Origin of the sequence: Geobacillus sp. CX412 (assembly GCF_027942335.1) — a bacterium.
In the GTDB taxonomy this organism is placed as follows: Bacteria; Bacillota; Bacilli; order Bacillales; family Anoxybacillaceae; genus Parageobacillus_B; species Parageobacillus_B toebii.
Genome location: NZ_CP103461.1, coordinates 749729 through 807399, shown reverse-complemented (window position 1 = coordinate 807399; position 57671 = coordinate 749729). Strand labels below are relative to the sequence as shown.

51 protein-coding genes, 6 pseudogenes and 2 other annotated features (2 of these 59 running past the window's edge) are annotated in these 57671 nt (G+C 43.5%); of the genes and pseudogenes, 8 read left to right on the top strand and 49 right to left on the bottom strand.

Features of this window, described 5'->3' with window-relative positions; all coding sequences use genetic code 11:
• The 8 genes from NXM86_RS04125 to nadB form a co-directional block, all read right to left on the bottom strand.
• Positions 1-223, bottom strand: the start of a protein-coding gene (locus NXM86_RS04125) for a YhcN/YlaJ family sporulation lipoprotein (protein WP_062753038.1). The gene continues 506 nt to the left of window position 1, outside the view; 223 of the gene's 729 nt are visible here — the first part of the coding sequence; the start codon lies at positions 221-223; the stop codon falls past the left edge of the window.
• A 111-nt stretch (positions 224-334) separates the two neighbouring features.
• Positions 335-1075, bottom strand: coding sequence for an NAD(+) synthase (gene nadE, locus NXM86_RS04120; RefSeq protein ID WP_062677157.1), 741 nt, complete (start codon positions 1073-1075; stop codon positions 335-337).
• Between the two features lie 46 nt (positions 1076-1121).
• Entirely contained in the window at positions 1122-1400 is a 279-nt protein-coding gene (locus NXM86_RS04115) for a hypothetical protein (protein WP_498958657.1), read from the bottom strand.
• Positions 1397-2053: a hypothetical protein gene (locus NXM86_RS04110; protein WP_498958656.1), complete on the bottom strand. Its 657-nt coding sequence runs from the start codon at positions 2051-2053 to the stop codon at positions 1397-1399. The genes NXM86_RS04115 and NXM86_RS04110 overlap by 4 nt, the downstream gene beginning before the upstream one ends.
• Complete coding sequence (gene safA, locus NXM86_RS04105; protein WP_498958655.1) at positions 2050-3324, bottom strand: SafA/ExsA family spore coat assembly protein; 1275 nt, start codon at positions 3322-3324, stop codon at positions 2050-2052. The genes NXM86_RS04110 and safA overlap by 4 nt, the downstream gene beginning before the upstream one ends.
• 169 nt (positions 3325-3493) lie before the next feature.
• A complete protein-coding gene (nadA, locus tag NXM86_RS04100; protein ID WP_143415132.1) occupies positions 3494-4597 on the bottom strand; it encodes a quinolinate synthase NadA in 1104 nt (367 codons plus the stop codon).
• Positions 4597-5448 (bottom strand): carboxylating nicotinate-nucleotide diphosphorylase, encoded by an 852-nt coding sequence (nadC, locus tag NXM86_RS04095; protein ID WP_015864638.1) that lies wholly within the window; start codon positions 5446-5448, stop codon positions 4597-4599. The genes nadA and nadC overlap by 1 nt, the downstream gene beginning before the upstream one ends.
• 28 nt (positions 5449-5476) lie before the next feature.
• Positions 5477-7027 (bottom strand): L-aspartate oxidase, encoded by a 1551-nt coding sequence (gene nadB / locus NXM86_RS04090; RefSeq protein ID WP_498958654.1) that lies wholly within the window; start codon positions 7025-7027, stop codon positions 5477-5479.
• Positions 7028-7132: 105 nt separating this feature from the next.
• Here nadB and NXM86_RS04085 point away from each other — a divergent pair.
• The 3 genes and pseudogenes from NXM86_RS04085 to NXM86_RS04075 all read left to right on the top strand — a co-directional run bounded on the left by NXM86_RS04085 (position 7133) and on the right by NXM86_RS04075 (position 9322).
• Positions 7133-8271, top strand: a pseudogene (locus tag NXM86_RS04085) (IscS subfamily cysteine desulfurase).
• A gap of 1 nt (position 8272) precedes the next feature.
• On the top strand, positions 8273-8812 hold the full coding sequence (locus NXM86_RS04080) for a transcription repressor NadR (RefSeq protein ID WP_015864641.1): 540 nt from the start codon (positions 8273-8275) through the stop codon (positions 8810-8812).
• Between the two features lie 48 nt (positions 8813-8860).
• Positions 8861-9322 (top strand): NUDIX hydrolase, encoded by a 462-nt coding sequence (locus tag NXM86_RS04075; RefSeq protein WP_498958653.1) that lies wholly within the window; start codon positions 8861-8863, stop codon positions 9320-9322.
• Positions 9323-9385: 63 nt separating this feature from the next.
• On the opposite strand, the gene pheA is transcribed toward NXM86_RS04075, so the two are convergent.
• The 24 genes and pseudogenes from pheA to NXM86_RS03955 all read right to left on the bottom strand — a co-directional run bounded on the left by pheA (position 9386) and on the right by NXM86_RS03955 (position 29270).
• Positions 9386-10234 (bottom strand): prephenate dehydratase, encoded by an 849-nt coding sequence (pheA, locus tag NXM86_RS04070; protein ID WP_015864643.1) that lies wholly within the window; start codon positions 10232-10234, stop codon positions 9386-9388.
• Between the two features lie 20 nt (positions 10235-10254).
• Positions 10255-10697 (bottom strand): annotated as a pseudogene (locus tag NXM86_RS04065) (ACT domain-containing protein).
• A 29-nt stretch (positions 10698-10726) separates the two neighbouring features.
• Entirely contained in the window at positions 10727-12013 is a 1287-nt protein-coding gene (gene obgE / locus NXM86_RS04060) for a GTPase ObgE (RefSeq protein ID WP_143415128.1), read from the bottom strand.
• A gap of 242 nt (positions 12014-12255) precedes the next feature.
• Positions 12256-13503, bottom strand: a complete 1248-nt coding sequence (locus NXM86_RS04055) for an RNA-guided endonuclease InsQ/TnpB family protein (RefSeq protein ID WP_012749019.1) — start codon at positions 13501-13503, stop codon at positions 12256-12258.
• A 207-nt stretch (positions 13504-13710) separates the two neighbouring features.
• Positions 13711-14250: a sporulation initiation phosphotransferase B gene (locus tag NXM86_RS04050; RefSeq protein WP_062753053.1), complete on the bottom strand. Its 540-nt coding sequence runs from the start codon at positions 14248-14250 to the stop codon at positions 13711-13713.
• 189 nt (positions 14251-14439) lie between these two features.
• The gene (rpmA, locus tag NXM86_RS04045; RefSeq protein WP_015864647.1) at positions 14440-14730 is read right to left on the bottom strand and encodes a 50S ribosomal protein L27; all 291 of its coding nucleotides are present in this window, start codon (positions 14728-14730) and stop codon (positions 14440-14442) included.
• A gap of 15 nt (positions 14731-14745) precedes the next feature.
• Positions 14746-15078, bottom strand: a complete 333-nt coding sequence (locus tag NXM86_RS04040; protein WP_015864648.1) for a ribosomal-processing cysteine protease Prp — start codon at positions 15076-15078, stop codon at positions 14746-14748.
• A gap of 11 nt (positions 15079-15089) precedes the next feature.
• Positions 15090-15398, bottom strand: coding sequence for a 50S ribosomal protein L21 (rplU, locus tag NXM86_RS04035; RefSeq protein ID WP_015864649.1), 309 nt, complete (start codon positions 15396-15398; stop codon positions 15090-15092).
• Positions 15399-15413: 15 nt separating this feature from the next.
• Positions 15414-15496, bottom strand: a sequence feature (ribosomal protein L21 leader region).
• A 171-nt stretch (positions 15497-15667) separates the two neighbouring features.
• Positions 15668-16531 carry a M50 family metallopeptidase gene (locus NXM86_RS04030; protein WP_062677148.1) on the bottom strand — a complete coding sequence of 288 codons (864 nt, stop codon included), beginning with the start codon at positions 16529-16531 and terminating at the stop codon, positions 15668-15670.
• Positions 16524-17285, bottom strand: coding sequence for a M23 family metallopeptidase (locus NXM86_RS04025; RefSeq protein WP_015864651.1), 762 nt, complete (start codon positions 17283-17285; stop codon positions 16524-16526). The genes NXM86_RS04030 and NXM86_RS04025 overlap by 8 nt, the downstream gene beginning before the upstream one ends.
• 101 nt (positions 17286-17386) lie before the next feature.
• Complete coding sequence (gene minD / locus NXM86_RS04020) at positions 17387-18190, bottom strand: septum site-determining protein MinD (protein ID WP_015864652.1); 804 nt, start codon at positions 18188-18190, stop codon at positions 17387-17389.
• Positions 18191-18192: 2 nt separating this feature from the next.
• Positions 18193-18909, bottom strand: coding sequence for a septum site-determining protein MinC (gene minC / locus NXM86_RS04015; RefSeq protein ID WP_015864653.1), 717 nt, complete (start codon positions 18907-18909; stop codon positions 18193-18195).
• A 13-nt stretch (positions 18910-18922) separates the two neighbouring features.
• Positions 18923-19440: pseudogene (gene mreD / locus NXM86_RS04010) on the bottom strand (rod shape-determining protein MreD).
• The gene (mreC, locus tag NXM86_RS04005) at positions 19437-20303 is read right to left on the bottom strand and encodes a rod shape-determining protein MreC (protein ID WP_062677146.1); all 867 of its coding nucleotides are present in this window, start codon (positions 20301-20303) and stop codon (positions 19437-19439) included. The pseudogene mreD and the gene mreC overlap by 4 nt, the downstream one beginning before the upstream one ends.
• A 21-nt stretch (positions 20304-20324) precedes the next feature.
• A complete protein-coding gene (locus NXM86_RS04000; protein ID WP_089097956.1) occupies positions 20325-21344 on the bottom strand; it encodes a rod shape-determining protein in 1020 nt (339 codons plus the stop codon).
• A gap of 161 nt (positions 21345-21505) precedes the next feature.
• Positions 21506-22186 (bottom strand): RadC family protein, encoded by a 681-nt coding sequence (gene radC, locus NXM86_RS03995; RefSeq protein WP_015864657.1) that lies wholly within the window; start codon positions 22184-22186, stop codon positions 21506-21508.
• A 47-nt stretch (positions 22187-22233) separates the two neighbouring features.
• On the bottom strand, positions 22234-22794 hold the full coding sequence (locus tag NXM86_RS03990; protein WP_081188787.1) for a Maf family protein: 561 nt from the start codon (positions 22792-22794) through the stop codon (positions 22234-22236).
• Positions 22795-23031: 237 nt separating this feature from the next.
• Positions 23032-24399 (bottom strand): ISLre2 family transposase, encoded by a 1368-nt coding sequence (locus NXM86_RS03985; protein WP_190305579.1) that lies wholly within the window; start codon positions 24397-24399, stop codon positions 23032-23034.
• Positions 24400-24626: 227 nt separating this feature from the next.
• A complete protein-coding gene (locus NXM86_RS03980) occupies positions 24627-25565 on the bottom strand; it encodes a stage II sporulation protein B (RefSeq protein WP_498958652.1) in 939 nt (312 codons plus the stop codon).
• A gap of 199 nt (positions 25566-25764) precedes the next feature.
• Complete coding sequence (locus NXM86_RS03975; RefSeq protein WP_498958651.1) at positions 25765-26487, bottom strand: pilus assembly protein PilO; 723 nt, start codon at positions 26485-26487, stop codon at positions 25765-25767.
• Entirely contained in the window at positions 26484-27080 is a 597-nt protein-coding gene (locus NXM86_RS03970) for a PilN domain-containing protein (protein WP_062753065.1), read from the bottom strand. Before NXM86_RS03970 ends, NXM86_RS03975 begins: the two co-directional genes overlap by 4 nt.
• Positions 27070-28023 carry a type IV pilus biogenesis protein PilM gene (gene pilM / locus NXM86_RS03965; RefSeq protein WP_498958650.1) on the bottom strand — a complete coding sequence of 318 codons (954 nt, stop codon included), beginning with the start codon at positions 28021-28023 and terminating at the stop codon, positions 27070-27072. Before pilM ends, NXM86_RS03970 begins: the two co-directional genes overlap by 11 nt.
• Before the next feature lie 14 nt (positions 28024-28037).
• Positions 28038-28786: pseudogene (locus tag NXM86_RS03960) on the bottom strand (prepilin peptidase).
• Between the two features lie 4 nt (positions 28787-28790).
• Positions 28791-29270 (bottom strand): prepilin-type N-terminal cleavage/methylation domain-containing protein, encoded by a 480-nt coding sequence (locus tag NXM86_RS03955; RefSeq protein WP_498958649.1) that lies wholly within the window; start codon positions 29268-29270, stop codon positions 28791-28793.
• A 263-nt stretch (positions 29271-29533) separates the two neighbouring features.
• Here NXM86_RS03955 and NXM86_RS03950 point away from each other — a divergent pair, with 263 nt between their 5' ends.
• The gene (locus tag NXM86_RS03950; protein ID WP_062677138.1) at positions 29534-31207 is read left to right on the top strand and encodes an IS200/IS605 family accessory protein TnpB-related protein; all 1674 of its coding nucleotides are present in this window, start codon (positions 29534-29536) and stop codon (positions 31205-31207) included.
• 332 nt (positions 31208-31539) lie between these two features.
• On the opposite strand, the gene NXM86_RS03945 is transcribed toward NXM86_RS03950, so the two are convergent.
• From NXM86_RS03945 to NXM86_RS03920, 6 genes are read right to left on the bottom strand one after another with little or no spacing between them, the layout of a single operon-like run.
• Positions 31540-32751: a type II secretion system F family protein gene (locus tag NXM86_RS03945; protein WP_498958648.1), complete on the bottom strand. Its 1212-nt coding sequence runs from the start codon at positions 32749-32751 to the stop codon at positions 31540-31542.
• A gap of 1 nt (position 32752) precedes the next feature.
• Positions 32753-33796, bottom strand: coding sequence for a type IV pilus twitching motility protein PilT (locus tag NXM86_RS03940; protein ID WP_498958646.1), 1044 nt, complete (start codon positions 33794-33796; stop codon positions 32753-32755).
• Positions 33797-33808: 12 nt separating this feature from the next.
• On the bottom strand, positions 33809-35476 hold the full coding sequence (locus tag NXM86_RS03935; RefSeq protein WP_498958645.1) for a GspE/PulE family protein: 1668 nt from the start codon (positions 35474-35476) through the stop codon (positions 33809-33811).
• 3 nt (positions 35477-35479) lie between these two features.
• Positions 35480-36847, bottom strand: a complete 1368-nt coding sequence (locus tag NXM86_RS03930; protein WP_498958644.1) for a VanW family protein — start codon at positions 36845-36847, stop codon at positions 35480-35482.
• A 20-nt stretch (positions 36848-36867) separates the two neighbouring features.
• Positions 36868-37692, bottom strand: a complete 825-nt coding sequence (locus NXM86_RS03925; RefSeq protein WP_062753078.1) for a PRC-barrel domain-containing protein — start codon at positions 37690-37692, stop codon at positions 36868-36870.
• A gap of 20 nt (positions 37693-37712) precedes the next feature.
• Positions 37713-39146 (bottom strand): hypothetical protein, encoded by a 1434-nt coding sequence (locus NXM86_RS03920; RefSeq protein WP_498958643.1) that lies wholly within the window; start codon positions 39144-39146, stop codon positions 37713-37715.
• Between the two features lie 116 nt (positions 39147-39262).
• On the opposite strand from NXM86_RS03920, the gene NXM86_RS03915 reads away from it, so the two are divergent.
• Genes NXM86_RS03915 through NXM86_RS03905 form a run of 3 tightly spaced genes read left to right on the top strand, consistent with a single transcriptional unit; the run spans position 39263 to position 42045 of the window.
• On the top strand, positions 39263-39871 hold the full coding sequence (locus NXM86_RS03915) for a type IV pilus modification PilV family protein (protein WP_062753082.1): 609 nt from the start codon (positions 39263-39265) through the stop codon (positions 39869-39871).
• On the top strand, positions 39855-40427 hold the full coding sequence (locus NXM86_RS03910; protein ID WP_498958642.1) for a PilW family protein: 573 nt from the start codon (positions 39855-39857) through the stop codon (positions 40425-40427). Before NXM86_RS03915 ends, NXM86_RS03910 begins: the two co-directional genes overlap by 17 nt.
• Positions 40428-40440: 13 nt before the next feature.
• Positions 40441-42045, top strand: a complete 1605-nt coding sequence (locus tag NXM86_RS03905) for a hypothetical protein (RefSeq protein WP_498958641.1) — start codon at positions 40441-40443, stop codon at positions 42043-42045.
• A 56-nt stretch (positions 42046-42101) separates the two neighbouring features.
• Here the strand turns inward: NXM86_RS03905 and NXM86_RS03900 are convergent, their stop codons facing one another.
• From NXM86_RS03900 to NXM86_RS03890, 3 genes are all read right to left on the bottom strand, one after another.
• On the bottom strand, positions 42102-45188 hold the full coding sequence (locus NXM86_RS03900) for a VWA domain-containing protein (RefSeq protein WP_498958995.1): 3087 nt from the start codon (positions 45186-45188) through the stop codon (positions 42102-42104).
• Positions 45189-45302: 114 nt separating this feature from the next.
• Positions 45303-46598 (bottom strand): bifunctional folylpolyglutamate synthase/dihydrofolate synthase, encoded by a 1296-nt coding sequence (locus NXM86_RS03895; RefSeq protein WP_498958994.1) that lies wholly within the window; start codon positions 46596-46598, stop codon positions 45303-45305.
• 95 nt (positions 46599-46693) lie between these two features.
• Positions 46694-49336, bottom strand: coding sequence for a valine--tRNA ligase (locus NXM86_RS03890; RefSeq protein ID WP_498958640.1), 2643 nt, complete (start codon positions 49334-49336; stop codon positions 46694-46696).
• A 44-nt stretch (positions 49337-49380) separates the two neighbouring features.
• Positions 49381-49619 (bottom strand) — a binding site (T-box leader).
• A 155-nt stretch (positions 49620-49774) separates the two neighbouring features.
• On the opposite strand from NXM86_RS03890, the gene NXM86_RS03885 reads away from it, so the two are divergent.
• The gene (locus tag NXM86_RS03885) at positions 49775-49963 is read left to right on the top strand and encodes a YszA family small membrane protein (RefSeq protein ID WP_015864680.1); all 189 of its coding nucleotides are present in this window, start codon (positions 49775-49777) and stop codon (positions 49961-49963) included.
• On the opposite strand, the gene ysxE is transcribed toward NXM86_RS03885, so the two are convergent.
• The 8 genes and pseudogenes from ysxE to hemA all read right to left on the bottom strand — a co-directional run.
• Positions 49929-50939: a spore coat protein YsxE gene (ysxE, locus tag NXM86_RS03880; protein ID WP_498958993.1), complete on the bottom strand. Its 1011-nt coding sequence runs from the start codon at positions 50937-50939 to the stop codon at positions 49929-49931. The genes NXM86_RS03885 and ysxE overlap by 35 nt on opposite strands.
• A gap of 69 nt (positions 50940-51008) precedes the next feature.
• Positions 51009-52220 (bottom strand): stage VI sporulation protein D, encoded by a 1212-nt coding sequence (spoVID, locus tag NXM86_RS03875; protein WP_498958639.1) that lies wholly within the window; start codon positions 52218-52220, stop codon positions 51009-51011.
• Positions 52221-52346: 126 nt separating this feature from the next.
• The gene (gene hemL / locus NXM86_RS03870) at positions 52347-53642 is read right to left on the bottom strand and encodes a glutamate-1-semialdehyde 2,1-aminomutase (protein WP_041269952.1); all 1296 of its coding nucleotides are present in this window, start codon (positions 53640-53642) and stop codon (positions 52347-52349) included.
• A gap of 18 nt (positions 53643-53660) precedes the next feature.
• Positions 53661-54637: pseudogene (hemB, locus tag NXM86_RS03865) on the bottom strand (porphobilinogen synthase).
• Complete coding sequence (locus NXM86_RS03860; protein ID WP_062677881.1) at positions 54618-55418, bottom strand: uroporphyrinogen-III synthase; 801 nt, start codon at positions 55416-55418, stop codon at positions 54618-54620. Before NXM86_RS03860 ends, hemB begins: the two are co-directional and overlap by 20 nt.
• Positions 55415-56349: pseudogene (gene hemC, locus NXM86_RS03855) on the bottom strand (hydroxymethylbilane synthase). Before hemC ends, NXM86_RS03860 begins: the two are co-directional and overlap by 4 nt.
• Before the next feature lie 14 nt (positions 56350-56363).
• Positions 56364-57197, bottom strand: coding sequence for a cytochrome c biogenesis protein CcsA (ccsA, locus tag NXM86_RS03850; protein ID WP_498958638.1), 834 nt, complete (start codon positions 57195-57197; stop codon positions 56364-56366).
• Between the two features lie 16 nt (positions 57198-57213).
• Positions 57214-57671 carry the end of a glutamyl-tRNA reductase gene (gene hemA, locus NXM86_RS03845; protein WP_097354822.1) on the bottom strand. 874 nt of this gene lie beyond the right edge of the window, so 458 of the gene's 1332 nt are visible here — the last part of the coding sequence; the start codon falls outside the window, past its right edge; the stop codon is at positions 57214-57216.

Below are 57671 nucleotides of genomic sequence, written 5' to 3'. Positions count from 1 at the left end.
CCGCTGGTCCGCGACGGCTTAATATATAGTTGTTATCATAATTAGTCGCATTTGTGCCATAGCGTCCGTAACGGAAGTCATCATCAAAACGCTCCGTGGAATAGTACCCAATCGGACGCGTCGCATCATTGTAGCGTCTATCATCGTTGTCCGCGTAATTGGCGCATGCAGCCATCGCGCTCAAGACAGAAACAGCCCCGATGATTTTCATTGCGTTTTTCATGGAAAAACCCCCTTTTTTCCTTCGCTCGCACCAGGCCAAAAAACATATTCCGGCCTTATTATTAGCTTGGCGAAGGAAAGAGGGTTTTATCGCTGTCAGTTAACGGTAGAATTAGAATTTTGGCGGTGCAATCGCCAACTGGCGTTTATGTTGTGAACGCTTGTGCAAACGCTCAATAATTTGCCGGTCTTTTTCCGGAACTTCTTCTCCTTTTAAATATTTATCAATCATCTCGTAGGTTGTCCCCATTTCATTTTCATCTGTTTGCCCTTCCCATAATCCTGCGCTTGGCGCTTTTGTAATAATTTCGTTCGGAACGCCGAGAATGCGCGCCATCTCGCGCACTTCTCCTTTCGTAAAATGAACGAGCGGCACTAGATCGACTCCGCCGTCCCCATATTTGGTAAAGTACCCTGTATACCATTCCGCTGCATTATCAGTGCCGACTACCATATATCCGTAATTATTGGCAACCGCGTATAATGTTGTCATGCGAAGGCGCGCTCTTGTGTTCGCATCACCTAAACGCGCTGTTTCTTCATTCCATTCTCCTTTTTCTTTCAGTTGTTTTTCCACTTCTCCAAATAACAGGTTATGCGTTTCGGTTAAATCAATGATCAAGTGTTTAATGCCGCAGCTTTCCACCACTTTTAATGCATCTTCCATATCTTTCGGATTGCTTTTACATGGCATAATCAATCCGAGCGAGTTGTCCGGAAATGCACGTTTAATTAAGTGGGCGACAACTGCTGAGTCAATGCCGCCGCTAATTCCAACAATTGCCCCATTTAATCCGGCATCCGCTACTTGGTCGCGCAGCCATTGAATAAGTTTTTCAATTTTTTCCTTCATCTTTTTTCAGCTTCCTTTCACGAAAAAATTCCGTATATTCATTTTATCATATCGATAATTTCGCGGACAAACTGTTTACGTTCTTTGCGGCAACAGAAAGTTGCTTGTTATGCTGTAACGCAAAGCGCCATTCACGCATAATATCAGCCGGAAATAAAAGAGCGTGTAAAAACCACGGTTTCGTGAGCCAAAATGAAAAGACAGGAAATCGATATAATTGTGAAAAAGACCATTGCAAATAGGGCAAAATACGATTCGCGTACTGCAAATAATCGATGCCTGGCGAAGCAATGGCAATCGTATCATAGTCGATTAAATAGATCATTCCTTCTTTTGTCCGCAAAAAATTATGGGAAGCACATCACCATGAATAATCGTAACAGGCTCCGCTGCTAACGACGGCATATAGCTTGCGAATGTGGCAAGACAATATTCCGCATGCTGAATCGTCCAAGCGATATCTTCTTTATCCATTATTCGTTCGATTAATGATAGATGGGCATAAAAATCATAATAGCGGCGCTGCCACATGCCATATAAATGGTAGTACGGAACAATCGTTTGAAACAACGGAATTTTTATTAACAGCCTGGCGATGGAATGATATGTTTGTAACAATTCCAGTCCATCGGCGATATCTTGTTGACGAGCGAATGATAATCTTTCTGCATCGGAAATATATGTTTGCATCACCCAAAAGGCGCCTTCAAAGAAAAATACACCATTTTGTCCCAAAGTGGTATATATGGCAGGAACATGAACAAACCCCGCCTTTCTTAGCGATTGCATAAATAGCGCTTGTCTCATCGCTTCGAAAAAGGTTCGATACCGTTTAATCACCCAATATCCTTCGTATGCTGTAACTACCCATACGTTATGTTTGACTGTTTTTATATTTTTCACACGTAAGCCGTATTCGTTTTGCAGAAGAAAAAAGAGACGACCTGCTACATCGTCTCTTTTTTGCTTATTGTTCACCAATAATCATTACTCTCCTCGTCATGCGGTTCTGTAAATAATTGTTCTTCCGTACGAGGAAACGCTGAAGTGGTTGGTGCTTGTGTGAATGGATATGCCGTCCCTGCCGCCGGATATGGATAAGGAGCAGGTGCAGCTGGCGGATAGTAGCCGTACGACGCCGGCGGCATGTATGGATAAAACGCTGGATGCCATCCATATCCTTGCATTACTGGTAAAATCGGTGCACATGGCATAATCGGATAAGAAGAAGCAGGTGAATATGAAGGAAATGGTGGCATATTTGCCGATGCCGGATTTACTGTTGGTGATGTATGCCCTGGCATTAGTGGCACTTCACCTGATTCACCGCTGCTTTCTTCAATACCAGGAAATGGATGAGAACCACTTTCCGCATCCCCATATGTTGATGGTTGTAGATATGTTGGATAGTTAACTGGCATGGTTGGCATAGGCGGAAAATAATATCCCGCACCTGGTAAAATAGGAGTTACCGGACCACACGGCTGTGGTGGCATTGGTGCAACAGGCGCTCCTCCCATCGCATATGGCTGCTGCATCATCGGAACGTATGGAGCTTTTGGAAGTTCTGGTGGTGTATCATCATCCGCTGCTAATTCTTTTTCTTCTACCGCCTCAGCAGGGCTTTCTAATTCTTGTTTCATGATTCCTGGTAAAATATTTTCTGGTTTTGGCGGAATCGGCGGAACATTAGAAATCGCATTAGAAAAGTTAATATTTACGTTTGGCGTTACTGGTGGAATCGTATGCGATAACGGTGGAATGTTGAACTGCTTTTCCTCAGAACCTAGTGCGGCATTATCTGATTTCGTCCCTTCGTTCACCGGCGCTTTTGGCGCTTCCTCGATCGGTGCCTTTGGCGCTTCCTTGATCGGTGCCTTTGGCGCTTCCTTGATCGGCGCTTTCGGCGCTTCGTTCACCACTGCCTCGGGAGCCTTGTTTACCTTTTCTTCTTTTATAGGCTCCGAAAACTCCGCCTCAATGTTCACCGATGCAAACGGCTTTGTATGGGCATACGGGTGCTCTATATTTTCTTCTTTTTTCGGAGCCAGATTAATTTTTGTTTCTTTTTTCGGCGCTTCTTTTTTTACCGGAACTCCCGCAGTCGGTACTTTAATTTTCATTCCCGGCATAATCATATCTGGATTGCTCAAATGACCGTTCATTTTCTTTAGATGTTCAAAATCGACCCCATACTTTTGCGCAATTTTCCAAAGCGTATCGCCCTTTTGGACAATATGGATTTTCACTCCGTTCCCCTCCTAACCCGAAACTATTAACGTTGTATCTCAGCTTCCGCTTGTTGTCACCATCATCCTTCAACACAATTTATGATAAAAGCCGTTGTTTTATGATAAAAAAATCATCCTGCCCAGCGGAATATCACTGTCTGACAGGATGATTAGTTCACTTTTTCCTTTACGCCAGCGCCAGCATCCGCGCAAGCGCCTGCGCCGCATCTTTTGCAATTAGCGGGGGAACGGTAATTTGGTTAACAATTTCCCCTCTTTCAAGCGATTCAAGCGCCCATAGTAAATGTGGCAAGTCAATGCGGTTCATCGTGAGACATGGGCACATATACGGATTTAGCGAAATAATTTCTTTATCTGGATGTTCGTGCATCAGGCGGTTCACCAAATTCATTTCCGTGCCAATCGCCCATTTGCTTCCGGAAGGAGCGTTTCGGATCGTTTCAATAATGTATTTCGTGGAACCAGCATAGTCGGCTTGCTGTACAACATCCCAGCTGCACTCCGGATGAACGATAATGTTCATATCCGGCTTTGTCCGACGAATATATTCAATATGACGGACAGTAAAGTTTTCGTGAACGGAACAATGTCCTTTCCAAAGAATCACTTTTACTTTCTTTATATCGCCTTTGTATTCTAAACGATCCGTATGCGGATCCCATACCGCCATCTCGTCTAACGAAATTCCAAGCTCATAGGCTGTATTTCTGCCTAAATGCTGATCTGGCAAAAAGAAAATTCTCTCTTTTTGCGTAAACGCCCATTCGACCATCTTTTTCGCGTTCGAGGAAGTAACGGTCGCGCCGCCGCGGCGTCCAACGAACGCTTTAATCGCCGCCGTCGAATTCACGTATGTTAACGGCAAAATCGTGTCACCAAACAGCTCTTGCAATATCGGCCACGCTCGCTCCACTTGTGTAATGTCCGCCATATCAGCCATCGAGCATCCGGCCCGCATATCCGGCAAAATGACTTTTTGATGGTCACCCGTTAAAATGTCTGCCGTTTCTGCCATAAAATGTACACCACAAAATACAATGTATTCCGCTTCACTATTTTGCGCCGCTACTTGCGCAAGCTGCAGCGAATCGCCTGTCGCATCGGCAAATTGAATCACTTCGTCTTTTTGATAATGATGTCCCGGGATAAACAATCTTTTTCCAAATCGCTCTTTTATTGCCCGAACACGTACTTCCATCTCTTCCATGCTCATCGTTTTATAACTTTCCGGCATATCGTCAAGCCGCTTCATTATTTCTAGCACGTTCATTATTTTCTCCCCCTATTCCATCCTTGCAAATGAAAACTAATATCTAGCGCTTTAGCAGAATGTGTCAACATACCGAGCGAAATATAATCTACGCCAGTTGTTCCGTACGCAGCGAGGTTTTCTAATGTAATCCCGCCAGACGCCTCGGTGACAATCGGCTTTGGCACTAGCGAGACAAACTCGCGCACTTCCTCTGGAGTACGATTATCAAACATAATGACATCAGCCCCCGCCTCCACTGCTTCTAACACTTGCTCTTTCGTTTCTGTTTCCACTTCGATTTTGACCATATGACCAAGCTTTGCGCGCACCGCCCGTACCGCTTTCGTAATCGAACCGCAAAAAGCGATATGATTATCTTTAATCATGACACCGTCGTACAAACCAAAACGATGATTATAGCCTCCTCCGCATACAACGGCGTACTTTTCTAACATCCGTAAGCCCGGCGTTGTTTTTCGCGTGTCACAAATGCGCGTATGACTGCTGTTTAGTATCATTACCGCTTGATGTGTTAACGTAGCGATGCCGCTCATTCGCTGCAGCAAATTTAATATAACGCGCTCCCCTGTCAATAGCGGAATAACCGGCCCAGATACAACGGCAATCGTCTCCTCTTTTTTTACTTGTTCGCCATCACGTTTATAAAGCGTTACATCGATGCCTGGATGCAATAGACGATATCCTATAGTAATAATATCTGTCCCCGCTAACACCCCATCTTCCTTCGCCGTAAACGTTCCTGTCGCCCATTCATTCTCTGGAAAAATCATTTCGCTCGTAATATCGTGTTCACCAATATCTTCAATGAAAAATTGCTGCAATAGCTGTTGCAATTTGAGTGTATTCATCGTGTCCCTCCGCTCTTCCAGCAAATTGTTATACCGTTACGGTCAGCTCTTTTTTTGTCCGCCGAATACGCCGTTGTCTCCATTGTTCTCTCTCAAACGGATAATCGGTGCGATAATGCCCGCCCCGGCTTTCTGTACGCTCTAGCGCCGATGTTGTTATAAGCCAGCCGGTTAACAGCATATGAATAACCGTAATTTCCTCGATGGAAAAATCATCAAGCGAACCATTCACAAAGTCAGACAACGGAAATTGTTCAAACCACTGTTTTGCACGTTGCAGGCCTTGTTCATGACGAACGATGCCCGCATATATTGACATGATGGTTTGAATGGTTGGTATTTCTGGTAAATCGTTCACGCCCCTTTTGATACTGTGTATATTATTTGTTTTTTTACGTAATGGTGTCGGCTGCGCTGTTTCTCTTCGGATCGCCTCTGCAGCGCGCGCTCCGAACACAATTCCCTCCAGCAGCGAATTGCTCGCCAACCGATTTGCCCCGTGAACACCTGTACATGCCACCTCTCCGACGGCATATAACTCTTGTATGGAAGTCTGTCCGCAATCATTAACCAAAACGCCGCCCATCAAAAAATGAGCGCCTGGCACAATCGGAAGCCTGCCTGTTTCCATATCAATACCATGTTCCGCGCATAGATTTGCCATCGTCGGAAATCGTTCGCGGTAACTCGGAATCGCTGAAATATCTAAATAGACACGATGTCCCTTGCTCATTTCGTCATGAATAGCACGGGCTACAATATCGCGGGGAGCCAAGTCTTTTAGTGGATGGACATGTTCCATCATTCTCCGCCCGTCTTCTGTCACTAACACCGCACCTTCGCCACGTACTGCTTCTGAAATTAAGCCAACCGCTTTCCCATCGACAAACAACATCGTCGGATGGAATTGGATAAATTCGACGTCGGCAATAACCGCGCCGGCGCGATAAGCTAATGCAATCCCATCCCCTGTAACCGTTGAAGCATTCGAAGAAAAAGCATACATCCCCGCGCATCCTCCCGCTGCGAGCACGACGGCGCTTGCATAATAGCACGAAATCTCTCCTAATTGATTTTTCGTCTTAATTCCGACGCAGCGGCCATTTTCAACAAGCAGTTCGATGACATACTCGCCCTCCACGATCGTCACGCATCCCATTAACTTTTCTAACAAAAACGAGACGATGGTTCTCCCTGTTTGGTCTCCTCCTGCATGCAAAATCCGCCGTTTACTATGCGCCCCTTCCTGTCCAAGATGTAGGATGCCATCCTGATTGACATCGAATGACAATCCTGCATTTATTAATTCGCGAATTCGTTTTGGCCCCTCACGAACGAGCAGTTCAACCGCCTTTTCGTCATTATGATGACAGCCAGCAGTCATCGTATCATCAAAATGACAACGCCAATCATCCTCCTGTGAAACGGACGCAGCGACACCACCTTGTGCCAGCCATGAATTGCTTTCTTCTTTTTTTGTTTTTGTGAAAATCGTCACATTTTTATGTTCATGCAAATAATAGGCAGTGGTTAACGCCGCAATGCCGCTTCCGATGATAATAACTCCATTTTCTGGCATAAAATTGCCTCCTAATTTCATACTGTCTTGACACCTATATTTACATATATTTAAACTAATGACAAGAGTTTTGTTAACATTTTGTGAACAAAAGGAATGATTTTGATGATTTATCTTGACTATGCCGCTACAACACCGATGAGCAAAGAAGCGCTAAATGCCTATGTAGAAGCAGCTGACGCTTACTTTGGAAATGCAAGCAGTTTACACGATATCGGAAGCAATGCCGAACGACTGTTAACTATTTGCCGAAAAGAACTTGCCACGCTTATTGGCGGCGAGGAACGAGGGATTTATTTTACAAGCGGTGGAACAGAATCCAATATTCTTGCTATTCATTCGCTTATTAACGCGCATCGCCACCGCGGAAATCATCTCATAACAACCGAGATTGAACACGCTTCCCTTTATCATCTATTCCAACAATTAGAAAAAGAAGGATTTGAGGTCACTTATTTACCGGTTAACCGTTTTGGACAAATTGATATCGGCGATTTAAAACGGGCGATTACACCAAAAACGATTCTTGCCTCCATTCAACACGCCAATTCAGAAATCGGAACAATACAGCCAATTGACGAAATTGGACGGCTGCTTCGGCGTCATGGGGTAATCTTTCATAGCGATTGTGTCCAAACTTTTGGTAAAATACGAATAGATGTGAAAAAGATGTTCGTTGACAGCCTTTCGATTTCTGCCCATAAAATTTATGGACCAAAAGGGGTCGGTGCGGTATATATTGACCCGCGCATCAACTGGCAGCCATGCTTTCCTAACGCCACTCATGAATACGGATTTCGCCCGGGAACAGTCAATGTGCCTGGAATCGCTTCTTTTATCACCGCGGCACAGCACATTTGCGAAAATATAGATGCCGAACAAACTCGTTTCGAGCAGCTGCGCCGTTACTTGCTGGCGCTTATTCGTGAAAAAGGCTTGCCCGTTACGGCAGAGGGGCATCCTAACGTTCGCCTGCCACATATTATCGGCTTTGCGTTCATGGAATTGAAGGGCAATATGTCATGTTGGAATGCAACCGTGATAACATCGCCATTTCCACTGGAAGTGCGTGTCAAATTGGAAAACAAGCTCCTTCGCGGACGATGTTGGCAGTTGGAAAATCTGTAGAAGAAGCAAAACAGTTTATACGTGTTTCATTCGGGAAATGGACGACGGAAAAAGACATTGACCAACTTGTGTCTTCCCTTGAGCGAATCAGTCAGCAAAGAAAGGAGTTTGAATGAATTGAAAGAAGAGAAAAAAATTCTCGGGGAAAAGCGGCGCCAGCTCATTTTGCAGTGGCTAAAAGAAAGCAAAAGGCCGATCACCGGCGCCGAGCTCGCCGCAAAAACAAACGTCAGCCGCCAAGTAATCGTGCAAGATATTTCACTATTAAAAGCGCGCAATGAACCGATTATCGCCACGAGCCAAGGATATTTATACTTGCCGCCAAACATTCCAGCACAAACATATACGCGCACCATCGCGTGCTTTCATACGCCTGAACAAACAAAAGAAGAATTATATATTCTCGTTGACCACGGCGTCACTGTCAAAGATGTGAAAATCGAGCATCCCGTATATGGGGATTTAACCGCTTCCGTGATGGTCAGCAATCGGCTGGAAGTCGATCAATTCATTCAAAAAATTGAAGAAACGAAGGCATCGTATTTGCTGCAGCTGACAGATGGCACTCATCTTCATACGATTGAAGCGGATTCGACCGCCAAGCTCGACGCTGCCTGTCATGCTCTCCAAAAAGCCGGGTTTCTCATTGAGTCGTAGAGATTCGCCCCTTACAATAATTTCGAAACAACTGAAAGGAAGAATGGTATGGGTTACATTGAAGAACTGCGCGCCCTTATCGGCCATCGCCCCGTCATTTTAGTTGGCGCACTGGCGATCATCAAAAATGAAAAAAACGAAGTATTGCTGCAAAAGCGCAGACAACCTAAAGGATATTGGGGGCTCCCAGGCGGATTAATGGAGCTTGGGGAATCGGCCGAGGAAACAGCAAGACGGGAAGTATGGGAAGAAACAGGACTCACCATCGGAAGCTGCCGGCTCCTCGATGTCCTTTCCGGACCAGACATGTACGTGAAAGTTCCTAATGGAGATGAATTTTATGCCGTTACAATCGTGTATGAAACGAATGAATTTTCCGGAGAAATCCGCGCAAATCCTGAGGAATCATTAGATGTGAGGTTTTTTCCAATTAACGAGCTTCCAGAACAAATGATCCAAAGCCATTGCCGCGTCATAGAGAAACATATAAAGCCATCCCCGCCGCTATAGGTTAGGGACGGCTTATTTTTTATCGCAGCCTCCTCCGCTAAGCGAAAATATAGGGAGAGAGGTTTATATAATATAATACGGATAACTCCCTAATACTTGCACGGTGCAATCGAGCGCTTCAAGCTCAGCGATCGCACCTGGAATTAACACTTCATCCATCTTTTGGTCAATATCGATGATAAAAAAGTAGTTTCCTAATCCCGTTTTCGCAGGGCGGGATTCGATTTTCGTCAAGTTTAATTTGCGCCACGCAAACGCGGAAAGCACTTGGTGAAGAGCGCCGGGCTGATCTTTCGGAAGCATCACCATCAATGTCGTTTTATCCCCAGCATACAGCGGCGAATCGATTTTCAGCGGTTCGTTTTGCTTGCGGACGATAATAAAACGGGTATGATTATAATCATAATCGTGAATATTTTCTTGCACGATCGTAAGCCCATATTCTTCGGCCGCCAGCCGGTTGGCAATCGCCGCAATCGGAAGGTGCGGACGTTCGCTGACGAATTTCGCAGCTGCGCTTGTCGATGTCATATATACGTGCTTTGCTTTTTTTAAATTAGCGTGCAAAAATTTGTGACATTGCGCAATCGCATGCGAATGAGAATAAATTTCTTTCACTTCCGTCCAATGATGCGCATGGTATGGGTGGACCATTAAATGCTGTTGAATGGGTGCGATAATTTCCCCAACGATTGGAAGCAATTGTTCATGAATTAAATAATCGAGCGTTAAATTAACCGAGCCTTCTAACGCATTTTCAAGCGGTACTACCCCAGCATCAATCTCTTCATTGCTTACCGCATCAATGCATTCTGGAATGGTATGGTATGGAATTTTTTCTGCGCGAGGAAACATCGTTGTTACCGCTAAATCGGTAAATGTTGCTTTTGGCCCTAAATAACCAATTTTCATTTTATTGCCTCTCCCTTACTTTAATACGCTCCCGAGCCAACAATTTCAACTTTTTCGATAAATTCAAGCCGCCGCAACTTCGCAAGCAGCTCCTCAATATCTTCTTTCATCTCGTTTGTGCTAATAGATAGAGTAACATTTGCACGACCTTGAAGCGGAATCGTCTGATGAATCGTCAGCACGTTGCAGCCTGCTGCCGCAACAACGCTAAGCAGTTGGGAAAGGGTGCCGGAGCGGTCTTCTAAATGAAAAATAATGTAACAATACTTTCTTTCACTACCGCTTGAAACGGAAATACCGCGTCACGATACTTATAAAATATGCTCCGGCTGACATCCACTAACCGCACTGCTTCCGCGACAGAATCAACTTTTTTTCGCTCTAGCAATTCTTTTGCTAAAAGCACTTTTCGCATCGCTTCTGGCAATACGTCTTCACGAACTAAGTAAAATTTTTTATCCATCGTGCCTCCCTCCCCTGCCCCTTTAAGCGTTAATCAACGAACTCAAATTCATAATCCAAAATCCTTACAATGTCTCCATCTTTCGCACCGCGCTCACGCAACGCATCATCGACCCCCATTGCCCGCAACTGTCGGGCGAAACGGCGAACGGATTCCTCTCTTGAAAAATCAGTCATTTTAAATAACTTTTCGACTTTTTCTCCAGATAGAATAAACGCTCCATCACTGCCTCTTGTAATCGTAAATGGCGGCTCCTCTTTTTCATACTTGTAGACGACGCGCTGCACCGCTGGCTCTTCCACTTCGTGAAGCGGGAATTCCGGCGTCGTTTCTAAAAGGTCGGCGATTGCAAATAGCAGTTCGCGCACCCCTTGTTTAGTCACCGCGGAAATCGGAAAGATCGGCACATCGTCCCCGATTTTTTCTCTAAACTTTTGCAAATTTTCTTCGGCATTCGGCATATCCATTTTATTGGCAGCGATAATTTGCGGGCGTTCCGTTAACCGCAAATTGTATTGTTTTAACTCCTCGTTGATCACTAGGTAATCTTCGTACGGATCCCGCCCTTCTGTCGCCGCCATATCAATGACATGGACGATGACGCGCGTCCGTTCGATATGGCGCAAAAATTGATGGCCTAATCCGACGCCTTGATGGGCGCCTTCAATCAGCCCAGGCAAATCGGCCATGACAAAGCTTCTGCCATCATCCGTTTCGACCACGCCTAAATTAGGAACAAGCGTAGTGAAATGATATTCGGCAATTTTTGGCTTCGCCGCAGAAACGACGGACAGAAGCGTTGATTTTCCAACACTCGGAAAACCGACTAAGCCGACATCAGCGAGCAGTTTTAATTCGAGAATGACATTGCGTTCTTCTCCCGGCTCCCCGTTTTCCGCGATTTCCGGTGCAGGGTTTGCCGGCGTGGCAAAACGTGTATTTCCTCGTCCGCCGCGTCCGCCTTTTGCGACGACAAATCGTTGACCGTTTTCCGTTAAATCCGCTAATACTTGATTGGTGTCCGCATCGATGACAACCGTCCCCGGCGGTACTTTGACGATCAAATCTTCACCGTTTTTTCCGTGCTGATTTTTCGACATGCCATTTTCGCCTCTTGGCGCCTTAAAATGACGCTGATAACGAAAATCCATGAGCGTCCTTAATCCTTCGTCAACGACGAAGACAACGTCTCCGCCTTTTCCGCCATCACCGCCGGCAGGTCCGCCTTTTGGAACATATTTTTCACGGCGAAACGCAACCATTCCGTTGCCGCCATCGCCGCCTTTTACGTAAATTTTCACTTGGTCGACAAACATCTTGTTTTCCTCCGATCTATTCTTGATGCCATGACTGTTTATTATTTTGCACAAAAACCAGAAATAATAGTGTCTTATATAGGAACACGATCGTTTCTGTTCATGTAAAATAGCGCACAAGGTCGGCAAGCAAACGCTTGATGCTCTCAGTAAAAATGTTGCATCCATCCACTAGTGAACTACCCCCACTTAATTTTCTAGCGAAAATTTGAAGTGGGGGCTTCCAAAGAAGTTTGACTGCTTCAAGCAATCCTTATTCTTTGAGGCGTGTCCACTTCGCCGCTAGAGCATAAGACACTCAGGTCTACAGCTTTACTTTTCTTTAAGATGTTTAATGCACCATTTACATCAGCATTGATTAGTTTGCCGGACTTTGTTCGATACAAACCTCGCTTAATACGTTTGCCACTGAACTTATATTCTTTTGGATTGTCGGCATTATATTCAGGAATCTCATCCCCGTCAAAAAAGCTGGCTTTAGACGTATATGACTCTTCCTGTTTGAAGAATTTAATGCCGTAAAATTTACAAAGATACTCTAGTTTTTCTTTTATATTACCGAGAGGAATATTGACAAAGTTTTGATTTGTCTTTTTTCCTAGATTCATATTGCGCTGCAATGTTTCCGCATAGCCAATGACAAGTTTGCCAATTTGATTTTCAATACAGTAGTTTATGATGTAACGGCAAGTCTTGTTGATATAATCATTCACTTTATTATTGCGATTCATAGCAAGCAAAGCTTGTTTACGGGTTGTACCTTTGATTTTTTGCTTATCTTTTATGCTTTGAAGTCTGGCATTTTCTTTGTTAAACCATTGATTAATACTTTTTAATCTCCGCCCATCAATGATAAACGATCTGCCGTCTGATGTGACACAAGTGGCAAGATTATTCACTCCTAAATCAATCGCCAGTGCTTTTTGGTCATTTAATTCTCTTTGATCTTCAGGCATTTCATATTTGTACTGAATCTCAAAGAACCTGGCATGATGTTTAGGAATGATTTCAATCTGCTTAATCTTTTTGTCAAGTAACACAGGCGGAATCGTTATCGTGATAGGCTTGTGAGTCTTTTTAAATAGGCGAGAATACGGTATCGTAAATTTGTTGCCGTCTATACGAATTTGACCAATGATTAGTGAATGAAAGCCATCTTTTTTAAGATATTTTGGGATACTGATAGCCTTGTAGTCATATTTGCCTTGTTTGGCTAGTTTTACTAAGCCAAAGAAAGATTTAAAAGCCTCATTAACCTTTTTTAAAATTTGCTGTGCCATGTTGCTGTTTAACAGCTTATAGTTTTCGTTCGTTTTGGCAAGATGATAGTTTTTCTCATAATTAAGAAATTCCTTGTGTTCAAAATAGTATTGTCTGACATTGTACAATCCGACGTTGTACATGTTCTTGGCAATATGGCACAGTTCTCGAAGAGTCAAGTATTCTTCTTTGGTCAAACCATTTAGCTGTTGTTTGATACAAAAATACATTTTTTCACCTCCCATCTAACTATATGATACTATATTTTACTGAATCTATCCTATTTTCAGCAAAATATAGTTAAGGCGATTCATCTCCCACTTACTCCGCTTCGCTTCGTTGAAGTGGGAGTCTTCTCGCCTAATTAAGATAAAAATAAGTAGCTTTTATTATATCTATTCAGTAAACCGCGGCCACCTGTTCCATCACGAATGCCGTCAAAGGATAATTTTTATAAGTACGGTCATCTCATTATTATGTATATCAAAAGATTCGAGATGGATCGCCGCTTGCTGTCGATGCTCACGAAGCCATTGAACAATGATATCCTTATCTTTTATCGTTCCGCTGTAATCAAAAAACAACTTTACTTCCTCGCTTAACACTTCAATGGAAATGCTCATATGATTTTCGTCATGCGTATCCGCTTGTTGTTCCATTAAATTCAAAAAATTGCTGCTCCATGTTGTTAAATCTTCGTCATAAGAGGATAAATCACATTCATCCCCAAGCACTTCATATTCTAATGAAATAAGCCGTGTTTGCCAATTATAAGTCATCATCCATTCCGCAAATTGTACCGCTTTTAAATTGGTAAGCTTCGTTTCCTGCTGCATCTCGCCAATAATTTCATCAATAATTTCGTAAACTCGCTCTATTTTATTTAGCGTCAAATTCCCTTTAATAAGCTGAATTTTATTCAGCCAGTCGTGGCGGGAATGACGCAATACATCCACTATTCTCCATTGCTTTTCCATTCGTGTTCCACTATCCTCCACTGTTTTTCCATCCGTAGCCTATTCATCAATCACGCAACTTGATCGATCGTCCATTTATCTTTACTATAGCATTTTTCTACAAGAAACGTGAATGCTTTTTCACGCTTTTCTGAAAAAACAAAAAGAAAACTCTAACCAAGACAAGGTTAGAGTTTCCTTCCCATTTGCTTATGCTTCTTTGCTAACAGGATATACGCTTACTCTTTTGCGGTCACGGCCGAGACGTTCGAAACGAACGATGCCGTCAATTTTCGCATAAAGCGTATCATCGCCGCCGCGGCCAACGTTCAATCCTGGATGGATTTTCGTACCGCGTTGACGGTAAAGAATCGAACCGCCAGTGACGAATTGGCCGTCAGCGCGTTTTGCGCCAAGGCGTTTCGCAATGGAGTCACGTCCGTTTTTTGTCGAACCTACCCCTTTTTTCGATGCGAAAAATTGGAGATCTAGTCTTAGCATATCTGTCACCTCCCGCTATCGTTGAATAACGCGAATATATTCTCCGTAATCACGTTCTATCGTTTGTAAAGAAACGAGCATCGCTTCAAGGAGGAGCTGAACTTTCTCTGCCGTTGCTTCATTTTCAATAACAGGAAGCTCGCAGCGGAGATAGCCGCCATTTTCTCCTTGTGTAATATGCGGTTGAACGTTCGTTAACGCGATGATCGAATTGACCGCGCCAAACGACACTGCAGATGCTCCAGCACAAACGATATCTTGCCCATGGTTTGCAAAATTCGCATGTCCTTTTATCGTAAATGCGCGAATTTTGCCTTCCTTTGTGCGCTCAATTTCTACTTTAATCATCCCAAATGCCTTTATGCATTAATTTTTTCAATTACTACTTTTGTGTAAGGCTGACGGTGGCCTTGTTTGCGACGATAGTTCTTTTTCGCCTTATATTTGAAAACGATAATTTTCTTTTGACGGCCGTGTTTTTGTACTTTCGCCGTTACCGTTGCCCCTTCTACTGTAGGGTTGCCGATTTTTACTGTTTCGCCGCCTACGAATAATACTTTGTCAAACGTTACCGTTTCGCCTTCTTGGGCATCGATTTTTTCGATGTAGATTTCTTGTCCTTCTTCTACTTTAATTTGTTTACCGCCAGTTTCGATAATTGCGTACATGAATTGCACCTCCCTATATAGACTCAGACTCGCCAGCGACAAGGCGGTTCGGGATGCCGAACGCTTTATAAACCCGCGCTGAGCGGTTGTAGTACGGGTGCTAAAAATACGTTGCACCGTCTTTTGTCCGTTTTCGCGAACGGTACAAAATTGTCTACAACACGTGAAATAGTACCATAATACAACTAGAACTGTCAATACATTTAACATTTTTCCCATGAAATCTCCCACCTCTAAAGGAATGGAGGTGAGAGAGGTTCATCAATCATTCATATATAAACAAGATTTCCCAGTTTCTCGTTTGATTGTTTTTCAGAAAAAAATACATGAAGCAACTCATTTTCATCTAATGTTACTCGCTCATGATTGCGCTTTGTAACAACAATAGAATGTTTCTGGCCACGGTAAAAGTTTTGCAGCACTTGAATAATCGTCTCTTCCTCAGAAACATGAATAGTCCGTAATTTCGCATAGCTTCCTCGTTTTCCGTAATAGCGCTCGAGTAAAAACCGCATCATCACATAATGGCGATGTCTCCACTCTTTCCATAACGAAATAAAGAGAAATATCATCATGATCCACAAATCAAATTGCTGCGGCTGCAACAATAGAACACTGCTGAAAAACAACATAAGTGCTACAAATGACAGAATGATCATTTTTTTATGCGCTTCACTAAAAGGAAAGTAGCGGGTCAATGCAAGGAATAGCAGCTTTCCCCCATCCAACGGCCAAATAGGCAGTAGATTAATAAAAAGAAGCGCGACATTGTAATGAGCAAATAAACTCCATCCTTCGTCCGTCATAACACCCGCTTTCCATAAAAAAAACGCAATACCCATCAGCCAAAGGTGTTGCACTGGTCCAGCTAGCGTTACAATAAGTTCTTCATGAAACGGACGATTTCCGTGTTCCTCTACTTCGGCTACCCCCCCAAACGGAAGCAGTAAAATTTGTTTGATGCGCCATGAAAAAAAAGCAGCAGCAACAGCGTGTCCAAGCTCATGAATCAACACGATAAGAAATAAAAGAAACAATTGCTTAAAATGCGCGGTGATCACCGCAATACCACCAAACAGCCATAATAGCGGATGTATATGAATTTTTGTAAACAATGCGACATACTTACTCAAAGGAAATCACCTGAATCGGATCAATAAAATGATCTCCTTGTTTAATGGCAAAATAAAATACCGCCTTTGTTTGATCATGGCTGTTCGTCATCGCTGTTCCGACTTCCTTGCCCGTTTCTACAAAATCGTACAGTTTTACGGCAATCGTACCTAAGTTGCCATACCATGACTCGCTTCCATCTGCATGTTGAATGATTACGGTTTTCCCAAGCTTCTCCTTGGTGCCAGCAAATATAACGATTCCTTCATTCACCGCTTCCACTTTCGCATTGCTAGCTGTCTCTACCATAACCCCTTGACCGTTTTTCTTAAAACTTTCCAGAACTCGTCCTGATGCAGGAACGGCATATTGTTTTGGCATTGTTTTTGTTTGTTTTTCTGTAGGAATTAGCGCAAGCGGCTCGCCGAACTGCTTTTCATACCATTTTGAAACGGCAGCAAATTGAAATTCTTTCTCCATCGTATTTTTCACAAACTGACGGGCTGGTTCTAACGAATCAGATGGATTTTTAAATAAAATGGCTGTTACTAAAACAAGACAGGCGGAAAGAAGCATTTTCAAAATAAACGTTTCTTTGTTAAAGATTGGATGTTTCTCTTCATCAAATGGATAGCGATCATACGTCACTACTGGCTGACCGTATCGTTCTTCATCTGTGATCGCCCACAATTCCTGGTGTGATGTCCCAAAATGCTGCCTTTCTTTTCTCCGTTTTTCAATTCGCTTACGGATTTCTTGAGCGCGTCGATTCATTATTCCTCACCATCCCTTCCAAACATAGTTTGTACTAGTTTATTAGACAACCTTGGAAGATATGATAAATAAAAAATCCCTGCTATTTTGATCAGCAGGGATTAACGTACGCCAAATAATTTTTTAATTTTCGAGAAAATTCCTTTTTGCTCATCTTCCAGCGGCTGCAGCGGGATGGACTCTCCGAGAATTCTTCGCGCAATATTGCGATACGCAATCGATGCTTTGCTGTTCGGATCAAGAACGATTGGCTCCCCTTTATTGGAAGCTTTGATGACGTTTTCATCATCGGCAATAATTCCTAATAAATCAATGGATAAGTGCATGACGATTTCGTCGACATCAAGCATGTCTCCGTTTTTTACCATATGGCTGCGAATGCGGTTAATGATAAGCCTTGGTGGCTTTATATGTTCCTCGTTTTCTAGTAAACCAATAATCCGGTCAGCATCACGCACTGCCGATACTTCCGGCGTTGTTACAACAATTGCTTCATCCGCTCCCGCCACGGCATTTCTATAACCTCGCTCAATACCTGCCGGGCAATCGATTAACACATAATCATAGTCTTGCTTTAACTCATCCACCAACTGTTTCATCTGCTCTGGAGTGACCGCGGATTTATCGCTTGTTTGCGCGGCAGGCAATAAATAGAGATGATCATCAAATCGTTTATCTTTTACTAGCGCTTTTTGCACGGTGCAACGGCCTTCCACAACGTCAACCAGGTCATAAATAATGCGGTTTTCTAACCCCATTACAACATCGAGGTTACGCAACCCGATATCTGTATCCACAAGACAAACTCGCTTTCCAAGTATGGCCAGCGCTGTTCCAACGTTTGCAGTTGTTGTCGTTTTTCCGACGCCACCCTTGCCTGATGTAATGACGATAGCTTCTCCCACTGTTACACTCTCCCTTCTAACCGCGTCAAGTTCGGCCTCAAATGCATAAGCAGCTGCAAGCGATCCACAACAATTTGATTATGATCATCGATATATGCGCATTCCATTTCATTCCGCTCATCCGTTTTGTAATCGGGCGCCCGATTCATCACATCGCTGATTCGCAGTTGTGTTGGCTTCATAATGGATGCGGCGATGACCGCTTCTTTATTTCCGTAATATCCGGCATGAGCAATTCCCCGCAATGCTCCGAGAATAAAAATATTTCCGCCAGCAATAACGGTTCCTCCTGGATTGACGTCGCCAATTAATAAAAGATCTCCTTCTACGTGCAACACTTGACCCGAACGAACAATTTTTGAAACTGACACAATTTCCGTTTTCCGTTTCCACTCTAGCGCTTCTTTCTTCGTTATCACATTGCTTTCAATCGATTCGACGACCAAATTTTTTTTGCGGCGAATTAATGTGCGCAATTCTTCTTCTTGTTCCGGAGTTAAATAACGATTTCCAACTTTGAGATGAACAGAAACGAGCGGACCGTCCGATTCTGCCTTTTCGCTTACCGTTAGTTTTTCTTCCAGTTCTTTTAATAGATCATCATAGGAACACGTGTCATCGAGATGCAACGTTAGTCCATCTTTCGTCCCTTTAATCGTTATATATTGTTTTGGTTTCGTCACAACGTTCACCTCAACGAATAATTCTACAAAAAACATTCATTTTCCTTTTTTACTCTTCCCGCTCAAAACGTTTGATTTTTACTAACCATTGTTTCAATGGGTATGAAAGTAAAATAAGAAACACGGCATTTAACAACAACGTTGGCCATAATCTTTCAGAACAAAATGCTTCAAAAGGCATATCGGTTCTTCCAATGAGCAGTTGAATTCCATATACATATAATTCAAGAATGGTGATAGAAAGAAGACTAAGAAAACAAGCGATTAACCAATGTTGATAAAACACTTTCATCGCTTTCGATACTATGTAAGCGATGAAAGTAAATGCAAATGCATAAACCCCAAGCAATTCCGTATATACACAATCATAAAGCACGCCAAAAATAAACCCGTAAACCATCGCACGCGTTTTTCCTATATAAATAGTGGTGAAAACAAGAAAAACAAGAAAAAGCGCGGTACAAAAAAATAATGCATATACAGCTCGTTCTTTGGCCACAAATCAACAAAAATGCTTTCACTAACAAAACATAAAACGGCAAGGAAAGGAAGCGCCCATTTTTTCATTTTGCTTCCTCCCTCTCCTCAAATGTCTCATCAATTTTTCTTTTTACAATAATCACGTCATCAATGTCATAAAAATTAGCTGCTGGTTTCACGTAAACCATTTTTGTCAGCCCGTATTGATCTGGCACTACTTCCATCACTTCGCCAATGACAAGGCCTTTTGGGAAAATTCCGCCGAGGCCGGATGTTAACACTTTTTGTTTTTTCTTGATTTTTGCATCAAAAGGAATTTCTTTTAACAACAACGCTCTTCGTTTTTCATCATATCCTTCGATTAATCCAAAGACATTTTCCTTTCCTTGTACATATGCAGAAATTCGATTTTTTTGATCCGATGCACTCAACAATTGAATCGTGGAAGTAAATTGGGCGGCATGCTGCACTTTTCCTACTAGCCCTTCTGGTGTAATCACCGCCATATCTTTCTTTACACCATGCTGCTGGCCTTTATTGACGATGACCGTTTCTTGCCAACGGTCTGGGTTTCTTCCAATAACAGTCGCCTGAATTGGAACAAAATCACGCAAGCTTTCTTTTTTATTTAAAAGAGCACGAAGCCTTTCATTTTCTTTTTTCAATGTTTGCACTTGCGCTTCTAAGGATACATATTCCTCGAGGCGTTCTTTTAACAGCTTGTTTTCTTTATATGTATTCCTTATATCATTCACATTCTCAAAGAAGCCCGCAACGAGTTGTGCGGGCTTATGGAAAATTAGCTGGACAAAACCGGTTGTATCTTTTAAAAACTGCTCAGACCATGTCAGTTCATTGCGATCTTTTAAGGAAAAACCAATCAATGCCACGAGGATAATAATACTGACAAGCAATAAAATGAGCCGTTTGTTTAAAAAGAACTGTGGCATGATGTTGACACCCTCTTACCGTCAGCGATGGCTTCTCGCTTTGTTTTTAAATAAATCGATATGATCTAACGCTTTTCCTGTTCCAATTGCTACACAATCGAGCGGATTTTCAGCAATAATAACAGGCATATCCGTTTCTTTGCTGATGACTTTATCGAGATTGCGCAATAATGCGCCTCCGCCTGTAAGCACGATGCCGCGGTCCATAATATCGGCAGCTAATTCCGGCGGTGTCTTTTCTAACGTATTTTTTACGGAATCAACAATCGCATAAACCGTATCGTGCAATGCTTCCGCAATTTCCTCTGCGCTAATTTCAATGGTCTTCGGAAGTCCTGTCAATAAGTCACGGCCACGGATTTCCATTTTTCCAATTCCTTCTGCATCCCCTGCCGAGCCGATTTCGACTTTAATCGCCTCCGCTGTCCGTTCGCCAATCATTAAATTATACGTTTTGCGGATATAGTGAATAATTGCCTCATCCATCTCGTCACCAGCGATGCGAATCGATTGGCTCGTGACGATGCCGCCGAGAGAAATAACCGCAACTTCTGTCGTACCACCGCCGATGTCAACGACCATGCTTCCCGTTGGTTCCCATACTGGAAGGTTTGCACCGATCGCTGCAGCAAACGGCTCTTCAATCGTATAGGCATCACGAGCTCCCGCCTGACGCGTCGCATCGATGACAGCGCGCTCTTCTACAGCGGTAATCCCATACGGTACACATACCATCACGTACGGTTTCCCTGCAAAAAATCCTTTATTTGTCGCTTGTTTAATGTAATATTTCATCATCGTCGCCGTTGTCTCGTAGTCAGCGATCACCCCGTCTTTCATCGGACGAAGTGCGACGACATTTCCAGGAGTCCGACCAATCATATTTTTCGCTTCATTACCGACAGCGACAATTTGTTTCGTATCTTTTTGCAACGCAACAACAGATGGTTCTCTAACAACAATTCCTTTTCCTTTTACATACACGAGCGTATTTGCTGTTCCTAAATCGATGCCAAGGTCTCTTGTCCCAAATCCAAACATACTCTATATCTTCCTTTCTGAAACGAAATGCTTTTATAACGATCCGCTAAATTTGTCGAATTTACCCATGTTGTTGTTTCAATGTTTTGTACGACACCGCCCAAAACATGATAAAAACTCATAGTTGTTATTATAACTTATTCGACAAAAAATGAGAACTACTACACATATCCTTTTTCTTTCAGACTAACGAATTTTTGATCACCAATAATGAGGTGGTCTAACAATTCAATCCCAATAATCCGACCGCATTCGGCAAGGCGTTTCGTCACATCAATATCTTCTCGACTTGGAGTTGGATCGCCGGAGGGATGATTATGCACACAAATAATCGAGGCAGCAGATCGCTTGATCGCTTCTTTAAACACTTCACGCGGATGAACGATAGAGGCGTTTAAACTGCCAATAAATATTGTTTTTCGATGAATCACTTGATTTTTTGTATTTAAATAAATAGCGACAAAATGTTCTTGGGACAAAAAACGCATATCTTCCATGACATATTTTGCTCCGTCTTCTGGGGAACGAATCACATATCTCCCATTGTAACTAAGGCGGCTAATTCGTCTGCCGAGCTCGATTGCCGCCAAAATTTGAACCGCCTTCGTTGTCCCAATTCCTTTAATGCTTGTTATTTCTTCAATCGTAGCATCTTTTAACAGCCGAAGTCCTTCAAAATGCTTAAGCAAGCGATGAGCAAGCTGCAATACCGATTCTTCCTTTGTTCCTGTCCGAAGCAAAATGGCAAGCAGCTCGTGATCAGCCAAACTTTCCGGACCAGAAGAAAGAAGCCGTTCACGTGGGCGGGCATCCTTTGGCACATCGCGAATCATAAACGTCATCGTATTTTATATTCACTCCTTTTTTTCTTTTTATCAACCGAAAAAAGTTACCAACCAAGGCGCTTCAGCTCACGCACTGTCCGTGACAACGGCAGCCCGACAACGTTAAAATAATCTCCCTCAATACGTTTGACAAATAAAGCAGCGCGTCCCTGAATACCGTACGCTCCCGCTTTGTCCATCGGTTCTCCCGTCGCAATGTAATCGAAAATTTCTTCTTCTGTTAAATCCCAAAAAAACACCTTTGTCTTTTCCACAAACAATGATTGACCGTTTGGGGAAAGAATGGCTACTCCTGTTAGTACATGGTGTTCATTGCCTGACAACATGCGCAGCATGGCCGCTGCTTCTTCTTCTGTTTTCGGCTTTCCTAAAATGTTATCTTGATAAACGACGACCGTATCCGCCCCGATGACGTACGAATGAGGATAGTGATCGGCAACAGCTTTTGCTTTACGATAGGCAAGCAGCTGTACGGCTTGTTCCGGGGACTTGGCTTCATGAATTTGCTCATCAATGTGGCTAGCGAGGATTTGAAAGCGGAGGTTAGCTAATTCAAGCAGCTGTTTTCGACGAGGGGAACTTGAGGCTAAAATCAACTGTTTCATCCATATCACCCTTTTGCATTCGTTTCAAATCGGAAGATACACATGTATCGTACCAAATTTTGCGATTCAACACAATTTCTCAAAGTCGAAAGAGTCAGTCAAGATTTTGTGGGAACTTTTTTGGTTCGCTGAAAACAGGTGTAAGTCATAGATTGGCGAACCATTTTTTTGAATTTTATCCGTAAGCGCTTTCGAACTCTCATCCCTTGCCATGACAGATCGATATGTATACCTTTTTTACCATCCTTTGAGTTCAGACAGGGCATGATAGATCGGTGTCCCGGACGATTGCTGTAAATATGGCACGTTATTCCGCGTTACCTCCGGAAGAAGACGGCGGACGCGTTGTTTCGCCTTGTTCACGACCGTCTGTTTAGTGGATGCCGTTTCCTCCGCCGGATGCGACGATTCTTCTCCGAAACGACGTCCGAAAAGACGAATCCCATCCATCCGGGCAATCATTGCCTTGAAAAACGCCCTGAGTCCCTTGTCTGTCCAACTGCGGCGGTATTTCACCCGATACGCCAACTGGCTCATCACGCTTTCAGCCCTCCCCATCGGATACATGCCCGTTGTGTCCACTCCTTGCTCCTTCAGCCATTCCCGGTAATCACGGATGCATCCCGGCATCGATTCGATCCGGTGGATCAAGGCAGCCAGCTGTTGTTCTTTCGCTTCGTCCCCCAGCGTACCGAGGGCGCTGTTCAGTTCCACAAGCAACCCCTCTTCATCCTGCTTCACCAGCTTTTGCCGAATCGCCTGCCACCGTGGATGGCCCGAGAGGCATTGGCGCAATTCACGCGCCACGTGGAATCGATCCAATTGAAAGCAGACCCGTCCCTTGAAATACTCCCGGCACGCGGTAATCCATGGAGCGCCGTCCCCGTTGATGACAAGAAGATCCCGGCAAGGATCATAGGCATATTCATTTATCAAAAATTCCTCGAAGCCTTCCCACACCTCCCCCTTGCCCTCATGGACGTAATGGCGCTGATTCACGAATTCGATCCGGGAGCCGTTGCGCTTCCATCCTTCGTGAACGGTCAGGATTTTGTCTTCCTTGGCCCGTTTTCCCTTCCCTTGGCGGGAAACAAACAGTCCATCGGCCTCCACCAACAGCACCCGTCCATATCGCTGGTCCACCGGGCAGTGCAGCGGAACTTCGGCCTCGAGCACCAACTGGCGGATCGCCTCATGGCTCATCACCGGATACCCGACCATCTGGGCAAGCGTACGAGCCGCTTTGCGATAGGAAGAGCACTCCACCGCCAATCCCACCGCTGTTTCTTCTAGACAAGGGCTGATTGACTGCGATCCATCAAACGCGAGAAAGGAATCCAGCAAAAATGTGTAACGGTTTTGTTCTCGGTCTAAATAGTAGTTTCGCTCAAAGGTGACTTCGCCAAACAGGGTTTGAATCGTGGTGCGTCGTTTGTCTTTCAAGTGGTATCGGCGCTTATCTCGATTCTCTGCCAATTGCCGGTCGATGTCCTCCAACAGAGCCGTAAACAGCTCGGCGAAGGCGTTTTGCAAGGCTCGAAACAAAGCAAGTTCGATCTCTTTCCATGTCAACGAATTTGTGGTAAGATGTTGTTGAATATTCATAGGACTCTCTCCTCCTGTTTGTAGTGTGGTCAATGAACATCTTACCAGGGAGAGAGTCCTTTTTTCATGTTTCCTGCTTGGGATCCTACCGCGCTTCGCTTGGTGGCCCCGATGAGGGGGGATTGCGAACCTACGTTCCCAACCCCCTCATCGGGGAACTTCTAAGAATTTTTCCCACAAACATTTTACTCACACAAGTCGAAAAAACGCGAAAAAAAAGAAGCCCGCTAGCTTCGCAATGGGAAAATGGCAATATACGATTTTAACGCTTTTAACAATTCTTGTTGCGTTTTCTGCAGCATCGCTTCTTGTTTACTTGTTTTATAAACAGTTAATGAATAATATGCTTTTTTCATGTGAGAAACGTATTGCTTTATATGATCGTCGTTAGGAACCGTTTTGGATATAAATTGTTGATAATCATTCTCTAGCTTTTTCCAATTATCTGTGTTTACATCTCCTTTTCCCAACAAAATAGCGGAAATAGCAGCCATTTGCGCGTATAACGTTTCGCCTGCTTTTATTACTGGCTTGCGTTGGTCGCTGTTATTTACAAACGATAGCGATTTTACGTATGTACTTTGTGCCTTCTGTTTATACAATTCATTTACCGCTTGCAATTGTTGTTTATCATTTGCAACACCAATAAACAAAGCAACTGGTTTTTCTCCAACAGCTACAACAGGAATGGAGGAAGATTGGAGTTTTTTGGCATAGGCAGCCGCTGCTTCTCGATCCGTAAATACTCCTGCTTGAATCACGCTGACCGTAAATGGAGAAATAGCAGTCTCATTAGCAGATTTCGTGGCTGGATTTGTCGAAGTTTTGGACTCTATCGGAATCGGCAGCGCCGTTTCCATCGTTTGCGGTGAATGAGTTTTTTGCTTTGGAATCACATTTAATACGATGAATCCAAAACATGTTCCAATAATGATCGCCATCGCGATTGAAAAAATAGCAGATTTAACCCGTGCGTTGAACGCGCCAGTAATTGGCGAGCGCTGTTTACGTTTCTTTTTCTTTTGTGGTTGGAAAGAAACAAATGCCCCTGACTCCGCCTCCTTTTCTTTTTCCAAAACACTCTCTATATGTTTCGGCTTATCCGTAGTAAACGGCTGCTCTTTTCCGTTAATTTTCACCGTAATTTCTTGCCCATGCTTGTCCATTATGTCACCATCCTTATTCTTTCATTTCTCGCCTATCTTATCATAAACAAAGAAAAAAAGAACAAGACATTTGTCGTCTTGTTCTCGGATAATTTCGGCAAATTTTGCTATTATCGGTCACGTATTTGCTGAACAGACAATGCTTCGACAGGAACTTCCGGCGATTGCTCCGAATAAGTGCACAGCTGTTCGCCATCCATTACTGCTGCGGCGACGGTTGCCCCTCAGGAATGATTTCTGTTAGTGGATTCCGCTTTTTGCTCGGAGGGGGAACGTCTATTTGCGGCAGCATATTTTGCAATTTTGCTAATTTCGGATAATAAAATGCGCTGACCGTTACCGAATAGGTTAACGGATTCACTTCTGTATCTACCGATGTCAATTCCGGATTTCCAGTAAAAGACAGCGATTCAATCGACACAATGCGGTTAAGATTTTCAAGCGTCTGTAAAAAACGCTCAAGCTGATAGTATGACGGGGATTGCACCGTCAATTGCACCGTCACTTTTTTTAATCCGTCCGGCAGCCTAGAAGAAGATTGTTCTGTCTTTGATGATGCATCCGTTTTTTGCTGCTCTCCTGTTGCATTTTCCTCTTCATTAAAAGTCATGCTAGAAATCGTGCTGTCTGAAACTACTTCTGCTTTTTCCAGATCAAGTAATAGCTGTTCTGTAAGCGGCTTGACCGGTATCTTTTTTTGAAGCTCCACGACACTTTCCGGCAAACTGGACTTTTGTTTGGCAATCTCTGCTCTTGTAGCAGCCAATATTTTTTTCTCACTTGCCACCGTATTGTTTAACTCTTCAATTTGTTGGTAACGCGGATAAAGCAGATAAAAATAAAGGCCGATAATTGCAGCGCCAAGAACTGTAAGCATAAGAACAAAAACGAAAAGCTGTCGTTTTGAGAAACGTACGGTCATGATTGTTTCTCCTTTTCTTCTAGCGCTTGTTTACGAATATGCATTTCATATTGCGCGAGATAACGCGGTACTACTTGTTCTTCGGTTGTCCCTTGTTCATCGCTTTTTTCGTTTGCATTCACCGCAGTAAGACTTTTCAGTTGCACATCGGCAATAAATTTTGCGTCCGACAGCCGTTTTAAATAATAGGCCGCTTGCTCGCTTGTATCAAATTGCACCGAAACCGTTACCGTTCCATCCTCAGCATAGGAAAAGTTCATGATAAATCCGCGTTCTGGGAGCAATTTCGTCATGTTGCGCAAAAGAGGCACCATTTTAAGCGGGTAATCTTTCGCCCATTGCACTGTTTTATCTAATTCTTCTATTTCTTTTACAGATTGCATATCCGCAAGCTTCTGCTGTTCGATCGCTTGAAGCGCCTGCGTCTGTTTCAGCTCTTTTTCTAGTGAGTCGATTTGCGTCTCCGCTCTGTCGATAAGAACATAAAAAACAGCCGCGGCAATCAAGACAATCGCAGTTATGATCACTGTGATAAAAAGAAAGACAACATTTTTCGGTTCTTTTTTTGGCAGTAAATTTATCTCAACGATCATCGTCATTTCCCTCTTTTAATCCAAGTCCCCATGCGAGATGATAGCGCGCATCCACTGCACTTGCCATCGCAGCCGAAAGCTGTTCTACAGGAACGTCCAGCCGTTCTTGCAGCGCTTGATAAATATGGGACAAACGCGGATGATCCCCCATTAGAAATACACGGGTAATTTGCTGTTTTCCTTGATGGATGGAAAAGGAATAGAAGCTCATCATCCGTTCCATTTCTTTATATATATCTTCAAACGGATCAACGAGCTGTTGATCTTTCTCCATATTTATTTCTTCATACTGCTCCAGCAAAAGATGGCGCATAAAAACAGGTTTATGTTCATCAAATGCGCTAACATTGACAGAAGATTGATCAAACTGAATAAGCAAAATATGATCGTCTTTCTTCACTTGATCGGCCATATAAAAAAGACGATATGCACATAGTGGAGAAACATCAGCAGCTATCGGGCGAAGTTTTACATCTTCTAAAAGCTGCGCATAACTTAACACCGAATGTTCTGGAGCAGCGAATAACAAAACAACGGTCGCTTCCTGCGTCTTTTCCAAAACAATGTAGTCAAACACCGGATTATCAAACGGCAACGGAATCGTTGTTCCTAATTCCATAAACAAATAACTGCGAATTTCATCTTCTTCCAAATCAGCAGGAAGCGGAATTCGACGAATAATAACGAAGGGATCTGGCACAATGAAACGAACGCGGCGTTTTTTTAATTTCCATTCATCAACACATTCTTCTAAAATCATTTCTAATGTCTCGCGATCGATGATTTTTCCGTCATGAATAATTCCTTTTGGAAGATGGTGCTCTCCCCATTTATGAACGGATAATGGGTCGTTTGTCTTTGTCTCTACATATCGAATGACATGGTCTTTTATTACTAGATTCGCGACTTTATGCCTTGGCTGAAACAGCGTAAACATATTCATGTTTTCCCCTCATATCAAAAGAAAATCATTTGCTTATACCATTCGACGATGTCTTGTCCAAAAAAATAGGCCGTTAATGACCCAAGAACGATCGCCGGACCGAACGGCATCGGCTCCCGGCGCCGGACTTTGCCAAGCGCCATGCCAATAAGCCCAATTACGGTTCCATAAAACGTGGAAAAAAAGAACGCAAGCAACACCGTTTTCCATCCAAGCACAAATCCAAGCAGCGCAAACAATTTAATATCGCCGCCGCCCATGCCGCCTTTGCTGATGACGGCAATGAGGAAAAGCAGCAAAAAGCCAGCCGCCGCGCCAACAAGCGCATCCCGCCATGGTATGAACGGAATCCACAGCCTCTCTAAAAGAATATCGCCGCAAATACAAGCAGCACTTTATCGGGAATAATCATGTAGCGAACATCGGAAACCAAGATAATCATTAATAACGAAATGAGCGTCCAGCATACGATCAATTCTTTTGACCATCCCACCAAAAGCGGCGAAATCGTAAAAAGAATCGCTGTCGACAGCTCAACAAACGGATAAAGCAAAGAAATTCGCTCCCCGCATCCCCGGCACTTTCCGCCTTGCCACACGTATGACACAACAGGAATAAGTTCCCGCGCCGTAAGCTGCCGCTTGCAGCGCGGGCAATGCGAACGAGGAAACACAATCGACTCTCCCACCGGCACGCGAAGACCAACAACGTTAAAAAACGAGCCGAGGAGGAGGGAGTATAAAAATACTATGATAGCGTGCATATTGCTATTCAAGTTTTACATCTTTTCTTGTTAAGCTATCAACATCTTTATTATTGATATATTTAAATTTTCCTGAATCATTACCGACTAGCGTTACCTTATAAGTTACACTTTCTCCTCCCTTATCACTTTTATCATCATTAGTAAGTTTTTGTTTATCAATGGTTACTATACTTTTACTGGTATCGTATGCTGTTGTTTTATTTCCTGGTGATTTTGGGATTTTTTCTAGATATCCAGCTTCATATAATTCTTGCATTGTAAATGAAGTTTTTGTCGTATCAAATGCTCCAGAAGATAATGCCAGTCTCGCCGCGCTTGCCATTTGTTTGGCGTTCGCGATATGCGCATCCTTTTTCGAGTTGTCGATAATGGCGCCAATCGCCGGAATCGCAATCGCCGCGATAATCCCTAAAATGACGATGACGGCAAGCAATTCAATCAACGTGAGTCCTCGTTCGTTTTTCACTAATCGTTTTATCATTGTAATACCCCTCTCCCTATTTTTTTGTGTTTATCACACTTTTTTCCTAACTATTTTACCACGATTTATAGATCTATGAGAATATATTCCTTACAATTTATCTTTTTTGCCGAGAAGACCCTCACCTCTAAGCGGAGCATAGGTGGGGGATGAATCGGCATTTTTTGTTTTTTAGTAATCGTAATAGTTGAAAAACGTTCTTCTTCTGTCATAAAATATAAATAAATATACCGAACTTATGTTCTGTTAGAGGTGAAGAAAAGATGAAAAAAGCTTATTTTTCGAGAAGATTGTATAAATCCGAAATGGATATTCTTCATGTGACGGAAACATCTTATGCATTAGAGTTATTCCATCAAGCGAAACGTTTCGCCTTTCAAACACTGATCCGGGAAAAGCGATGGGGACGAAAATTAAATGAAGAAAGCCTGCATATCGTTGTGAAGAAAAAATACGGACTGAATGACTATTTTGCCAACAGTGCCGTCCGAGAAGCAAATGCTCTTTTCTCCTCTCTAATGGAATTAAATAAAATACATGTTCAACAGACAGAAGAAAAAATAAAAGATGTGAAGAAAAAACTGAAAACAGAACGAACCAAACTTACGAAATTACGCAAAATCAAAGAAAGTTGTATCAAAGGAAACTTACGTTTTCCAAAAAACACAAACTTTGTTTTGCATAAAAGCGGAATCATTTCTTTAGGATTAAAAGACCGTTCTTTCATTTGGATGAACACATATCTTTTTGAACATTGCTATCTCGATGTAGAAATCAAACGAACCAAAGCCAAAATTGGCCGTTTAACCCATCGTTTGTATCGATTAGAACAAAAGAAAACGAAATTAAAAGAGTATATCCCAAGTGTCGTGTTCGGAGGCAAAAAGTTGTTTAAACAGCAATTTACGAAAGAAGAATTTATAAAGGACCACGAATCTTGGAGAAAACTCTTTTTAGCTGCGCGAAATAAAGAAATGATCATCTCCGGCCGGAAAGATGCCGGTTCTGGAAACTTTGTATTCCATTATAATCGAGAAACCAATGAACTACATATGACCTCTGTAACAGGAAAGGTAATCACTTTTCCTGAAGTGGTGTTTCCATACGGGCAAGAGATCGTAAATAAAGCGGTGACAGATCAAATCCAATGTAAAAACAAAAAAGAGTATGGTAAACCGATTTCTTGGTCGATCGAAGATCACGGGGAATACTATATTATCAAATGTTTGGTGGATGTAGAATCGAATCCATATATTCATTTTTCTACCTCTGACGGAGTGATCGGAGTAGATTGCAATTACAATCACATTGCTTGGACAAATGTTTCGAAAGACGGAAACTTTTTGGAAAGTGGAAAATTAACGTTTTCGATAGAAGGGAAAACTTCGGGCCAGATTACAAAAATCATGGAAGCAGAAGCCATTGCTTTAGTGGATATTGCGGTTCGAAAGAAAAAACCTATTGTTTTGGAAAAGTTGGATACCACCTTATCCAAAACAGGGAATCGATACGGCAACAAAAAAGCAAATCGAATGAAGAGTATGTTCGCGTATCGAAAAATGATACAAGCGATCAAAAGCCGTGCCGACAAAATGGGAGTTGCTGTTATAGAAGTGAATCCGGCTTTTACTTCTGTCTCTGGGAAACTGAAATATATGCGCAAATTCGGTATCTCTATCCACCAAGCAGCTGCATTTACGATTGGCCGTCGAGGATTAGGATATAAAGAAAAAACTCCAAAGGTGCTGAAAAAATATATCCCGAAAAATACTTCGCATCATTGGAAGCATTGGTCTATTTTAGATAAAAAGTTTTCTGTTCGGACACATACGCTGTATCATCTTTTCAATGTGAACCAACCACACCAAGGAATAGATGTATTTCACCCATCGTTGTTAGAAGAAGAAAAACGTCAATTAATAAAAGCTTTATCGTAATAAACTATTAGAATATCATTATTTCTTGAAGTTTTAGAACAGAAGAACGCATTGTACCAGTCTCTTACTCTCGTCACCGGAGCAGATGGCGATTCTAGGAGCTGGGTGCATTGCAATGCGTTCTTTGGATGCCATACGAATGGAAGATGGTGTACCTTCTATATGTGCTTTCATAGGCATATAGCTGGTCGTCCCGAAAGGATACTTCGGACATCTTGTATGGCTACTCCTCTCGTTGAACGGAGGGGGGTCTTGGAACCTTTGAGCAACTATGGCCAGAGGAAACAAGAATCCCCCACTTCCACCGGCATTAGCCGGTAAGTGGGGGTAGTTCAATGTTGAATATGGTTGAAAATATCGTACATCGGCACGATAATCGAGGTGACAATCGTCCCGACGACTCCTGCTAAAAGTACGATCATGATTGGTTCGATCAGCGACTTCAGCCGGTCGACTCCCGCGTCCACTTCTGCTTCGTAAAAGTCGGCGACTTTGGAAAGCATCGCATCGAGTGATCCCGTTTCTTCGCCGATCGTAATCATTTGCGTCACAAGCGGCGGAAACGCCCAATGCTTTTTCATCGGTTCGGCAAGCGATTGTCCTCGTTCAAGCGAATCGCGCGCCTGCCTCATTACTTTGGCAATGACTTCATTTTCGACGACGTTTTCTACAATCGACAATGCTTGCAAAATCGGAACAGAGCTGGAAAACAGCGAACTTAACGTCCGCGTCATGCGCGCTAATGCCGCCTTTTGCACGAGCTTTCCAAAAATAGGGATGCGCATTGCGGCATAGTCAAGGTAATATTTTGTTTTCTTTTGTTTTTTCATGAATAAAAACAAAACATATATCGCTATGAACACAATGACAACGAGCCACCAATACGTTTGCATCACTTCGCTTGCGCGCAACACGAACTTGGTGATCGTCGGCAGTTCGGCATGAAAGTCAGCAAACATGGCGACAAATGTCGGGACAACAGTAACTAATAAAAAGATGACGACCGCAACGGCAATAATGGCTACCGCTATTGGATAGGCAAGCGCTGAGACTATTTTTTGTCTTGTGCGGTGGATCTTTTCAAAGTGATCGGCAAGCCGCTCTAACGTTTCATCCATATTTCCGCCCGCTTCTCCCGCTTTTACCATGTTCACAAATATCGACGGAAATATACGCGGATGCTTCGCCGCGGCAGCAGAGAGCGGGTTCCCGGCACGAAGCGATTCTTCCACTTCCATCAGCGCGTTTTTCAATGCCTTGCTTTCTGTTTGGCTCGCTAAAATGCGCGTGGAGTCCACGACCGATACTCCCGCTTTTAGCAATGTCGCGAACTGGCGCAAATAAATGACGAAATCTTGCAGCTTTACCGCTTTTCCAAATGTAATTTCTTTGTTTAACAACGTTTGCGGCACTTCGGCAATTTCGATGACTTTAATCCCCTTTTGCCGCAATTTTAGGATCGCGTCCCGCTTTGACGCGCTGACAATCGTACCTGTTTGCTTTCTCCCCTTTATATTTCGGCCTTCATATTTAAACTGAGGCATATTAGCCGCCACGCTCCTGTACAAGATAAGGTTCAGCCGCATCGCGAAGGATCAGCCCGGCTTGCATTAACTCTTTAATACTCATCGCCAGCGTATGCATGCCAAGGGAGCGGCTTGTTTGCATAACGTTAATGATTTGATGGACTTTTTCATTGCGAATTAAATTGGCGACTGCCGTGTTATTAATTAAAATTTCCGTGGCAGCGACCCGTCCTGTTTTTTGCGGTGTTGGAAAAAGACGCTGAGAAATAATCGCGACAAGAACGGACGCGAGCTGAATGCGAATTTGCGATTGTTGGGCAGGCGGAAACACGTCAATAATCCGATCGATCGTCGCCGGCGCGCTCGATGTATGTAATGTGCCAAGAACGAGATGCCCCGTTTCCGCCGCCGTAATGGCGGTATGAATCGTTTCCAAATCGCGCATTTCCCCGACTAGAATAACATCGGGATCTTGACGAAGCGCCGCGCGCAGACCGTTGGCAAAATTGTTCGTATCAAAGCCGACTTCGCGCTGGTCAATAATGCAGCTGCCGTGCTTGTGCAAATATTCGATAGGATCCTCCAGCGTAATAATATGTTTCCGCATCGTTTTGTTCATATAGTCAATCATCGCGGCAAGCGTCGTCGACTTCCCGCTTCCCGTCGGGCCTGTCACTAGCACAAGCCCGTGCGGTTTTTGCGCAATTTGTTTTAATACTTCAGGAAGGCGCAGTTCATCAATCGTTGGAATTTTTGTCGGAATGATGCGGATCGCCAGCGACACGCACGACCGCTGTTTATACGTATTGATGCGGAAGCGGGAAACGCCGGGAATTCCGTACGAAAAATCCAATTCCCCATTTTCTTCAAATTGCGGCCAAAGGCTAGACGGAATGACCGCTTTTGCCATTCCTTCCGTATCTTCCGGCCGCAAAATGTCTTGGCCATACCTTTTTAATTCGCCATTGATGCGAAAAATCGGCGGCACCCCGACCGTTAAATGAACATCAGAAGCTTTTAGTTCAAACGCGGCACGTAAAAGAGCGTCCAATCTTTGCTTCATTTTTTCTCACCTTTAACTTAAAATCGCCACTTTCAATACCTCTTCTAGCGTCGTTAGCCCTTGTTTTACTTTTAATAATCCGTCATCAATCAAAAAAATCATTCGGTTTTTAATGGCAAGCTCGCGCAATTTCGAAAATGGCTCTTTATTTAAAATCACGCGGCGCATCTCATCGGTCATCACAAGCAGTTCATGAATGGCGATTCGTCCTTTATAACCTGTCATATTGCATGTTGGGCAGCCGCGGCCGCGAACGAGCTTATCGATTTTCATGCCGCGGCTGGCAAAAATTTCGATTTCCCTCTTTGTCGGCTCCTGCTCTTCTTGACAATCGCGGCAGACGCGGCGGACGAGCCGCTGGGAAACAACGCCGGCTAAAGAGGCGGCCACAAGAAACGGCTCAATTCCCATATCAATCAAGCGCGTGATCGTGCTTAGCGCGTCGTTTGTATGAAGAGTACTTAACACCAAATGACCAGTTAATGACGCGCGAATCGCAACTTCTGCCGTTTCACGGTCGCGGATTTCTCCGACCATAATAATGTTTGGATCTTGCCGCAAAATGGAGCGCAATCCTTGCGCAAACGTCAATCCGACATTTGGATTGACTTGAATTTGATTGACGCCTTCAATTTCATATTCGACCGGGTCTTCGATCGTAATAATATTTACTTCTTCGCTGTTTAAATGGTTTAGCGCCGCATATAGCGTTGATGATTTCCCCGCCCCAGTCGGGCCAGTGATCAGCACAATTCCGGTTGGTCTCTCAATCAGTTCAATAAACCGCTGTAAATTCAATTGATTAAATCCGAGCTTATGAATATCATTTAATGCCGCCCCTAAATCAAGGATGCGCATCACAATTTTTTCACCGTAAACCGTCGGCAATGTGGAAACGCGCAAATCGACCGGATGGAAGTCAATGTTCATTTTAATCCGCCCATCTTGCGGAATGCGATGTTCGGTAATATCCATATTCGCTAAAATTTTAATTCTAGCTGTCAGCATGCTTTGCATATGTTTTGGAAGCGCGCGGTCTGTCCGCAATATACCGTCGATGCGATAACGGACAAGCACTTTCGTTTCCTGTGGATCAATATGGACATCGCTTGCCCGCTGTTCAACGGCGAGCTGCAAAATTTGGTTCACAAGCCGGACAATCGGAGAATCCTCTTCGGTTATTCGTTCCTCTTCGACCGTTTCCGTTGCGGGAGCCATTTGCAAAAAATCTTCTACCGATTCATCAATGTCGTAATACTTATTAATGGCGCGCAAAATATCATCTTTCGAGGCAATCGCCGTTTCAATATGGAACCCTGTCGAAAGGCGCAAATCATCAATGACAAAAAAGTCCATCGGATCAGCCATTGCCACAAGCAAGCGTTCTCCCTCAATTTTTAAAGGCATCACCATATGCCGCTTGGCAAATTCTTTTGAAATGAGATTTGTCACCTTTGGATCGATCGGATAGCGATATAAACTGACATGCGGGATGCCTAACTGAAATTCAAGCACTTCAATTAATTGCTGCTCCGTAATATACCCACGCTGCAAGAGCGCATCGCCCAGCTTTTGGCCGGGAGCTTTTTCTTTTAACGCTTCCTCCAGCTGTTCCTCCGTAATGAGCCCCGCTTCCACTAATAAATCTCCTAAACGTTTCCGCTCTTGTTTTTTCTTCATCGTTCATCCCTGCTTTTCGTGATCATGGCCTTTTTGCTGGCCGCTAGAGTCATTCGTTGTGGAAGGTGTTTCTTTTTCGGATTGCTTTTCTTCAGATTGACCGTTATTTTCGTCTTGCTTTTCTTTCGGTTGCTCATCATTTTTACTTTCATTATCTGTTTGTTTTTCATCCTCTGTTGACTGTTCTGATGAAGATGGAGTTTCATTTACATCAGAATTGCTGTCCCCAAGTTCTAATCCACGAAGTTCAATGTTGTACGATGGCGGATAAAAGTCTTCGGCAATCGTTTCCACATGTACAAGATGGTTTTCATCATACGTTTCCCTTTTCACTTTGACAAGCATTCCTCTTTTTCCACTTTGCTTTAATTGACGTTCCCCAGGACGAAGGAGAGGGCTATATTGAACAACCGTCCTCGGTTTGAAATATTCGATATCTCCAACTTTCACCACATACTTATAGGCAAATGGCAGTCCGAAAAGCGTGACATGCAAACGGTTTTTTTCTACCCGGAACTTTAGCGTATAAGCAGTGGTATTCGGATTATAAAACTGCAAATCACGATTGCCGCCGTCTACTTTTGCTTCATAGCCAATCGTTATTCCATCAGGAAGTTCGCGGCTTGTATGCCGCTCCAATACCGTAAAATTCGTCGGCAAAATCGTTTGATAAATCGCTGAGGCAATCATGCTCATCTCTTCGGAAGAAAGCGACCCGCTCGTCTCCTTGACATATTCAGCAAGCGAAAAAATGCTTTTTCCTTTAATTTCAATGGTCGGATTGGCAGAAATCCATTCTAGCAATGGTGCTGGTCTTTTCCAAAATTTCAGTGTTGCCGTGCTAACCGGCTGCATCGTTTCATTGGAACGGGAAACATATGCTGCAAGATCAACCGGCTGGGACGGTATCTGTAAACTGGCTGCGATATTCGTTACATCATTTTGTAATTTTTCGAGATTAATAGAAGATGCGAGCGAAGGGGGAAGCAATTTTTTTATTGTTTTGGAAAATGCCTGCACGTCGAATTGAACAAGAAGTGGGGACGGCCGTCCCGCAACCATTTGCCTTTCGCTTTGTTCGATTTGGAACGTAAACAATGATGCAGGAATCTCTCCTTTTTTTTCTTGATACGCCACAGGAATCGTCGCATTCGCCTTCCATTCATTCACTCTTTTTTCGATTGCTTGCAGCGCTTCTAGTTTTGTTTTATTCGCTACAGAAATAGGCCCAACCATCGTTCCTGCGGGCAGGCGGTCTGTCTCTTTAAAAAACGTTTCGTAGGCTAAAGCGCCAATTTGCGAAAAGCTGATCAAATAAATCGTACAAATCGCAATAACGAAAAACAATTTTACCGCAGCAACCTGTCTCACCGCCTACCTCCCCCTTTTGCTTATGCCTCGACGTTCATCGATATATCGACGATCACGCTTGGTCCTTCTTCCTGTGCTTTTTGAATATGTTCTTCTGTCAAAATGGTACCAGCTTCAATGAATTTATTCCCGTTTTTATCAAAAATATCTTTTGTCACACGTTTGCCCTTCAAAAGCTCCACTTGCTTTTCGCGCAGCGCTTGAAGCGCTTCTCTGTTTTCCGCTTCTTCCACCATTGTTTCGATATTGGCATGCCAATCATGCACATCATGGGCCAATTCAGTCGATGTTTGTTCATTTCGCGAAACATTTTCCGCCATTTCCTCGTCTTTTTGATCTTTTGCAGAAACGAGCAAATGTGCCTCATCAAGCAAAGAAGATGGCGCATTGTCATGGACAACTAAAATATCTTTTCCATATGTTAATATAAATTCCGATGATAACACTGCCTGACGGTCACCGACGTGCAATTCAATGCCAATAATTTCTCCCGTTTCTTCATCGACAAAAAATTCGGTTACCTCACCTAGCAGCTGTCCTTTTCTCGTCATCGCTTTCGTGTTTTTGATGCGAATTTGTTTATTGACAAGCTGATTGGCAATCGGAATTTCCGATAAATCAATAATATCGTGAGAGCTTTCCACCGTTACGGCAAATTCGCCGATACCGACCACTTTTTTAAACGGGATCGCTTTTAAGCTTAACTGAACATCTTCTTGTTCAACCGTGAGAAAATCAACGGATCCTTTCTCTGGATTAATGACTAACGTTTTTACGGTTCCTATTTGCGTGCCATCAGAAATACTAATAATTGGAAGACTGATGATTTGTGCACTATTTTTCATATTTTCACCACACCTGTTCTTTATAATTTCTGTAATGTATGTGTAAGAAATTGAATTTCCTCTTGTATGATTGGATAGGAGCGAAATTTTTCTTTCAGCTCGGCAAGCAACGATGCAAGTTTACCGTATTGTTTCTCTAATAAATAATGTTCCATTAACAAACACGCAAACACGTAATAGTCATAATCGGGTAACGGGGTTTGCAAACATTGAATAATACGTTGTTCATATTCTAATGGATCTATATGCTTGCGGTTTAACTGAAGCTCAGTAACTATGGTTTGCAAAATTTCGGACTGAACCGGCCTAGTAGCAATGAGACTTTCCAATAGACTAACATCGTTTTCCTTGGTAGAAATGGCTTGCTCTTTAGCGCCCAAATCACTCTCATTCTCTTGTGGCCGTTCATTGTCATTCCATCCCGCTATTTGCGCCTCTTGTGCTTTTCCATCTAATTTTTCCTGCAGCATCTTTTCGTTTTCCAAAGAGAATGATTGTTTTGCCTGTGAAGAAATAGCTTCCTTTGATTCCGTTTTCTCGGAAAGAATATCGTCCCATTCGAAACTATCCGGTTCTATTTCTGCCGCCTGTTCATTCTCTTCCATTGCTGAAGGCTGCGTCAGCATGCTCCAATCTTCTGGTGAAATATGTAATCGATTCTCTTCGCCATCGCGCGCTGCCATCACTTGTGTGCCATCGGACACAACACCCAAATTTTCTTCCATTTCTGGCGTTATGGTAGGAGGCAACTCATCAAACGGCATATCCGTATTTCGTTCGATATTTATTTCCATTTCCAACGGCCATTCATTGAAATTGTCCGTCTCGTTTATATTGTCATTTTCCACTGTCTCCCATGGGAGATCACTTTCGGACATATCCTCGTCCTGCTTTTCATCTGTGGCCACAGTAGGCGGCAGCTCGCTTATTTCCACCATTTCGCTTTGTTCAGGGTTCTTTTCATTTTCCCATGGAAATTCCTGTTTTGCCGTTGTTTCGATTTGTTCGATTTGCTCTATATCGGCAGCGATCTCTAATGGAAGCTCATCGACCGTAATGATTTCATCTTGCTCTACTTCCGTGCTTTTTTGTGAAACATTTTGCGGCACTATTTCTTCATTGACTCGCACTGCTTCTTCATCATGCAACGCGTCCGTATTTTCGCTAAGTTCATCTTGGTCTTCGAATTCATCCTCGTCCATTTTGTTTGCTGCATAAAAAACATGTGCAAATTGACGATGAAGCAAATATGTCACCGCAGCCATAAGCAACCCTAATAATAGAGCAAGCTTCCACATCGGAAAGAAGGACTTTGCTACTAAGGCAAGAAGAGAAAGAAACAAGGCAATGATGAGTGCTGCGATTTTCCCGCTCCAACTTAATCCTATAGGAAGAATAAGCAAAATCGGAATGGCAAGGATAAAAGCAATGATCAAAAATATAACGTGTTTCAATGTTTCACCCCGTTTCCCCGCACCATTATATAAGACAATTTTCCTAAAAATAACGCAATATCGACTCTAACATATTGTATAATAAAGTTACATATTTTGAAAGAAGGGCATGTCAAATGGAGCAAAAGAAATTTTTTGTGATCCATCATTCAAAAGGGTTTACCTTAATTGAAGTGCTATTGTCCATCACCATTTTGTCCGCTGTTGCAATAGGAATGTTTTCCTTTTTTACGAACGCCATGAAATATACAACCTACAACCAAGGAAAAACGGTCGCCATCAACATTGCCCGCGGCGTATTGGCGTATATGGAGCGTCTTGATTTTACAGCATTAAAACAATACGTTGACAACGAAATACATAATACGGACAAACCGTTTGCCCAAATGGATGCTTCATTCTGCAATTTGCCGCTGTTTGGCGACAAACAAGTTTGTGAGGCGATTCTTCGGCCGACCATCAATAACGTTACGTATGATGAAACACGCATTCATGTGTTCCTCATTCCTTATAATGACAGTGAAGTGTGGGACAAATTGCAAAAATCTCCTCCGGAAGAATTTCCGGCATCTTTAAAAAAACAAATTAGCGAAGAGAGGATAAAAAATCCAGATCCAAAATTACAAGACTATTTGCTGAAAATTTATGTGATTGTCCGCTGGGGAGATCGTGTCGATGATTCGGAATGGCTAGAAGGTGTGATTGCCAATGAAACGATACGTTAATAACACGAAAGGATTATCGCTTGTGGAACTGTTGGCGGCAATTACAATCTCCTCGCTTATACTCGCTTCCATCTATGGAGTGTTCTTCAGCGGACTTAACGCATACAAACGAATCCATATCGAAAATCAACTGCGCAGCGAAGCCGATTATATTGTCGCCACCATTATGAATAAACTTTACGCGTTTGCGCCGGATGGGATCGAGATGGATAAAGGCCAAACGACAAATGCACAAATCATATTTGTAAACGATAAACGAAAAGATATCGATCCTTACGGCTTTGTTGAAGAAAAACCAGAACCAACTCCTGAAACGCTTACCGTTGCCTTGCAGGATGGCTCGATTGCCATCGATGGCGAACATCTGCATTCGGATCGTTTAAAAATTGTTGCGGAAGAATCCGGGTTTTCCTACACCTGCGCCAAACAAGAAGAAAATATTTGCCGCAGCGGCGTCGTTACCATTAAGCTTGCCGTCCAAGACCGCGACCATGATGATCCGGATGACTTGCTGTATATCAAACCATTTACATTAAAGACCGAATTCGGCTTTTAAAGGAAGTGGGCGCATGAACGAAAAAGGATATAGTTTAGTAGTCACGCTTCTGATTATCACTATTTTTTTCATTCTTGGCTTAACGATTTTATCTGTTGCAATTTACCAAGCGCGATTTACGGAAGTGCGCGTGGAAGACGTGGAGTCGCTTCACGAAGCAACGCAAGCGATTGAAGAAACGATCGCGGAAATGAAGGTAGCTATTTCGAAACCTTCTTTTGAACTGTCTACTCCTGGAAATTTGGATACACAATTGGCTGTGCTGCTCCCTGATTTAGAAAATCGCTATGGAGTAAAGATTCAGGACGTAACGTCGACGGATGATTACAATATCAATCGTAATAAATTGTTCACCCGAGTTTTTTTGCTTTCCAAATCGTACGGTAACAAAACGGTGGAAAGACGGGTGATTTTGACAAATACGCCAAGCTTTCTAAAATACGCGATCGGGTCGACAAAAGACGTTATTTTAAACGGCGGGGCGTATATTGATGGGAATATCTATGCTGGAGGAAATGCCTACGTTACAAATGTAGCAAATTACATTGATAACTCCAAAAAATATATGGAACAAACATCATTTCCAACAACAAGCAAAACAAGTGTATTGTTTGTCAATGGAAGTTATTATTCCTGCGACCATGAAAACGGGGCACGCACTTGTTACAACATTGCGGACAACTATTTTCAACGCCTGGTGGCGAACTATTCTAATGACGTTCGTTTTCAATCCCAAGCTCCTTCCATTCAAAAAGAACGAGAGGAATTTATTGATGTGGATTTCGAATGGACCGTAAAAGATAAGTTGTTAAACGCGGCGGGAATAGAAACATTCAGCCAAGAATATGAAACTTATATTGATATTGATAAAAGCATAAGCCAACTTTTCCATGAGCTGCAGGACCGCTTTGCCGTTTTTGACAGTGTTTCGTCATTACAAGAAAATATCGATTCAACGAATCAATCTATTATTCTTCAATCAGAAGATTCTCCGTTATTTTTCCTTGATCAAGGAGAGCTTGATTTACAAGAAAAATGGCTGATTGTCAATGGCGATTTATTTTTGGGGAATAGTGTCGACAAGTCAACAAAAGTTCGGGGAAATATCATCGTGCTTGGCAATTTGACAATCAGCGGTGATATTGAGCTTGATTCGACGATTTACGTCTTTGGGCGCACGTTGATTTACAACGCTAACATAGCCGGCTGGGATGACAAAGAAGTCGTGCTCCTTTCCAAGGGGCGGTTGGAAATCGCGCGAATCAATGAGTTTGAAAACAATCTTTCTCTGGAACCGCCGAACTTAAAAGGATACTTTTATACTGAAAGCAACGCGACTGTCTATGCTGTCGGCTCATATATCAATATTGAAGGCGGTTTGTTCGCGCGCGGCGACACGTCAAGCACAGCACCGGACTTTGACGTCTCCGGGCTTGTGATCAACGCTTATCGCGGACAAGTCGATCGGCCAAATCGTCTTTCCTTCACCCAGTCAAACGATATTGAACAGTCCCGCTTTGTCATCCGCCATGATAAATCGGTATTTATCAATCGTGGGGAAGGATTGCCGTTTGTGAAAAAGCTGTCTCTTGTTGTTGACAAATTAATCGTAAAGTAAAAAGAAAGCAAAAAAGAAAGGATGCCTAAAGCGAATGTTTAGGCATCCTTTTTATTTTACCATCTATTCTTTCCGCTTTCTCCATCGCTTCCTGAAGACGATTTCTCTTGGACAATCACCGTGATTGAATCTTTAATTTCCTGTCCATCCTTTGTTTTCGCTTTGGCAATCGCGGTAATCGTTGAATATCCAACATCTTTGGCTACGATATACCATTTTCCTTGCTGCGGGCGCACTTCGACATATTCCGGAGCGGATGATTGTACAGAGTCAAGGCGTTTATCTGTCGCATTACTTGGAATAAAGGTTAATTGCGATTCGATGTCAAGCTCTTCTCCTACCGTCATATATAAAACTTCCTGTTGGAAACGAATCGCTTCTAATGGAACAAATGGATCGATCACCGTAATCGTCGCCGTCGCCGAAACGTTGCTTCCGTCCATTGCCCGCACCGTAATCTCAACTGTTCCCGGATTTTTGGCAGTAACTTTTCCGTCCTCCACTTCCGCGACGTCCGAATTGCTTGAAATCCACTGCAATGTTTTGTTTGTCGCATCGCTTGGTTCGATCGTTACCGAAATCGTCTGCGTTTCGCCAACTTCCATCGTTTGTTTATAGTCTAATGTTAATTGGCGAACACGCTTAATGTATGTCAGCGATACAGTGGTAATGCCGTCTCCTTTTGTCAATCCTCCTGCCGCTTTAATGGATATCGTCGACGTTCCATCCCAAGTGACCGGAATTTCATATGGCGAATCGAGCGGCTTCCAAGCGTTATTTTGCTTTGGATTTTCGACTTTATATTCGTACGTGACTCCCTCTCCTGCGACACGTCCTGTTACTTTAACGGTTACCGGTTGGGTAACAGTCGCGCCGCTTGAGATTGGCTGGCCGTCTTCAGCTATAATTGCAACGCGCGGTTTTAAATATAGCGCTACCGTCTTATCATTATTGTACGTGACAAGAAGAATAGAATCATCGCCTTCCTGAAATTGCAGCGCCTTTACTGGAAGCATAAGCAATCCATAATCGTTTGGATGTTTCGTCGTTCCAAGCAAATTGGTTGCTGAATCAAACTCTTGCCATTTCGTAATAAGGCCGCGGCTGTCTCCTTCATAATACATATCAGGAAATTCACGCAAGCGGACTTTCATTCCAATCCGTTGGGAAGAAGCCTTTAATGACGATTTCCGCGCGCCGTATTTGCTGTCTTGGAAAGAAACAACAGCCGGCGGCAGCTGCACCCCTTCCATCGCCCAGTTTGCTTGAAGCGTCATTTCAGCGGTAATCTCGTTGTTATTTAGCTGCTTATAGTCAATGACCGTATTTGGAAACGCAATCTCAGCGTACTGGACGCCGTTTTCCGTGCGCACAGTCACGTTTGGCGTTGGAACAACCGTAATCCCGTCTGGAAGTGGCTGAATCAATTTAATGTTGCTGATGTTTCCGGACGCGTTTCCGACATAGCCAATAGCAGTTAGCGAATAACGTGCCTTGAATCGGTTCGAATCACCATCCGCATTGCCGAATTTCACTAAGTCGTCTACGTCCCTTGTGATTCCTTCAAGCGTCACCGTTCCGTCAAACGATGGCGGCACCTCGTCTTTGACAACGACCTTAACTGATTTCGTAATCGGTGCCTGTTCTATTCCATATACATCACGATACGCCAATTCCGCAGTAAACGTATACTCCCCTTTTGCTTTAAAACGCACCGGAATTGAAACGGTAAATGGCGGTGGTGCCGGCTGTCCTACTTTATATGGAATCGAAAGCGTGATATAGGCGTTTTCTTTCTTATCATCGAGCCAAACGTGATCCGTCTCGACAATTTCCACGTTTCCGCCAAACGAGGTTAGCGGAATTTTTATCGTTCCGCTTAACACCGGATCATTAGCGAGCTTCGAAAACTGCTGGAAAATTTCCGTTAAGTTTTGCGGTGTTCCTTGCTTCGCCTGCCCGCCTGCTGTTGATGACAACTTTTCTAAATAGCCCATGTCGACTTCTTGATAATTACCGAAGCCGATAGAATAGAGCACAATATTGTTCATGCCGAGATTCCTAGCAACACTGATTGCGTCCGTACGAATTTTTTCCTCTGTGTCTTGATAATTTACATATCTTAATTGTTTAATTCCATATTGCGAATAAGCTGTTCGCACAGCAGTTCGTCCGTCAGCTAGTAGTACATACTCAACATCTGCCATTTCTGTCCATGTAATTCCCAAAAAATCAAACGTAACTTTTTCTCTAGTTCTTAACACTGTCGGCATTCCATCCGTTAAAAAAATGATATATTTTTTCCGGGTCGAGTCGTTAAAAAACGATTGCGCCGTTTGCAATGCCGCCGAATAGTTCGTGCCTCCACCAGCAGTAAGGCTTTTCGCCGTGCTGGCAATAAAGTCTAATTGCGCTTTCACATCCTGTTTCGCCGAAAAAGGCACGATGTTTTCTACCGTATCAGAAAACGGAACGAGAGCAAATCGGTCATTCGGGTTGGCGTTCGCCTTAAAATAATCGACGGCAGACTGAAGCGCAGATTTTGCGCTTTGGAGCTTCATCAGCGTCATCGATCCTGACACGTCAAACACAAACACGACATCAATCGGCGGGCGAACGATGTTGTCCACTCTTCCTTTAGGAATTAACGTTACATCCAATCTCCCTTGCGCATCTCCGTTCGGCGGCTTCGCGTATTCGCTTTGCGGGGATGTAAACGCAAAATCTAAATATGCGCTGCTTTGGGAATTTCTTTTCACATATTCATAAGGGACAGATGGGAAAGAAAAATATTCCCCGTTCTCTCGATAGGCAACAACGACAATTTTATACGTCACCGTTTCTCCTTGCACCGCCGGCCAATTGCCGGTCATATCGAGCGAAAACGTATATTTTTTCTCGCCGTTTCGGTCAGCCGGGAGTTCGACCGCATCTACGCGATAGCTTTTTACCGTTGTGTTTTCCTGTCCCTTTACGCTAACGCGGACAACAAAATGGGTGATCGTGTTTCCTTTTCCGTTCCCTTCGCCCGGAGATGTCGCCCATCCTTCGATTTTCCTATCCGTTACTAAAGTAATCTTGCCTTCTTTTTTGTCATCCGCCCGCGCCGGCTGCGCGCCGATATGAAAAAAGCCTACGATCATCACGAAGATTCCGATGAATGATATGAATTTTCGCCACAATGCCACACGCCTCCCCTCCCCCTTCCAAAGTACTATTTTTCTTTTATTATACCAATGGTTTTCATGACAATGTCATTACTTTTTTAAAAACTTTCTCACTTCTGAAATAAAGTAAAGCGATCCGGTAATCAAGAAAAGGTCATCGCTTCGTTTTTGTTTTTTCTTTTCTTTGACCCAGCCTTTCCAGTCGTCCGTCGTTGCTTTGTGCGGATGGTTGCACAAGGCGGCAAGCTGCTCAGGCGACGCTGCGCGCGGAAAATCGAACGAAGTAAACGTTATCGTTTTGGCAATTTCGGCAAGCGGCGGAATCATTTGATCAAGCGGTTTATCCCCTAACGCAGCAAATAACACATGAACATCTTTGTTTGGATAGTGCGAACGTACCGTATTAACAAGACTATGAATACCTGCCGCGTTATGAGCGCCGTCAATAATAATCAGCGGCTTATTGCTTACCCGCTCAAATCGTCCGATCCACTTCGCTTTCTCTATCCCCTCATAAATATGCTCTTTTTCAATCAAAAACGAATAGCACATCCGCAAATACTCCGCTGCCATCACCGCGAGCGCCGCATTTTGCACTTGATGTTCTCCAAACATCGTTATTTTTAAATCGGGATATTGCGAAAATATTGTTTCCATTGAAAAATGTTCGCCATCCTCTGTTGACTCATGATGAACAATAAAAAAGTCTTCTTCTAATCGATATGTTTTCGCTTTGAGCGACTTCGCTTTTTCTGAAATAACCGTCCATGCTTCTGGCTGGTTTACCGCTGTAATCACCGGAACGCCTGATTTAATGATGCCCGCTTTTTCAAAGGCAATTTTTTCTAATGTTTCTCCTAAAAAATTCATATGGTCATAGCTGATGTTGGTGATAATGGAAAGAAGCGGATAAATGACGTTCGTCGAATCAAAGCGGCCGCCAAGTCCGGCTTCAATAAGCACAACGTCTTGAATATTCTTTTTCCCGAAATAATAAAGCATCATCGCCGTAATGACTTCAAATTCCGTTGGCGCGCCAAGTTCTGTTTTTTCCAATTCTTCTGCAAGCGGTTGGATTACTTGCACGAGTTCAACGATTTCCTTGTCACGAATTGGGTTTCCATTTACGCTTATTCGTTCATTAAATTGCTCCACATACGGGGAAGTGAACGTTCCGACAGAGTAACCTGCCGCTTGTAAAATATGACGCAAATAGCTTACCGTTGATCCTTTTCCGTTTGTTCCAGCAACGTGAATCGCTCTAACAAGGCGCTCTGGATGTCCAAGCTTGTCCATCAACCATTCCATCCGTTTTAGCCCTGGTTTTATTCCTAAACGCAATCGGCCGTGAATCCACTCTAGCGCCTCTTCATATGTACGAATCATCATATTTCTCCCCCTTACTAGCATAAGATGATGAGAAAAGACGAATCCAAATGCTTGGATTCGTCTTCATGATAAAAGAAGCGGCGATGCATTGTCTATTTTTTTAATTCGGCAAGGCGCACGCGAACAGCTTCGCGTTTTTCTAAGTAGTCTTTTTCTTTTTTCCGTTCTTCTTCCACCACGTGCGCAGGCGCTTTCGTAAGGAAACCTTCGTTGCTTAACTTCTTCTGCACGCGCTCGACTTCTTTGTTGAGTTTTTCAAGTTCTTTTTCGAGCCGTTTGATTTCTTCTTCGATGTTAATGAGCCCTTCAAGCGGCAAGATTAATTCCGCACCAGTAACGACCGCTGTCATCGCTTTTTCCGCAGCTGGGATGTCAGTTGCAATCAACAGTTCGCTCGGATTGCAGAACCGTTCTAAATACACGCGGTTCTTTTCCAATGTCGCTTGAATATGCTCGTCTTTTGCTTTAATGTGCAGCTTGATTGGTTTGCTTAACGGTGTGTTCACTTCGGCGCGAATGTTGCGAACCGCGCGGATAATGTCCACAAGCAAACGCATTTCTTCCGCCGCTTCGTGGTTGGAAAGCTCTGGACGAACTTCCGGCCATTTCGCTACCGTAATTGACTCTCCTTCATGTGGAAGGTGCTGCCAAATTTCTTCGGTGATAAACGGCATAAACGGATGAAGCAGGCGCATTGTATTGTCAAGCACATATGCCAATACAGAACGAGTCGTTTTCTTCGCTGCTTCATCATCCCCATAAAGCGGAAGCTTCGCCATTTCAATATACCAATCGCATAAATCATCCCAAATGAAGTTATACAACACGCGGCCGACCTCACCGAATTCATATTTTTCGGCAAGTTTTGTCACCGTTTCAATCGTTTCGTTTAAACGCGTTAAAATCCAATGGTCGGCAACCGTTTTTTCACCGCTTAAATCAAGCTGGTCGTACGTCATTCCGCCCATGTTCATCAGCGCGAAGCGGGATGCATTCCAAATTTTATTGGCAAAATTCCACGTTGCTTCCACTTTTTCCGTGCTAAAACGCAAATCTTGTCCAGGCGAGCTTCCTGTCGCCAAGAAGAAGCGAAGCGAATCAGCGCCGTACTGGTCGATGACATCCATCGGATCCACGCCGTTGCCGAGCGATTTGCTCATTTTTCTTCCTTGTGCGTCGCGAACAAGGCCGTGGATTAATACATCTTTAAACGGTCTTTCCCCGGTAAATTCAAGACCTTGGAAAATCATGCGCGATACCCAGAAGAAAATGATGTCATATCCAGTGACAAGCACATCGGTTGGATAATAGCGTTTGTAATCCGGTGCCTCTGTATCCGGCCAGCCCATCGTTGAAAACGGCCATAGGGCAGAGCTGAACCACGTATCTAGCACATCAGGGTCTTGCTCCCAGTTTTCGATATCAGCCGGAGGTTCATGGTCGACATAAATTTCTCCTGTTTCTTTATGGTACCAAGCCGGAATGCGATGCCCCCACCATAATTGACGGGAAATACACCAGTCGCGAATATTTTCCAACCAATGCAAATACGTTTTTTCGAAGCGTTCCGGAATGAAGTGCACTTTTCCTTCCGTTTTTTGCAGCTGAATGGCCGCTTCCGCGAGCGGCTTCATTTTGACAAACCATTGTGTCGACAAATACGGCTCGACAACCGCTCCGCTGCGTTCGCTATGCCCAACTGAATGCACATGTTCTTCGATTTTAAATAGCACTCCTTGTTCTTGCAAATCTTTGACGATTTGCTTGCGGCATTCGAAACGGTCCAACCCTTGATATTGCATCGCGTTTTCATTCATCGTGCCGTCTTCGTTCATAACGAGGATGCGCGGCAAGTTGTGGCGGTTGCCGATTTCAAAGTCATTCGGGTCATGTGCCGGTGTAATTTTCACCGCACCCGATCCAAATTCCATATCGACATACTCATCGGCGATAATCGGAATTTCGCGGCCGACAATCGGCAAAATAACCGTTTTGCCAATGAGATGTTTATAGCGCTCGTCATCTGGGTGAACGGCAACCGCCGTATCGCCGAGCATCGTTTCCGGACGGGTCGTTGCCACTTCGATATACCCGGAGCCGTCGGCAAGCGGATAGCGCATATGATAAAGCGCGCCTTTTACTTCTTTATAAATCACTTCAATATCCGATAACGCCGTTTTTGTTACCGGATCCCAGTTAATAATGTATTCGCCGCGATAAATAAGCCCTTTTCGGTAAAGCGATACGAACACTTCGCGCACCGCTTTCGATAAACCTTCATCTAACGTAAAGCGCTCACGCGTATAATCGAGGCCAAGCCCTAATTTTGCCCATTGCTGGCGAATGTGGCTCGCGTATTCTTCTTTCCATTTCCACGTTTCCTCAAGAAACTTTTCCCGTCCTAAATCATAGCGGGAAAGTCCTTGCTTGCGAAGCTTTTCTTCTACTTTTGCCTGTGTGGCGATTCCGGCATGGTCCATTCCCGGAAGCCATAGAACGTCATAGCCTTGCATCCGCTTCATGCGTGTAATAATATCCTGCAGCGTCGTATCCCACGCATGTCCTAAATGGAGTTTCCCTGTTACGTTTGGCGGTGGGATGACAATCGTAAACGGCTTTTTATCAGGATCGCCCGTCGCTTCAAAAAATTTTCCGTCAAGCCACCATTGATATCGATTGGCTTCTACGGCTTTATGGTCGTATTTCGTAGACATTGTAATATCTTTTTGTTCCATTTTGTTTTCCCTCCTTCTTATCAATAAAAAACTCCTTTCATCCTAAAAAGGACGAAAGGAGACTCTTTCGCGGTACCACCTTTTTTCTTAAGCAAAAAGAATTTGCTTAAGCACTTCATTGCGATAACGGTCTGCGACCGGCTTCCTCTACTAGGCAAACACCGTTCAAAGAAGCAGCTCCAGGGCGACCTTCCAACGATAACCGTCCTAGGAAATCTCGCAGCTACTGATTTCCCTCTCTGAAGGCGTTATTCGTTGTACTCTTCCCTGTCTTCGCTTTTTTATTATTTTTCTGTTTATTATACTACGAAAAACTTGTTTCATCGTCAATCATCTTTGCCAAGTTTTTATTTATTTATTCCATTTCTTCGTTTTTGGTGACAAAAACAATATCCAATCATATTTTAATAGTAACATGCACGAGGGAGGAAATGCTCGATGAAACGATTTAACTATTATTCATGGCCGCCATGGCTTCGGCAAATTCGTGCCGTTTGTGCGCAAGTGATTATTCCAATCACGATTTTTCAAGCGATTCGCACCATTTTTTTACCCACGACGTTTGATGTCATCTTATTGGCCATTTTTGTGCTTATTGCGGTGGCGTTTCATCTGGAGTGGATTTAGCTTCTTCTGCTTCTTTTCGCTGGACAAGGCGCATGACGACATACTCCATATTTTTCATTGTAAAGTAACGGCGCTGCAGTTCGGAAACATATTCCCGTTCACTTTTTCTGTTTTGCCGCTTCATCTCATACTCATAAATGCAGCGATATAAAAAATGCGGCTGCGCAAGATGGCTGAAAAGAAAGGACCATTCCTCTTCTAACATCGGCAACGTTTTTCCGTATTCTTCCATTCCTTCCACCCATTCATCACCGATCGGCGGAAATGTGCGCATATGATAACGAAGCGCAATGATTACATCGAAAAGCGGAGAGTTCCAACTGGCGCGTTCCCAACTAAAAAAATAACGATTGTCATTTTCCATCTCTATATAATGTGAAAGCCGTGCCTTTCCGTGAATCCAGGCAATTCTCCATTTTTTTGTTTCTTTCATTTTTTCATACCATTTCTCTAGCTCCGTTTCCGCAAACCAATACGCTTGCATTGTTTCATGAAAATACGTGCAGCATTGCAGCTGAAACGGAGACATATACCATGCATTTTCGCACTTTTCCACATATGATTGCAAAAAGGCGCGCTGCCTTTCCCATTCTCTTTTTTTATTCTCATAGTAATTTCTTATCTCTTCTTCGTTAATATCTATTTGTTTGAGTGACTTTTGATGTAAATAAGCGAGGTCGCGAAAAAAAGAGCGGACATGTTCTCGTTTTTCTTTTCTCTCATCGGATGAAATCCATGGCATTAAATAATAATGCCGGCCATACGATACAAACGGAAAACCTTGTTTTGACAAGTAAAGAGGAACAGATTGTTTTCCATAAAAAAAATATGATTGTTGAATGGCTGCCATTTCCCTGGCGTTCGTTATTTCTTTTAAAGCAAATAGACCAGCGTTCGTATGGATTTTTTTTACTTTCCCGTAATCATCGACGCGAAACGGCTTTAACCCGTATTGCTGTAAAATGGGCGTATACATTTCGATGCGTTCTCTGTTCAATGAAACGACCCCCTCCATAAAAAGAAGTGAGGAATCATGTTTCCCTCACTACGAAGAGCGGCTTCCCGCTAGTGCCGGTATATATAACAATTGCCCTTCATGGATTTCCTCAGGGCTTTCCAATTGGTTGACACGAAGCAGCTGCTGGACGGTTATATCGTACCGCTCGGCGATCTTGTCCAACGAATCTCCTTGCTGAACGATGCAAATTTTTACTTTCGTAAATTCCTCTTCTTGATTCTTCGCAAATAGTTTCGTTAAGTACAATGCATTTTCACTCTTTACTTTTTGTTTTTCGTTTTCATCTATTTCTTCTTTCATTTCATCAGCATCTTTTTCTTTCATCGATCCAATCGATACTTTTGCTTCTTGTTGTGGAGCAACGTTTTCTTCTTCTGCTTTCACCGCTTCCTTTTCTTCTAGTTGTGCGGCTGTTTCTTCCGGTGTTTCCAGCTGCGCGGCTGTTTCTTCTTTTTCTTCTAGTTTTTCTAGCTGTGCGGATTTTTCTTCTTTTTCTTCTGGTTTTTCTAGCTGTGCAGCTTTTTCTTTCGTTTTTTCTAGCCGCTCGACTGTTTCTTCCAGCTGTTCATTGTTATTTAGCGGCACGGCTGTTTCTTCTTCTGTTTCTTCGCGATGGATAGCCGTCATTTCTTGTGCTTCGTCTTCATTTTGTTCCTGCAGTGCATGGTTGAAAATAGAAGATGTCTCTTCTTCTGATTGTTGCTTTCTTTGTTCTTCCTCGTATACTTCTTTGCGCGCGACAACTTCAAACGGTTCAAACAACAGATCTTCGTCTTCTTCCTCTACTAACGAAGGTTCATAAGGTTCATCTAGCGGCGCTTCGCTAATTCCGCTGATCGAAATATCCGCTGTCACTAGCAATCTTCCATTTTCATCTAAATCATAATCGAACGATTCTACCGTCACATACACATCTTCTAAATGTTGAATGCGGTTTTTCGGGATCGTAATATCGATTGGGAAACGATGCGATAATTCACTAATGCCGTCTTCGCGCGTAGAAATATGCTGAACGAATCGATGGCTTGCAAAATCAAAAGGATCTGCGCTGCTTTCTTCCCCTCCCGCCATCCGATATTCTCCGCTTAATTCTAACGCTCCGCGAATCGTAATATACTGTTCATATTCATCAACCGAAACAATCGGGTCCAGCGAAATAGAGAGAAATTCGGCGACTTCCTGTCCTTTTCTAAACCAGATCGATTCCTCAAGGGAAAACCGCAAATACGATTGCTCCAATCCAAACTCCTCCTTCCGTCCCTTACCAACAAAATTTTCTATGACATTACCCATTGTATGAAGGACGAACGAGCAATATGAATAAAAAAATCGGGCTGCCCATCAAAAGATGGACAACCCTTTCTTTTACTTCCCTTCGCGAATTTTCGCAAACGCGCGCTCTGCAGCGGCGATTGTTTTTTCAATATCTTCATCCGTATGTTCCGTGGACAAAAATAATCCTTCAAATTGCGACGGAGGAAGGAAAATTCCTTGTTCCGCCATTTCGCGATAATATGCCGCGAACATTTCTAAATTCGATGTTTTCGCTTTTTCATAGTTTGTTACTTCTTCATTCGTAAAGAAGAAACCAATCATGGAGCCAGCGCGGTTAATCGTATGCGGGATTTCGTATTTTTCCGCCGCTTCGCGCAATCCTTCTTCCAATCGATCCGCTTTTTTGCGGAATTCATCGTATGTTTCCGGCGTCAGCTGAATCAATGTTTCATATCCGGCCGTCATGGCGAGCGGGTTTCCCGATAAGGTGCCGGCTTGATAAATCGGGCCGCTAGGAGCGACTTTTTCCATAATTTCCGCTTTTCCGCCATACGCTCCGACCGGAAGCCCGCCGCCGATGACTTTTCCAAGACACGTCAAATCCGGTTCAATGCCAAAATAGCCTTGCGCACAATGATAATCGACGCGGAAGCCTGTCATGACTTCATCAAAAATAAGAAGGGCACCATATTGTTTTGTTATATCTCGCAACCCTTGCAAAAATCCTGGAACCGGCGGAACGACACCCATGTTTCCCGCAACCGGCTCAACGATGACAGCGGCGATATCTTCGCCAAACCGTTCAAATGCGTAGCGGACGCTTTCTAAATCATTATAAGGAACAGTAATCGTATTTTGCGCCACCGCTTCCGGAACACCAGGGCTATCCGGCAACCCAAGCGTCGCTACTCCTGAACCGGCTTTGATAAGCAACGAGTCGCCATGGCCGTGATAGCATCCTTCAAATTTAACAATTTTATTGCGTCCAGTGTAGCCGCGTGCCAGCCGAAGCGCGCTCATCGTCGCTTCCGTTCCGGAGTTTACCATGCGAACAATTTCGATGGATGGCACCCGTTCAATCACTAATTTCGCTAACTCGTTTTCAATCAATGTCGGGGCGCCAAAACTCGTGCCGTTTTCCGTCACTTTTTTTAGCGCTTCGACAACGCGAGGATTCGCATGACCTAAAATAAGCGGACCCCATGACAACACATAATCAATATATTCATTGCCGTCGATATCGTAAATTTTCGAACCTTTGCCGCGCGCCATAAAAATTGGCGTCATTTTTACGGATTTAAACGCGCGCACCGGGCTGTTGACACCGCCTGGCAACAGCCGGACCGCTTCCTCATACGCTGCTTTTGAACGTTCATAGCTTCGCACCATTCACGGTTCTCCTTTCTATTCATTTAGCCAGCGAGCCGCATCTTTAGCAAAATACGTCATAATTAAATCGGCGCCTGCCCGCTTCATGCCGGTAAGCATTTCCATGACAATTTCTTTTCGTTAATCCATCCGTTTTGCGCCGCTGCTTTGACCATCGAATATTCACCGCTGACATTATAGGCGACAAGCGGGAGATGGAAATGGTTTTTAATGTCACGGATAATATCCATATAAGCGAGCGCTGGTTTTACCATTAAAAAGTCAGCGCCTTCACGCACATCCGATTCCGCTTCGCGGAACGCCTCGAGGCGATTGGCCGGATCCATTTGATATGTTTTCCGGTCGCCGAATTGCGGCGCGCTGTCCGCAGCATCACGGAACGGACCGTAAAATGCGGACGCATATTTAATCGCATACGACATAATCGGCACATTCGTAAATCCGGCTTCATCGAGTCCTTGGCGAATCGCAGCAACAAAACCGTCCATCATATTAGAAGGTGCGATAATATCCGCGCCCGCTTTCGCTTGGCTGACGGCTGTTTTTACAAGCAATTCAAGCGACGGATCGTTTAACACTTGCTCGTTTTCGACTACACCGCAATGTCCATGGCTTGTATATTCACATAAACATGTATCCGCAATAACAACGACATCTGGATAATTTGCTTTGATTTGGCGGATCGCCTCCTGAACGATCCCATGCTCACAATATGCTTGTGAGCCGACTTCATCTTTTTCTGCCGGCACACCGAAAATGATTACCGATTTAATGCCTAGTTGGACGACTTCATCCATTTCCTCATTTAAACGGTCAAGAGAAAATTGATAGATCCCTGGCATGGATGGTATTTCCCGTTTTACCCCTTTTTCTTCGACGACAAAAATCGGATAAATAAGATCGTCTACATGAAGATGTGTTTCTCTCACCATCGCTCGTAAATTCGCGGATTGCCGCAGGCGGCGATGGCGATCAAATTGTAATGTTGCCATTTATTTTTCCCTCCATCGTCCTTTTTGCAAAATATAATTCCATTTCTTTTATCATATCATCAATCGTATACTCGTCTGGACAAATATGCACGGCAAGTCCCGCTTTTTCTGCTGTTTCCTTCGTAATCGGACCGATGCAGGCGATCACGCAGCCGCTAAGTAGTGAAGCGATATCTTCTTTTTCCATCATCCGTATAAAGCTTTGTACGGTAGAGGAACTTGTAAACGTGATCACATCCAGTTTTCTTTCCCGCAACAGATATAACAATTGTTCTTTTCCTGATTCATTCATCAACGTTTCATACACAATAAGGTCCGTTACGTCTGCTCCCATATTGATCAGCGCATCACGCAATACCGGCCTTGCTAAATTTCCTTTCACTAAAAGAACGCGGTCGCGCGGCTTAACAAGCGGTTTTAGCGCCTCGATCATCCCTTCGGCGACAAATTCGCTAGGAATGGCAGCAGGAGAAACGCCATACGTTTTTAAAGCCGCCGCCGTTTTCTTTCCGACTACCGCCACTTTTGGAAGCGGAGTTTCCTTTTTGACAAATGGGAAGAAAAAACGGACACCATTTGCGCTTGTAAAAATGAGCCAATCATAATTGGGAAGCTGGCGCACACATCGTTCAATTTCTTCACGATGGGAAGAAGGAGAAATCGAAATAAGCGGAATTTCAATCGGCGTTGCTCCTGCTTTGCGCAGTTTTTCAGAGAACGCTTTCGCCTGTTCTTTTCCTCTTGTCACAAGCACCGTTTTTCCCGACAACGGACCGCTCACTGTCGATTCATCTCCTCTTTAATACGATCAATTAATGCTTTCGCGCCACGCTCTATTAACATTTTCGCAGCGTTCGTTCCGACTTCTTCCGGATTCGATCCGCTTACCGTTTCTTTATATATCTCTTTTCCGTCTGGAGAAGCAACAAGAGCGGTTAAAACGATATCCTCGCGATCGTCAATATATGCATATCCCGCAATCGGCACTTGACAGCCGCCTTCCATTTGTTGTAAAAATGCACGTTCGGCCAAAACAGCCCGCTCGGTGTGAACATCGTTTAATTTTTGCAGCCATTCCCGCAATTCTTCATCATTTTCGCGGCATTCCACCGCCAACGCTCCTTGTCCAACAGCAGGAAGACATACATCTGTTGATAAATATTCCGTAATGACATCTCTTGCCCAACCCATGCGCACTAATCCGGCCGCCGCAAGAATAATGGCGTCGTAATCTTCGTTTTGCAGCTTCGCAAGTCTCGTATCGATATTGCCGCGAATCCATTTGATCTTTAAATCCGGCCGTTTTGCCAGTATTTGTGCAGAACGGCGCAACTGCTTGTCCCAACGATCGCTCCACTTGGAAGATTCGCAAACGTTTCTTTGTTTTTACTAATCAACACATCATGATGATCCTCACGCGGCGGCACGCAGCCAATGATAAGACCATCAGGCAAAACAGCGGGCATATCTTTCATGCTATGTACTGCCATATCAATTTCGCCGTTTAGCATTGCATGTTCAATTTCTTTTACGAACAATCCTTTGCCACCGACTTTGGATAACGTTACATCAATAATTTTGTCCCCTTTGGTGACAATTTCTTTTACTTCAAATTCAAACGGCGCTCCTAATTGCCGAAGCCGCTCGATGACCCAGTTCGTCTGGGTGAGCGCAAGTTTGCTGCGGCGCGATCCAACGATGATTTTTCGCATCTTTCATTCCTCCACTACGAATACCAAAAATGAAATTTCGATAAACTACCGAATAAGAAAAAGTTTACCAATAAAAATAAAAACGAGCCGATATTCCATAGTGCAATCATTTTTCCTTGCACTTGCTGGACAATGCGCTTGTAAAAGTAAATACTGTACACTGCAAGTACAACAAACGAACCTAACACTTTTACATCATACCAATGAAAATCTTCCACTTTGATATAGGCCCAAATCACTCCAAGAATCAATCCTAATAACAACATAGGCAATCCAATTAAATTTAAAACATAAGACATAAAATCTAATTTCGTTAAATCAGCCATCCGCCATAACCGTTCTCCCCATTTTTTCCGCTTCAATAAGCTGTATTGCAACATGTACAATACCGAAAAAATAAACGAAAGCGAAAACGCCGCATATGCCAATAATGCCATTGTAATATGAATCATTAGCAATTCAGAAATCAGCTTTTCGGCAACAGCCGGTGACTGATGGTGATTTGGCGCGAACGTATGAATCGCCAAAATTAAAAACGCTAGCACGTTCGTAAAAAAGACGATAAAATCAACGCGCATCAACCGGTTAATGATAAGAGATAACGTAATGAGCAACCATGCGTAAAAATAGAGGCCTTCCGACATCGTTAAAATTGGAAAACGCCCTGTCTGTATGATGCGAAACAATAAATAAAATGTTTGCAACATCCAAACAATAGAAAGTAACCAGAAAGCGACTTGATTCGCCTTCCGGTTACGTTGGAGAAAATCAGTAAAATATAAAAGTATAGACAATACGTACAAAAGAATAGACAGCTCATATAACCGGGGCATGGTCATCTCTAACATATGCCAAAATCCTCTCTTATGACTGTAGAGACGGCATAGCGGCGCGTTGACCATCCGTTTTTGCTTGCTTTTGTGCTTTCACTTCGTCTTCGATATTAAAAATTTTCATAAACAATTGCAACGCTTCTTCGGCATTTGGTTCAGCTGCCAACTCTTTTGCGCGTAAAATCGGATCGCGCAGCAATTGATTAATAATGCTTTTTGTGTGTTTGTTCAATACTTTCCGGTCACGTTCCGATAAATGCGGCAATTTCCGTTCAATGCTCCGCATTGTCTCCGCTTGAATCGCCAGCGCTTTTTCACGAAGCGCCGCAATAACAGGCACAACGCCGAGCGTATGAAGCCATTGCTGGAAGGCAACAAGCTCTGTTCCGATCATACGTTCAATTTGCTCTGCCGCTTTTTTGCGCTCTTCTAAATTCGCTTGCACGATTCCTTCTAAATCGTCAATATCATATAAAAAGACGCTTTCTA

Bases quoted from the DNA above. Each gene is read 5' to 3' on its own strand.
- nadE (WP_062677157.1), bottom strand. From the start codon at position 1,075: ATGAAGGAAAAAATTGAAAAACTTATTCAATGGCTGCGCGACCAAGTA.
- NXM86_RS04115 (WP_498958657.1), bottom strand. From the start codon at position 1,400: ATGATCTATTTAATCGACTATGATACGATTGCCATTGCTTCGCCAGGC.
- nadA (WP_143415132.1), bottom strand. From the start codon at position 4,597: ATGAACGTGCTAGAAATAATGAAGCGGCTTGACGATATGCCGGAAAGT.
- nadC (WP_015864638.1), bottom strand. From the start codon at position 5,448: ATGAATACACTCAAATTGCAACAGCTATTGCAGCAATTTTTCATTGAA.
- nadB (WP_498958654.1), bottom strand. From the start codon at position 7,027: ATGCCAGAAAATGGAGTTATTATCATCGGAAGCGGCATTGCGGCGTTA.
- NXM86_RS04075 (WP_498958653.1), top strand. From the start codon at position 8,861: ATGGGTTACATTGAAGAACTGCGCGCCCTTATCGGCCATCGCCCCGTC.
- pheA (WP_015864643.1), bottom strand. From the start codon at position 10,234: ATGAAAATTGGTTATTTAGGGCCAAAAGCAACATTTACCGATTTAGCG.
- obgE (WP_143415128.1), bottom strand. From the start codon at position 12,013: ATGTTTGTCGACCAAGTGAAAATTTACGTAAAAGGCGGCGATGGCGGC.
- NXM86_RS04055 (WP_012749019.1), bottom strand. From the start codon at position 13,503: ATGTATTTTTGTATCAAACAACAGCTAAATGGTTTGACCAAAGAAGAA.
- NXM86_RS04050 (WP_062753053.1), bottom strand. From the start codon at position 14,250: ATGGAAAAGCAATGGAGAATAGTGGATGTATTGCGTCATTCCCGCCAC.
- rpmA (WP_015864647.1), bottom strand. From the start codon at position 14,730: ATGCTAAGACTAGATCTCCAATTTTTCGCATCGAAAAAAGGGGTAGGT.
- NXM86_RS04040 (WP_015864648.1), bottom strand. From the start codon at position 15,078: ATGATTAAAGTAGAAATTGAGCGCACAAAGGAAGGCAAAATTCGCGCA.
- rplU (WP_015864649.1), bottom strand. From the start codon at position 15,398: ATGTACGCAATTATCGAAACTGGCGGTAAACAAATTAAAGTAGAAGAA.
- NXM86_RS04025 (WP_015864651.1), bottom strand. From the start codon at position 17,285: ATGAATCGACGCGCTCAAGAAATCCGTAAGCGAATTGAAAAACGGAGA.
- minC (WP_015864653.1), bottom strand. From the start codon at position 18,909: ATGTTTTTTGTAGAATTATTCGTTGAGGTGAACGTTGTGACGAAACCA.
- mreC (WP_062677146.1), bottom strand. From the start codon at position 20,303: ATGCCACAGTTCTTTTTAAACAAACGGCTCATTTTATTGCTTGTCAGT.
- NXM86_RS04000 (WP_089097956.1), bottom strand. From the start codon at position 21,344: ATGTTTGGATTTGGGACAAGAGACCTTGGCATCGATTTAGGAACAGCA.
- radC (WP_015864657.1), bottom strand. From the start codon at position 22,186: ATGACGTTTATGATTCGCGATGTGCCAAAGGATGCCCGCCCACGTGAA.
- NXM86_RS03990 (WP_081188787.1), bottom strand. From the start codon at position 22,794: ATGAAACAGTTGATTTTAGCCTCAAGTTCCCCTCGTCGAAAACAGCTG.
- NXM86_RS03985 (WP_190305579.1), bottom strand. From the start codon at position 24,399: ATGAATATTCAACAACATCTTACCACAAATTCGTTGACATGGAAAGAG.
- NXM86_RS03980 (WP_498958652.1), bottom strand. From the start codon at position 25,565: ATGGACAAGCATGGGCAAGAAATTACGGTGAAAATTAACGGAAAAGAG.
- NXM86_RS03975 (WP_498958651.1), bottom strand. From the start codon at position 26,487: ATGACCGTACGTTTCTCAAAACGACAGCTTTTCGTTTTTGTTCTTATG.
- NXM86_RS03970 (WP_062753065.1), bottom strand. From the start codon at position 27,080: ATGATCGTTGAGATAAATTTACTGCCAAAAAAAGAACCGAAAAATGTT.
- pilM (WP_498958650.1), bottom strand. From the start codon at position 28,023: ATGAATATGTTTACGCTGTTTCAGCCAAGGCATAAAGTCGCGAATCTA.
- NXM86_RS03955 (WP_498958649.1), bottom strand. From the start codon at position 29,270: ATGATAAAACGATTAGTGAAAAACGAACGAGGACTCACGTTGATTGAA.
- NXM86_RS03950 (WP_062677138.1), top strand. From the start codon at position 29,534: ATGAAAAAAGCTTATTTTTCGAGAAGATTGTATAAATCCGAAATGGAT.
- NXM86_RS03945 (WP_498958648.1), bottom strand. From the start codon at position 32,751: ATGCCTCAGTTTAAATATGAAGGCCGAAATATAAAGGGGAGAAAGCAA.
- NXM86_RS03940 (WP_498958646.1), bottom strand. From the start codon at position 33,796: ATGAAGCAAAGATTGGACGCTCTTTTACGTGCCGCGTTTGAACTAAAA.
- NXM86_RS03935 (WP_498958645.1), bottom strand. From the start codon at position 35,476: ATGAAGAAAAAACAAGAGCGGAAACGTTTAGGAGATTTATTAGTGGAA.
- NXM86_RS03925 (WP_062753078.1), bottom strand. From the start codon at position 37,692: ATGAAAAATAGTGCACAAATCATCAGTCTTCCAATTATTAGTATTTCT.
- NXM86_RS03915 (WP_062753082.1), top strand. From the start codon at position 39,263: ATGGAGCAAAAGAAATTTTTTGTGATCCATCATTCAAAAGGGTTTACC.
- NXM86_RS03910 (WP_498958642.1), top strand. From the start codon at position 39,855: ATGAAACGATACGTTAATAACACGAAAGGATTATCGCTTGTGGAACTG.
- NXM86_RS03905 (WP_498958641.1), top strand. From the start codon at position 40,441: ATGAACGAAAAAGGATATAGTTTAGTAGTCACGCTTCTGATTATCACT.
- NXM86_RS03900 (WP_498958995.1), bottom strand. From the start codon at position 45,188: ATGATCGTAGGCTTTTTTCATATCGGCGCGCAGCCGGCGCGGGCGGAT.
- NXM86_RS03895 (WP_498958994.1), bottom strand. From the start codon at position 46,598: ATGATTCGTACATATGAAGAGGCGCTAGAGTGGATTCACGGCCGATTG.
- NXM86_RS03890 (WP_498958640.1), bottom strand. From the start codon at position 49,336: ATGGAACAAAAAGATATTACAATGTCTACGAAATACGACCATAAAGCC.
- NXM86_RS03885 (WP_015864680.1), top strand. From the start codon at position 49,775: ATGAAACGATTTAACTATTATTCATGGCCGCCATGGCTTCGGCAAATT.
- ysxE (WP_498958993.1), bottom strand. From the start codon at position 50,939: ATGTATACGCCCATTTTACAGCAATACGGGTTAAAGCCGTTTCGCGTC.
- ccsA (WP_498958638.1), bottom strand. From the start codon at position 57,197: ATGTTAGAGATGACCATGCCCCGGTTATATGAGCTGTCTATTCTTTTG.